This window comes from Martelella alba (assembly GCF_006516955.1).
GTDB lineage: Bacteria > Pseudomonadota > Alphaproteobacteria > Rhizobiales > Rhizobiaceae > Martelella > Martelella alba.
Genome location: NZ_VHLG01000005.1, coordinates 56,844 through 114,514, shown reverse-complemented (window position 1 = coordinate 114,514; position 57,671 = coordinate 56,844). Strand labels below are relative to the sequence as shown.

Genomic DNA, 57,671 nt, shown 5'->3' with positions numbered 1-57,671 from the left:
CGACCTCATTTTCCGCGTACCACGTCTCGGGGCGGAACATCAGCCGGTCGAAGCTCATCTCACCAAGCAGATATTTCTTCGACAGCGGCGGGCGCTGATAGGGCGGCACGGTTTCAGAACCGATCATGGTGATGGGACGTTCATCCTTCAGCGCCCTGAGCTTCGCGGCCACCGCAAAGCCGCCCTGCCCTGCACCCACGATTACCAAACGTCCAGCCAATGCCTGCTCCTGTCACACGATCGCAAAATTCATCTGCCCTGCTTAAGTCCGCGTCCCCAAAGCGTCAATTCCGCCAGTTCCATCAAATAGGCATCAGCCTGCGCGCGCAAAGCGTCCCCTGACGCAAAAAGCCCGGGCTTTCCGGCCCGGGCCCAAACTGTTGACAAAGCTTTCCAATCCCCTCTGACGTCATATCTGTGCCTGACACAGATATCCAGCAGCCGTGCGTCTGCACGGCGAAAGACTCTTACAATCCAATGCCTCGAAGAGCCTGGATCCCCGTGGACCAAGCACGGGGATGACGACGGAGGGAGGGGCTATTCCACCTCAAACATGCAAGCTGAATGACTTAGTCAGCAATCCGAGCCGGGGCCTTGCGGCTCGGGCTTTTCAAAATCAGGATAATCCCGAATGGATCAGAGATTGTTCTTGCGCTGCTGGATCATCATGAACTTGTCGAAAGAAAACTCGGCAAGCTGCATCCACAGATAGGCATCCTTCTTGAATTCGATCTGGCTGTCATAGATCTTCTTGAAGGTCGGATTATCGGCCGAAATCTGGGCAAAGACTTCCTTGGAGGCAGCATAGGCTGCTTCCATGATGTCGTCGCTGAAAGGCTTGAGAACAGCGCCCTGGGCCACGAGCTCACGCAGGGCCTTCGGGTTCTTGGCGTCATACTGCGCCAGAACATCGAGGTTCACGGCATCGCAGGCATCAATCAGGATACGCTGATAGTTCTTTGGCAGGCTTTCGAACTTTTCCTTGTTCATGAAAGCGTGGATGGTCGGACCACCTTCCCACCATGCCGGATAGTAATAGTATTTTGCGACCTTGACGAGGCCGAGGCTCAGATCGTCATAGGGGCCAACGAATTCGCTGGCATCAATCGAGCCGCGTTCAAGCGCCGAATAGACATCGCCGCCGGCAATCTGCTGCGGGGTGACGCCGAGCTTTGCCATGACCTGGCCGGCGAGCCCGGCGATACGCATTTTCAGCCCCTTGAGGTCTTCGACCGTATTGATCTCCTTGCGGAACCAGCCGCCCATCTGGGCACCCGTGTTACCGGCCGGACGGCCAACAAGACCCTGCGTGGCGAAGAATTCGTCAAACAGCTCATTGCCGCCACCCTGGTAGAGCCAGGCATTCTTCAGACGTGCATTCATGCCGAAGGGAACGGCCGTTCCAAGACCGTAGGTCATGTCCTGACCGATATAGTAATAGGACGGCGTGTGGCACATTTCGATCGTATCGTCGCGCACGGCATCCAGAACCTGAAGCGGCGGAACGATCTCGCCACCGGCATAGACCTGGAGCTTGAACTTGCCGTCCGTCGCTTCAGCCACTCGATCGGCAATGCCAGTCGAAGCGCTGTAGAGAATGTCAAGCGACTGCGGAAATGCAGAGGAAAGACGCCAGTTGATCTCAGGGCTTTCCTGAGCAATGGCAGGGGCTGCCAGCGCAGCCGGGACGAGGGCACCCGCCGAAGCGACGCCCGCTTTTTTGAAGAATGTGCGGCGGTCCATGGATGGTTTCCTGCTTCATGTTTCTTGGGGCCTGGGCCGGGAAAACGATCCCGGCTGTACCGTACCGCGCGGTACTAATTACTTTTGTTCAGACTTTCAAGCCCCCACCACCGGAAATTGCCGCGTTGCAGCAACTTTCTTGCCATATTTACCTGACGAAGTGAAATTTTCCGCGCGAAACAGGCGGTCCAATGCGATTTTTATTGCGAAACGCCACCCGTCGCATCGCTCTATAGCGGCTCACGGCACTGCGGCAAGCGGCTACGACCACAATAGACCTCCGCGAAATAGCCTCGGGATAAGTCTTTTTTGATACGCAGCTATACGAATTTGTCGTTGATTTGACACAGCATCGGCCTATTTAGGCGTTAAGAAGCGCGTCTGTACAACCGTTGCGCCCATCCTGAGACAAGACACACTACGCGGCATCCCGTGCGAAGACCCGCGCAGTCACACAGAAAGAAACCCATATGACCGGCAGAACATCGTCGGAAATGCGATCCGCGGCAAAAACCGCGGGCGGCAGAAAAGCGACACCAAAAGAAGACACGCCCGATCTTGTGATCCGTGGTGCGACGCTTGTCGACGTGATTACGGGCGAACAGCGCGCCGCCGATGTGTGTATCAAGGAAAGCCGGATCTCGGCTGTCCTGCTGCCGGGTAGCGCGGGCGCTGCCGCGCGCGAAATTGATGCCTGCGGCCTGTTTCTCGCGCCCGGTTTCATCGACATGGCAGCACGCATCGAAACGGCCATGATCTCTCCGCAGCAATATACCGATTCCGTTCTGCTTCACGGCGTCACCACTGCCGTCTGGCGCGCAAACGAGCTGCCGTCAGATAAATCCGCCCAGATGAACGGCGCCGGATCCAGCGGAAACCTGCGTCTGCTCAGCACGGTTGACGATCTCGGCGGCAATGACAGCTTCGTCATAGCAGCTTCCGCGGCCGAACTCACCGCCATGCTGCGTGACGGCCTTTCCGTCATTATTGACGGCTCCTACCCCCAGGCACTGCCCGATTTTGTCAAGGCGCTGAAACGGCTGCCGCAATTTCCGCTGACGCTGACGCTTTCAAGTGGCCACTGCCTGCCGGACACACTTGACCGTGAGGGCGGACTGATCGCGCTGATGCAGCGCCTCGTGCGCAACGGCCTCTCCCCGGTCCACGTCATCAAGGCCGCGACCATCAATGCTGCAATCGCCCTTGGCCGCCGGGAACTCGGCGTCGTCGCACCGGGACGGACGGCTGATCTCGTCCTGCTTGAAGATGTGAACGACCTTACCATTCACACCGTCATTGCCGGTGGAACAATTGTCGGCAAGAAGGCACCGAGGCGAACCGTCATTGCAGCCACGACAGGCAGCGCACCGCTGAGCTGCGGCCACGTCTCGGCTGATCTCTTCAGCATCAAGACAGACGATCCCGCAATCCCGGTCGCCGCAGCCCCCGGCGATGCCCCCCACGCACAGATGGAGGGTAAAATCCGCAAAGGGCGGCTCGACCTTCCCGATGATGTGGTGATGGTAGCCCTGATCGATCCGCACGCGAAACGCGTGCAAAAACCGGAAGTCCATTTCATTTCCGGCTTCGGGCGCTGGCGTGGCGCCTTCGCCACCACGCTGTCCTACGCGCCGGGCAAGCTTCTTGTTATTGGCCGCTCGGAACAGGACATGGCCGTGGCGGCCAATTCCGTCATCGATGCTGGCGGCGGCATGGCCATTGCGGCCGATGGCTGGGTCAACGCGCTGATGGCGCTGCCGATAAACAATGGCGGCAATATGCGCTCCCTGCCGGAAGCGGCCGAAGCGCTTGCGACAATCCGGGAGGCGCTGGCAACGGTGGTCGACTGGCCGCAGCCCTTCATGCTGTTCCGGCTGCTGACGGGCCTTACCCCCAACGCTCGCCCGCCTGCCGCCAACGAAGCGACAAGAGAACGGCCGCGCATTTCCATCGTTGCTGCCGGGTGAAACCGGCAATATGCCCGGCTTCAGAAAACACATTCATGATCCCCGCGACAGAACAATTGCCGCGGGGCGCGTGATCGCTGCAATCAAACCCGAGGCTACCCCCTCCCGCCTTCTTGATCATTCCAAACCGCCAGCCGCGCAGGCCTGATTGTACTCCGGCACAGGGTCCTTTCTGCAGAACACCCCATCTCGTCTCCTGCCTCTTCTCGTCTAGCCCAGCCACATCCCCGGCCGTACTGTCTCCTTCTTCACTGTTTGGACCGATAAAGGTTCTCATTGCCGAAACGCTCCGCCCATGATATGACTGACTGGTCAGTCAGAAAATGGGATAGCATTATAGTGACCAAAACGGAGCGGAAACGGCAGGCCATGCCGCCGGAAGAGCGGCGCCGCATCATCCTCGATGCAGCGCTGACCGTGTTTGCGGAAAAAGGCTTCGCCAATGCCCGGATCGAGGATATCGCGCGGCTCGCCGGTATCGGCAAAGGAACGGTCTACCTCTATTTCTCTGACAAACAGGCGCTTTTCATGGGGCTGATCTCCGCCATGATGACGCCAATGCTGGATCGGGCGGGCGATTTCGTCGCCCAGTCTCATCTTTCGGCGCGCGAAACACTTTCGGTGGTCTATGGACTGATCGAGGCCGAGATCCTCAGCACCCGCAAGCGCGACCTTCTGCGCCTCGTCGTCACCGAAATGGGCAATTTCCCCGAACTTGCCGCCTACTATCATCAAAATCTGGTCGGGCCCGGTCTGTCGCTTCTCAAGACCCTTCTGGAGCGTGCAGGCAGGACCGGCGAACTGCGTTCGGCGGCCGTGCTTGATGCCCCGCAGATCGTCTTTTCGCCGATTGTCATGAGCGTGGTCTGGGATATGCTGTTTCAGCCTTACGGCACATTCAATGCCCGCGCCGCCTTTGCATTCATGCTCGATTCTCTCTTTTCTCCCGCTGAAGGAGCGGAGCAATGAAGCGTTTCATCGCGATCGTCGCCGTGCTTGTCGCTGGCCTTTCGGCAGCACTCTATTTCTTTGCCCCAAGGACCGGTCAGGGCTGGCTTGGCTATGTGGAGGCCGACATGCTCTATATCGGCGCGCCATCGACAGCGCGGCTGACGTCACTGAGCGTCACCGAGGGTGACGAAGCGCAGGCAGGACAGGTGCTGTTCACGCTTGAAAGTACCTCAGAACAGGCCGCTGTTGACACGGCAGAAGCCACGCTTGCACGGCAGGAAGCGGCCCTTTCACTGGCAAAAGCCCCGCAGGACAGGCCGGAAGAGCTGCAACAGCTTCAGGCCGCCAAGGCGGAAGCGGAAGCCGCCCTCACCTATGCCAAACAGGCGCTGGAGCGCGCCCGTTCGCTCTATCAGCAGCAAACCGGTACCAAAGCCAATCTCGACAATGCCGTCAGCAGCTTCGAACAGGCAAAGGCCGCACTCGACAAGATCAACGCTCAGATCGCGCTTGGCAAACTGCCGCAACGTGACGAAAATATCGCGGAAGCGGAACACGCCGTCGCCGCAGCCAAATCCGATCTCGCTGCGGCCAAAGCCGTTGTTGCGCTGAAAACCATCTCGGCGCCCGCCTCCGGCAGCGTGCAGGAAACCTATTACCGTACCGGCGAAGTCGCGCCCGCCGGCCGGCCGATCGTGGCGCTTCTGCCGCCCGGCAATATCAATATCGAATTCTTTGTCCCTGAAGGCGACATCGCCAGTTTGAAGGTCGGGGACAAGGTGGCGCTGTCCTGCGATGGCTGTAACGGTGAAATGGCGACCATCAGCTTCATCGCCCAATCAGCCGAATATACGCCGCCGGAGATCTTCTCGCGCGAGGAACGCGCCAAAATGGTCTACCGGCTGAAGGCCAGGCCTGACGATCCGCTATCGCTGCCCGTTGGCCTTCCGCTCAGCGTTTCCAAAGCCGGAATGAAGCCATGAGCGATGCGGGCGAAAATGTCATCGATGTTCACGAGCTTTCGAAAAGCTTTTCCGGCAAGACCGTGGTCGACAAGCTGTCCATGTCGGTGAAAAAGGGCACGATCCACGGCTTTCTCGGTCCCAACGGCTCCGGAAAGACCACAACGATCCGGATGTTGTGCGGATTGCTGACGCCCGATTCCGGCACCGGCACCTGCCTTGGTCTTGATATCACGAAAGACGGCGAACGGATCCGTCGGCGGGTCGGCTACATGACCCAGCGCTTCTCACTTTATCAGGACCTGACAATCCGCGAGAACCTTGAATTTGTCGCCCGCATTCATGGCCTGAAGGATCCGAAAAAACGCGCCTCACAGGCAATAGAAAAGCTCGGTCTCGGCGGCCGTGAAAGACAGCTCGCCGGCAATCTTTCCGGCGGCTGGAAGCAGCGGCTGGCTCTTGGCGCCTGCACACTGCCCGATCCCGACCTGCTGCTGCTGGACGAACCGACCGCTGGCGTCGACCCCAAAGCGCGGCGCGAATTCTGGGCCGAAATCCATGCGCTGGCCGCTGACGGTCTCTCCGTTCTCGTCTCGACCCACTATATGGACGAGGCGGAACGCTGCCATGAGATCGCCTATCTGGCCTATGGCAAGCTCGTCGTTACCGGCTCGGTCGATGACGTAGTCGCCGCTTCCGGCCTGCACGCCTGGATGATTTCAGGGCCGGATGTGCACCAGCTGCAGGGCGAGCTTGAACATCTTGACGGGATCGACCTCGTCGCCCCCTTCGGAGCCTCGCTGCATGTCTGCGGCCATGATGCCGCCCTTCTGCAGCAGTCGCTTGCGCCCTATGCCGCGCGCAGCGATATCCGCTGTGTCTCGGGCGAAGCGACGCTGGAGGACGCCTTCATCTACCTCATGAATGCCTCGAAGGATAATTTCGATGATGACTGAACGGGGATCCCTTGCCGCTTCCTTCAACCGGTTCCGGGCGATGACCATCAAGGAATTCATCCAGATGACCCGCGACCGGCTGACTTTGGGCATGATGGTGATGCTGCCGATCATGCAATTGCTGCTGTTCGGCTTTGCCATCAACACCACGCCGCACCACCTGCCCACCGCAGTCATGATGTCGGAAAGCACCGACACTTCGCGCGCCATCATTGCCGCGCTGAAGAATACGGATTTCTTCGATATCACCGAAACCGTGACCCGCCCTGAGGACATGGACCGGCTGCTGGAATCCGGCAAGGTTCTGTTTGTCGTGGAAATCCCGCCCAATTTCGAGCGCGACATGCGCCGCGGCCTGTCGCCGGCGCTGCTGGTGGCAGCCGACGCGACCGACCCGGTGGCCTCATCCTCGGCACTCGGGGCGCTTTCCGGCATCATCTCCACCTCGGTTGCGGGCCTTCGCCATGTCCGCATCGAGGCGGCAACCGATCCGCCCTATCAGATCATCCAGCATCGCCGTTACAATCCGGCCGGAAAGTCGACGCTCAACATCATTCCCGGCCTGCTCGGCACCATCCTCACCATGACGCTGGTGGTCTTCACCGCGCTTGCCGTGACCCGAGAGACCGAGCGCGGCACGATGGAAAACCTGCTCGCCATGCCGATCACGCCGCTGGAGATCATGCTCGGCAAGATCACCCCCTACGTGCTGATCGGATTGATGCAGGCGCTTCTAATCATCACCTTCGGCCTGTTCATCTTCCGCGTGCCGGTGCTGGGCGATCCATGGTCGCTGGTCGGGCTGACGCTGTTATTTGTCATCACCAATCTGTCGATCGGCTACACCTTCTCCACAATCGCCGCCAATCAGCTTCAGGCCGTGCAGATGTCGGTGATGTATTTCCTGCCGAGCATCCTTCTGTCCGGCTTCATGTTCCCCTTCGACGGCATGCCGAAATGGGCGCAATATCTGGGTGAATGCCTGCCGCTGACCCATTATCTCCGGATCGTGCGCGCGATCATGCTGAAAGGCGCCGATATCACCCTGCTTGGCTATGATTCCATGGTGCTGGCCGTCATCGCCATCATCGCCATCATTATCGCCGTGACCCGTTTCCACACCACGCTCGACTGACGCAGCCGGGGCCAGTTCGCCTGATGTGCGGCAACGGGGACACGGATACACTGCAAGCGCGAAATGCGCTCAAATGGTGCTTGCTTTATTGTCTGGCTTTGCCCAAACTTTCCCTCGTAATAATGAGGGGATGAGGCCGACAGGGCCGGACAGGATAATAATGTCAATTAAAGCAGCCATTTATCACCTGACACATTATAAATACGACAAGCCCGTTATTCTCGGGCCCCAGATCATAAGATTAAAGCCCGCCTCCCATTCCAAGACCAAGGTCATCTCCCATTCGCTGAAGGTTACGCCGTCCAATCACTTCGTGAACCTGCAGCAGGATCCCTATGGCAACTATCTTGCCCGCTTTGTGTTTCCCGAGCCGGTGCGTGAGCTGAAGATCGAGGTCGATCTGGTTGCCGACATGACGGTCTATAATCCGTTTGACTTCTTCGTCGAGGAACAGGCGACCAAATATCCTTTCGAATACGACCCCGGCATTGCCGAAGACCTGTCGATCTACATCAAGCCCGAGCCGATGGGACCGCGCCTTGCGGCCTATATGAAAAAGCTTGACCTGACGCCCGGCCAGACCACCGTCGACATGATCGTCGGCATCAATGCCGGGCTTCAGCATGACGTCAACTATATCATCCGCATGGAGCCGGGCGTGCAGACACCTGAGGAAACGCTGGAACGCGCTTCCGGTTCCTGTCGTGATTCCGCCTGGTTGCTGGTGCAGATCCTGCGCAATATGGGGCTCGCTGCCCGTTTCGTTTCCGGCTACCTCATCCAGCTGGAGCCGGATCTGAAGGCGCTTGACGGACCTTCCGGCACCGACCACGATTTTACCGATCTGCATGCCTGGGCCGAGGTCTATCTTCCGGGTGCCGGCTGGATCGGCCTTGACGCAACCTCCGGCCTTCTGACCGGAGAGAGCCATATTCCGCTGGCCGCCACACCGCATTTCCGCAATGCCGCGCCGATTTCCGGCGGCCTTTATGGCGACGCCGAAACGACGTTCGACTTCGACATGAAAGTGTCGCGCGTGGCCGAACATCCGCGCATCACCAGGCCATTTTCGGATGAAAGCTGGGAGGCGCTGAACGCGCTGGGCGAAAAGGTCGATACGATCCTTGAAGATACCGACATGCGGCTCACCATGGGCGGTGAGCCGACCTTCGTCTCGATTGACGATTTTCAGGCCGACGAATGGAATACCGGCGCCGTCGGCCCGATGAAGCGCGGCCTTGCCGACACGCTGATCAGGCGGCTGCGCGAGCGCTTTGCCCCCGGCGGCTTCCTGCATTACGGCCAGGGCAAATGGTATCCGGGCGAAAGCCTGCCACGCTGGACCTTCTCGCTCTACTGGCGCAAGGACGGTCTGCCGATCTGGAAAAATCCGGAACTGATTGCCGAGGAGAAAAATGACACGGGCATTGATGAAAACGATGCCGGCCGTCTGCTTCAGGCGATCGCCTCCGAGCTCGATATCGCACCCGAAATGGTCGCGCCCGCCTTTGAGGATCCGGCAGAATGGATCATGCGTGAAGGCGCACTGCCGGAAAATGTCGATCCGTCTAACTCCAGGCTCAAGAATGCCGAGGATCGCGCCCGCATTGCCCGCGTCTTCGAACGCGGACTGACACGGCCAACCGGCTATGTCCTGCCGGTTCAGGCCTGGCAGGGCCGCGCCTCCGGCCTCACCTGGGTTTCGGAAAAATGGACGACGCGGCGTGGGCGGATATTCCTGATCCCCGGCGACAGCCCGGTCGGCTTCCGTCTGCCGCTCGATTCGCTTGCCTATATTCCGGCCGCCCAATATCCCTTCATCAATCCGCTCGACCCATCGGTGAAACGCGATCCGCTGCCGGATTTCCGCCACGACGAGGGCCGCCCGCTGCCGCAGGCAAGCTTCAAGCCCTTCGAGGATACCCCGACCTCCGCCAATCCGGTTGCCGGACAGTCGATCGGCGGTTTCGTGCGCACGGCAATATCGGTCGAGCCGCGCGACGGCCGGCTCTGTGTCTTCATGCCGCCAACGGTGACGCTGGAGGAATATCTCGACCTGATCGCCTCGGCCGAGCGTGCCGCCGAAAAGCTCGGCCTGCCGGTTCATATCGAAGGCTATGCGCCGCCGCAGGACGAGCGCATCAACGTGATCCGCGTTGCACCCGATCCGGGCGTCATCGAGGTCAATATCCACCCGGCGTCCAACTGGAAGGATATCGTCAAGACCACGACCGCGCTTTATGAGGAAGCCCGGCAATCCCGCCTGGGTGCCGACAAGTTCATGATCGACGGCCGCCACACCGGAACCGGCGGTGGCAATCACGTCGTCGTCGGTGGCGCCAATCCGGGCGACAGCCCGTTCCTGCGCCGGCCGGATCTCCTGAAGAGCGTCGTGCTGCACTGGCAGCGCCACCCCTCGCTTTCCTATCTGTTTTCCAGCCTGTTCATCGGCCCGACCAGCCAGGCGCCGCGCATCGACGAAGCGAGGCACGATTCGCTTTATGAGCTGGAAATCGCGATGTCGCAGATCCCGCATCCGCAATCGGGCTATCTGCCGCCGCTCCCATGGCTGGTTGACCGGCTGTTCCGCAATCTGCTGATCGATGTTTCGGGCAATACGCACCGTGCGGAGATCTGCATCGACAAGCTGTTTTCGCCCGACAGTTCAACCGGGCGTCTCGGCCTTGTTGAGTTCCGTGGCTTCGAAATGCCGCCCAATGCGCGCATGAACCTTGCCCAGCAGCTTCTGGTGCGCGCGCTTCTGGCACGTTTCTGGAAGACCCCGCTGGAGGGCAAGTTCACCCGCTGGGGTACGGCGCTTGCCGACCGCTTCATGCTGCCGCATTACATCTGGTCTGATTTCATGGATGTGCTGACCGATCTGAAGCTCAATGGCATCGAGATGCGGCCGGAATGGTTCGAGGCCCAGCTTCAGTTCCGTTTCCCCTTCTTCGGCGAAGTGGAATATGAAGGCAACCGCCTCGAGCTGCGTCAGGCGCTGGAGCCATGGCATGTGATGGGCGAACAGGGCGCGCCGGGCGGAACCGTGCGCTATGTCGATTCTTCCGTGGAACGATTGCAGGTGCTGCTGGAAAGCAGCGCTCCGGACCGCTATATTGTCACCTGCAACGGACGGCAGGTTCCGCTGAAGCCAACCGGCAAGTCCGGCGTTTCAGTGGCAGGCGTCCGTTTCAAGGCCTGGCAACCGGCCTCGGGCCTTCATCCGGTCCTGCCGGTCAACTCGCCCCTGACGTTTGACATTTACGACACATGGTCGGCCCGTTCGATTGGCGGGTGCATTTACCATGTTGCACATCCCGGCGGGCGGAACTATGAGACCTTCCCCGTCAACAGCAACGAGGCAGAAGCGCGGCGACTGGCGCGGTTCGAGGCTTCGGGCCATACCGGCGGCTGGCACACGATCTATCGTGAGGCGCCTTCGCAGGAATTCCCGACGACCCTCGACCTCAGGCGTCCCGCAGGACTTTAATGGCAGAAGCACAGGCAGCCAAAGTGGCTGAAAATGACGAGAAGGCGACCGAGCCGGACGCCTCCTCCGATTTGAATGCTGCGGACTATAGGTCCCTTCCCGGTGTCCCCGATGAAATGGTGGACGCCGAAGGAAACATGCGGCCGGTCTGGAAGCCTTTTCTCGATGCGCTTCAGGCCATGACTGGCGACGAACTTTCCGAGCGTTTTGCCCGCGCCGACCGCTATCTGCGCGATGCCGGCGTTTTCTATCGCGCCTATGACGGACAGGACGGCCCGCGGGCCTGGCCTTTCTCTCATATTCCGGTTCTCATTGATGCTAGTGAATGGGAAGCGCTCTCGGAAGGACTGAAGCAGCGCGCCGATCTGCTTGAAGCGATGATCGCGGATTTTTACGGCGAAAACCGTCTGGTGCAGGAAGGGTTCCTGCCGCCATCGCTGATTGCCGCCAACGGCGAATTCTTGCGCCCGCTTGTCGGCATTCAGCCGGCCGGCGGACATTTCCTGCATTTCATGTCCTTCGAGGTCGGCCGTGGTCCCGATGGCCATTGGTGGGTCCTTGCCGATCGCGCCCAAGCGCCGTCCGGTGCCGGTTTCGCGCTGGAAAACCGCGTTGCCACGGCGCGAGCCTTTTCCGACATCTATGGCGATCTCCATGTCCACCGCGTCGCCTCGTTCTTCGGCGCGTTCCGTGATGCGCTGCAGGCCGAAAACAACGATGGCGAGGGCCGCATCGCGGTGCTGACACCGGGCCCCGCCAATGAGACCTATTATGAGCACGCCTATATCGCCCGCTATCTCGGCATTTCGCTTTTGGAAGGCGAGGATCTGGTCGTCTCCAATGACCGCGTCATGGTGCGCACCGTTGCCGGGCCCCGGCCCGTCAATGTGCTATGGCGGCGGCTTGACGCGTCCTACACCGATCCGCTGGAACTGAACCAGAATTCGCGCATCGGCACGCCCGGTATGGTTCAGGCGATCCGCGCCGGCAACCTCACCATGGTCAATGCGCTCGGTTCCGGCATTGTTGAAACCCGCGCGCTGCTCGCCTTCCTGCCGGCGATTTCACGCCGGCTGCTTGGCGAGGAGCTCAAGGTCCCCTCTGTTGCCACCTGGTGGTGCGGTGGAGAGGCCGAACGGGCCCATGTGGCGCAGAACCTGCAGAATATGGTGATCGGCCCGGCCTATTCACGCATGCCCTTCTTCGACGATTACGGCCAGTCATTCACCGGCGCGAAGCTGGCCGACCGCAGACCGGGCTCGGTCGAGCGCTGGCTGGAAAAGCGCGGCCCCTTCCTCGTCGGCCAGGAAGCCGTGAAGCTTTCGACCGCGCCCGCCTTTGTCGATGGCAAGCTGACGCCCCGCCCCTTCTCGCTGCGCGTCTTTGCCGCCCGCACCCAAAACGGCTGGCATATCATGCCCGGCGGCTTCGCCCGGATCGGCTCCAGTGCCGATGTGGCGGCGCTTGCCATGCAGACAGGCGGCCGCGCTGCCGATGTGTGGATCGTCAGCCAGACACCTGTCGCGCGCCCGAGCCTTTTGACGCATGAATCGCGCGTGCCGCGTAACCGCCCGTCAAACCTGCCGAGCCGGGCGGCTGACAATCTGTTCTGGCTGGGCCGCTATATCGAACGCGCCGAAGGATCTTTACGCATTCTGCGCGCCTGGCACAGCCGCTTCGCCGAAATCGCCGATCGCGAGCAGCCGCTTCTGGCTGAAGTCGAGGACTATCTCGAGACGCTCGGTATCGACCTTTCGGAGACCGCCCTGCCCCAGGCGCTGCTGGGTGATATTGACAGCGCCGTCTATTCGGCCGGCAATATCCGCGACCGGTTCTCACCCGATGGCTGGCTGGCGCTGCGCGATCTTGCCAAGACCACGCGCCGCTTCGTTGATATTATCAAACCCGGCGACGATGCCGCCCATGCGACGACGATCCTGCTGCGTAAGCTTGCAGGCTTTGCCGGTCTGGTTCACGAAAACATGTATCGCTCCACCGGCTGGCGCTTCCTGTCAATCGGGCGCTATCTCGAACGCGGCCTGCATATGACCCGGCTGCTTGCCCGGCTTTCCGGCGAGGATGCCCCCGATGGCGCCTTCGACATGCTGCTGGAAATCGGCGACAATGTCATGACCCATCGCCGGCATTACAATGTCGATACCGACCGGGTTACAGTCACCGACCTTCTGGCGCTTGATCCGCAAAACCCGCGATCAATCCTGTTCCAGCTCAACGAACTCTTAAGCGAGGTCGAACAATTGCCGAGCCAGGCATCACAATTGCAGATATCGCCTCTGCATCGTGAAACCATGCGGCTGCAATCCGGTCTCGCAGTCATGACGGCGGATACGCTGACACCGGAATTTCTTCAGGCGCTGGAGCTGGATCTGGAAGCGCTTTCCGACTGTCTGGCACAGACCTATCTTTGAGGACGGGAATTCATGCTCTACGACCTGTCACTGAAGATGGAATATACCTACGACACACCGGCTTCGCTGGCGCGCCACATCACGCGCGTCATGCCGCTTTCCGGGACCCAGCGCCAGCGGCTGATCGCCGGCAGTGTGACCTTCGATCCCCGCCCCGACGAAGAGCAAGGCTTTGTCGATTTTTTCGGCCACCCCGCGATATCGACCCTTGTTGCACCGCCGCATGAAAGCTTCACCATCATGATGAAGGCGCGCGTCTCGGTCGAGCCGCCAAGCCCCGTCATCGAATATGCGCCGCCGCGCGCCCTGTTGCGGGAAGAATATGGACGCGCCCTTTCCTTAAGTGCGGATTCGCCGCACCACTTCCTGTCGCCCAGCCCACGCATTCCCTTTGACCGGCAGATCGTCGCCTACGGGCATCAGGTGCTGATTGAGCGGGACATGACGGTGTTCCACATCGCCCGTGAAATCTGCAGTCTGATCTACCGGGATTTCAAATATGATCCCGAAGCAACGACCGTCGACAGTTCGCCCGCAGAAGCCTTTGCGCTAAAGGGCGGCGTCTGCCAGGATTTCTCCCACGTGATGATATGTGCGCTACGCGGCCTTGGCATTCCCGCCGGTTATGTTTCCGGCTATCTCAGAACCATTCCGCCGCCCGGAAAGCCCCGGCTTGAAGGGGCTGACGCCATGCATGCCTGGGTCAGGGTCTGGTGCGGCGAGCGGCTGGGATGGATCGAATTCGACCCGACCAACGATATCACGGTCAGCAGCGATCATATCGTTGTTGGCTATGGCCGCGATTATTCCGATGTCGCACCGGTGGTCGGCGTGCTCAAGACCTATGGCGAACATCAGGCGACCCAGGCGGTTGATGTCGTGCCGGTCGAGGCCGCCTGAAAGCAAAAGACGCCGAATACTAGCGTAAAAATTGTGCTCCGGGCAAACTTCGTCTCTCAATCGCCAAAATAAATTAATCTTGTTTCATACGGCTTTATTGCATGTGCGTCACATCAGTGCATAAACTGTGCTTCATAAGACGCGCATGACAGGTGGCCCAGTCCTAACCGGCTGATCATTCTCTACTTTATCGCTATTCATTGACGGATCCCTACAATGAGCCAAGTGACTAATCCCGACCTGCCGCTTCCCACGCCTCGCTCCTTTGATTCAAAGAAGCTCGCGGCCGATATTCTTGAAAAGCTGACCTATACTGTCGGCAAGGACACGATCGTTGCCGAACCGCATGATTGGCTTCGCGCCATCAGCCTGACGGTGCGCGACCGCATCGTTGACAAGTGGATGGAATCCACCCGTCAGGCCTATGACACCGGCGCCAAGCGGGTCTATTACCTCTCGCTCGAATTTCTGATCGGACGCCTTCTGCGCGATGCAATCTCCAACATGGAGATGGTCGAGCAGATCAATGAAGCGCTTGAGCATCTGAATGTTTCGCTGGTCGAAATCGCCAAGCTTGAGCCTGATGCGGCACTTGGCAATGGCGGCCTTGGCCGGTTGGCAGCCTGCTTCATGGAAAGCCTCGCCACGGTTGACGTCCCTGCCTATGGCTATGGCATTCGCTATGTGAACGGCCTTTTCCGTCAGGAAATCGCCGATGGCTGGCAGGTCGAACTGCCGGAAACCTGGCTTGCGCATCGCAACCCCTGGGAATTCCACCGCCGCGAGGCCGCCTATGAAATCAATTTCGGCGGAACGGTCGACATCGTCGAAAAGGCAGGTGATGAACCGAAATATGTCTGGAAGCCTGCCGAACGCATGCTGGCGGAGGCCTATGACACACCGGTCGTCGGCTGGCGCGCCAAGCGCATCAACACGCTGCGCCTTTGGTCGGCCAAGGCCATCGACCCGATCCTGCTCGACAAGTTCAATGCCGGTGATCACATCGGTGCATTGCAGGAAAGCACCAAGGCGGAAACACTGACCCGCGTTCTCTATCCGGCTGATGCAAATCCCGCCGGGCAGGAACTGCGCCTGCGTCAGGAGTATTTCTTCTCCTCTGCCTCGTTGCAGGACGTATTGCGCCGCCATATGGAGCAGTTCAAGGATATCATGCTGCTGCCGGAAAAGGTGGCGATCCATCTGAACGACACCCATCCCGCGATTTCCGTTGTCGAGATGATGCGGCTTTTGATCGACAAATATGACGTTGAATTTGACACCGCATGGGATCTGACAACCAAAGTCTTTGCCTATACCAACCATACGCTTCTGCCGGAAGCGCTGGAAAGCTGGCCGGTGCCGCTGTTTGAACGGCTGTTCCCCCGCCTGATGCAGCTGGTCTATGCCATCAATGCCAAAATCCTGGTCAAGGCCCGCAAGGAGAGCAGTGCTGCCGATGACGCAATCCGCTCGATCTCGCTGATCGACGAAGGCGGCGAGCGCCGCGTGCGCATGGGCAATCTCGCCTTCCTCGGCTCGCATTCTGTCAATGGCGTCTCAGCGCTGCATACCGAGCTGATGAAGGAAACGGTGTTCTACAATCTGCACCGCCTTTACCCGGACCGGATCAACAACAAGACCAATGGCATCACCCCCAGGCGTTGGCTGAACGAGTGCAATCCGAAGCTCACCGCCCTCATCCGCGATGCGATCGGTGACGGGTTCCTTGATGATCTGGAAAGACTTCAGGACCTCAACAATCTTGCGGAAGATTCGAGCTTCCAGGAGAAATTCGCCGCCATCAAATATGAGAACAAGATGGTTCTGGCGCGTGAGATCGGCAACCGGCTTGGAACGCGGATTGATCCAGCGGCCATGTTCGATATCCAGATCAAGCGCATTCACGAATATAAGCGCCAGCTTCTCAATATTATCGAAGCGGTCGCGCTTTATGATCAGATCCGCTCCCATCCCGAAATGGACTGGGTGCCGCGGGTCAAGCTCTTCGCCGGCAAGGCCGCGCCGAGCTATCACAATGCCAAGCTGATCATCAAACTGGCCAACGATGTTGCCCGGGTCATCAACAATGATCCGTCCGTACGCGGATTGCTGAAAGTCGTCTTCATTCCGAACTACAACGTCTCCACCGCCGAGGTGATGATCCCGGCAGCAGACCTTTCGGAACAGATCTCGACCGCCGGCATGGAGGCATCCGGCACCGGAAACATGAAATTCGCTCTCAATGGTGCGCTGACCATCGGCACGCTGGACGGTGCGAATGTGGAGATGCGTGACTGGGTCGGCGCGGACAACATCGTCATCTTCGGCATGACCGCCGACGAAGTCGACAAGGCCAGAGCCGAAGGGCACAATCCGCGCGAGATCATCGAAGGCTCGCGCGAGCTTTCCCAGGCGCTGAACGCAATTTCCTCCGGCGTCTTCTCGCATGATGATCCTGATCGCTACAAGGACCTGATTGGCGGCCTCTATGACCATGACTGGTTCATGGTCGCAGCCGATTTTGATGCCTATGCGGCGGCCCAGCGCGAGGTGGACGCGATCTGGACAGATAAGGCGGCCTGGAATGCCAAGGCCATACGCAACACCGCCCGCATGGGCTGGTTCTCGTCGGATCGCACGATCCGGCAATATGCACGGGAGATCTGGAGAGCTTGATGAAAAAGCCGGAATCCAAAAGTCCGGACAAGGAGCGGGGCGACACCCCGTCGCGGGAGGACATCGACAGAATTCTGGATGCCACACATTGGGACCCCTTCGCAGTCCTCGGCATCCAGCAGACGGCAGGCGGCGGTCACGTCGCCCGCTGTTTCATTCCCGGCGCGGAAAAAGTCGAGGCGTTCAGCCTCGACGGTACCGCGCTCGGTACTCTGAAATGTCTTGATCCAGCCGGTTTCTTCGCCGGTCCTGTCTCCCTCAACAGCTTTGTCCCGGTTCGCTATCGCGCCACCCGCGCCGATGTCGAGTGGACCGTCACTGACCCTTACAGTTTCTGGCCCGTTCTCGGACCGATGGATGATTATTTCGTCCGCGAGGGCTCGCATCTGAGACTGTTCGACAAGCTTGGTGCCCGCCCCATGGTGCATCAGGGCGTTGCCGGTTATCACTTCGCGGTCTGGGCGCCAAATGCCAAGCGCGTTTCCGTTGTTGGCGACTTCAACAACTGGGATGGACGGCGTCACATGATGCGGCTCAGACGCGATTCCGGCGTCTGGGAGACCTTCGCCCCCGATGTCATCGATGGCTCGGCCTACAAGTTCGAGATCATCGGTCCCAACGGTAATGTGCTGCCCCTGAAGGCCGATCCCTTTGCAAGGCGCAGCGAATTACGGCCGAAGACCGCCTCGATCACAGCACCGGAACTGAAGCAGAAGTGGGATGATGCTGCCCACCGCAAATATTGGGGTACCACCGACAAGCGTCGACAGCCCATGGCGATCTACGAAGTGCATCCGGGTTCCTGGCAGCGCGGCGACGACGGCTCGTTCCTCACCTGGGACGAGCTCGGTGACCGGCTGATCCCCTATTGCGTCGATATGGGCTTCACCCATATCGAGTTCCTGCCGGTTTCCGAATATCCCTATGATCCCTCCTGGGGCTACCAGACCACCGGGCTTTATGCGCCGACGGCGCGCTTCGGCGAACCTGAAGGCCTCGCCCGTTTCGTCAATGGCTGCCACAAGGTCGGCATCGGCGTCATCCTTGACTGGGTACCGGCGCATTTTCCAACCGATGAACACGGGCTGAGGCAGTTCGACGGCACTGCCCTTTATGAGCATGCCGATCCGCGCCAGGGCTTCCATCCGGACTGGCACACGGCCATCTATAATTTCGGCCGCACAGAGGTCGCCTCCTTCCTGCTCAACAACGCGCTTTACTGGGGCGAAATATTCCATGTCGACGGATTGCGCGTCGATGCGGTGGCCTCGATGCTCTATCTCGACTATTCGCGTAAGCATGGCGAATGGGTGCCGAATGAATATGGCGGCAATGAAAATCTCGCCGCCGTACGTTTCCTGCAGGAAACCAACAAGGCGGTCTACGGCCAGCATCCGGAAATGATGACGATAGCCGAGGAATCGACCGCCTGGCCCAAGGTATCCCAGCCGGTGCATGAAGGTGGCCTTGGCTTCGGTTTCAAATGGAATATGGGGTTCATGCATGACACCCTGTCCTATCTGGCGCGCGAGCCGATCCATCGCCGTCACCACCACACGGAAATCACTTTCGGCCTGCTCTACGCCTTCACCGAGAATTTTGTGTTGCCGCTTTCGCATGACGAAGTGGTGCATGGAAAGGGCTCGCTGATTGCCAAGATGGCCGGTGACGACTGGCAGAAATTCGCCAATCTGCGCGCCTATTACGCCTTCATGTGGGGCTATCCAGGCAAGAAACTGCTGTTCATGGGGCAGGAATTTGCCCAGTGGAGCGAATGGAGCGAGGCGCGCGCGCTCGACTGGAACCTGCTGCAATATCCGATGCACGAAGGTGTCAGGCGGCTGGTGCGCGATCTCAACTTCACCTACCGGGCCAAACCGGCACTTCATGCCCGCGATTGCGAGCCGGAAGGCTTTGAATGGCTGATCGTTGATGATCACGAGAATTCTGTCTTCGCCTGGCAGCGCAAGGCACCAGGCGAAAAACCTGTGATCGTGATCTGCAATTTCACGCCGGTCGTGCGCGATTTCTACAATGTGCCGCTGCCCAAGGCCGGTCTCTGGCGTGAGATTCTCAATACAGATGCTGAAATCTATGGCGGCAGCGGCAAGGGAAATGGCGGCCGCGTGCGCGCCGAGGTTCAGGGCGACGGCGCAATCACTGCAAGCGTGACCCTGCCGCCGCTGGCGACAATCATGCTTGAACCAGAATGAGATGCGGGAGGATGGAATGAACAACCGACATAGTCACCCACTGGCCCGTGACGCGATGGCCTATGTGCTGGCCGGCGGCCGCGGCAGCCGGCTGAAGGAACTGACCGATACGCGCGCCAAACCGGCCGTCTACTTCGGCGGCAAGGCGAGGATCATCGATTTTGCGCTGTCAAACGCCCTCAATTCCGGCATTCGCCGCATTGGCGTTGCGACCCAATACAAGGCTCACTCGCTGATCCGTCATCTGCATCTCGGCTGGAACTTCTTCCGCCCGGAACGCAACGAAAGCTTCGATGTCCTGCCGGCTTCGCAGCGCGTGTCCGAAACCCAGTGGTATGAAGGCACCGCCGACGCCGTCTATCAAAACCTCGACATCATCGAATCCTATAACCCGGAATATATGATCATTCTGGCTGGCGATCACGTCTACAAGATGGACTATGAACTGATGCTGCGCCAGCATGTGGACAAGGGCGCAGACATCACCATCGGATGCCTGGAAGTGCCGCGCGACGAGGCCCGCGGCTTTGGCGTGATGCATGTCGACGAAAATGACCTGATCGTCGATTTTGTCGAAAAACCAGCCGATCCGCCCGGCATCCCCGGCAATGAGGACATGTCGCTTGCCTCGATGGGCATCTATGTCTTCAAGACCAGCTTTCTCGCCGAATGCCTGCACCGCGATGCGGCCGACCCGACATCAAGCCGCGATTTTGGCAAGGATATCGTTCCCTATATCGTCAAGCACGGCAAGGCGATCGCCCACCGCTTCTCAAAATCCTGCGTGCGCTCCAGCCAGGAAAAACAGTCCTACTGGCGCGATGTCGGAACAGTGGATGCCTATTGGCAGGCCAATATCGATCTGACGGCAATCGTCCCCGAACTTGACATTTATGACAAATCCTGGCCGATCTGGACCTATTCGGAAATCACCCCGCCAGCGAAATTCGTTCATGACGATGAAAACCGCCGCGGCTCGGCCATTTCCTCAGTTGTCTCCGGCGACTGCATCATTTCCGGTTCTCAGCTCTACAAGAGCCTGCTGTTCACCGGTGTCAGAGCCAACTCCTATTCCCGCCTTGAAGGCGCCGTCATCCTTCCGCAGGTTCATATCGGACGCCATGCCCGGCTCAAAAATGTGGTGATTGATCACGGCGTCCAGATCCCCGAAGGTCTGGTCGTTGGCGAGGATCCCGAACTCGATACAAAGCGCTTCAGGCGGACGGATAACGGCATCTGCCTGATCACACAGACGATGATCGACAAACTGGAAAAGTGAAGAAATGAAGGTACTTTCCGTCGCCTCGGAGATATATCCCCTTATCAAGACCGGCGGCCTTGCTGATGTGGTCGGTGCACTGCCTTTGGCTTTGACCGGCTTTGGCGTTGAAACCCGGACAATCATTCCCGGCTATCCGGCGGTGATGAAGGCGATTGATGCAGCGGAACCCTGCCTGGAAATTCCAAACCTGCTCGGCGAACCGGCGAAGATCTTTGCCGCGCACCATGCCGGTCTTGATCTTCTGGTGGTCGATGCCCCGGCCTATTTCAACCGCTTCGGCAACCCCTATAATGCCTCGACCGGCGAAGGCTATTCCGATAACTGGCGCCGTTTTGCCGCCTTTTCCAAGGCCGCAGCCATGGTCGCGGAAGGTGTTCTTGGCGACTGGGCGCCTGATGTCGTGCATGTCCATGACTGGCAGGCGGCGATGGTGCCGATCTATATGCGCTTTTCCGATGTGCCGGAAAAACCCTCCGTGCTTACCATTCATAATATCGCGTTTCAGGGTCAGTTCGATCCGACGATTTTCCCCTATCTGCAACTGCCGGCCCATGCCATGGCCGTTGACGGAGTCGAATATTACGGCGCGGTCGGGTTCCTGAAGGGCGGGCTGCAATCGGCCTGGGCCGTCACCACCGTCAGCCCGACCTATGCCGAGGAGATCCAGACGCCGCAATATGGCATGGGGCTGGAAGGCCTCATCTCCGTGCGCTCGGATACGGTGAGCGGCATCGTCAACGGCATCGATACCGATGTCTGGGACCCGGAGACCGACGATACGATCGTCAAGCCCTATAATGTTTCCAAGCTGCGCCAGCGCGCCAAGAACCGCGACATTGTCGGCGAGCGTTTCGGGCTCGACAATGATGACGCACCGATCTTCTGCGTCGTTTCGCGGCTGACCTGGCAGAAAGGCATGGACCTTCTGGCCGAAGCGATCGACGAACTGGTGGCGCTCGGCGGCAAGCTCGCCGTTCTCGGCACCGGTGAGCATCACCTGGAACAGGCCTTTCTGGATGCAGTGCGCCGCCATCCCGGCCGGGTCGGCGTGATCATCGGCTATGACGAAAAACTGTCGCACATGCTGCAGGCCGGAGCCGACGCCATAGTCATCCCGTCGCGTTTCGAACCTTGCGGTCTGACCCAGCTCTACGGCCTTCGCTATGGCTGCGTGCCGGTTGTCGCCCGCACCGGCGGCCTGGCGGACACGGTGATCGATGCCAATCCCGCAGCCCTTTCGGCCAATGCTGCGACCGGTATCGTCTTCGCCCCGGTAGAGACGGGAACCCTGATCCGCGCAATCCGCCGTACAATCCGGCTTTATTCCGAAAAGAAGGTCTGGAGCCAGATCCAGAAACAGGGCATGAAGTCGGATGTCTCCTGGGATGCCAGTGCAGCCCTTTATTTTGACCTTTATTCCAAACTCAAGCCTATGGCGACTTGAACCATGACCATAACCGTTTCGACCACGCCCTTTTCAGACCAGAAGCCCGGCACATCGGGCCTGCGCAAGAAAGTTCCGGTATTTGCCCAGCCGCATTATGCGGAGAACTTCATCCAGTCGATCTTCGATTCCCTTGAGGGGTTTGAAGGCAAGACGCTGGTGATCGGCGGAGATGGCCGCTATCTCAACCGTACCGTCATTCAGACGGCGATCCGCATGGCCTCGGCCAATGGCTTCGGCAAGGTTATGGTCGGACAGGGCGGCATATTGTCGACGCCGGCTGCATCGAACATGATCCGCAAATATGGCGCTTTCGGCGGCATCATCTTGTCCGCCAGCCATAATCCCGGCGGGCCGGAGGAAGATTTCGGCATCAAATACAATACCGGCAATGGCGGACCGGCCCCGGAAAAGATCACCGATGCAATCTTCGCCCGCTCGAAATCCATCGACAGCTTCAAGATTGCAGAAACACCCGACCTGCCGCTGGATGAGATCGGCACCTATGATGTCGAGGGCATGGCCGTTGAGGTCTTTGATCCCGTGACGGACTACGCCGCACTGATGGAAGAGCTGTTCGATTTCGACGCCATCCGCAGCATGATCGCCGGCGGCTTCCGCATCGCTTTTGATGCGATGAGCGCTGTCACCGGCCCCTATGCCAAGGAGATCATCGAGAAGCGCCTTGGCGCATCTGAAGGCTCCGTGCGCAATTTCGTGCCGCTGGAAGATTTCGGCGGCCACCACCCGGACCCCAATCTCGTCCACGCCAAAGCACTCTATGATGAGGTGATGAGCGCCGATGGCCCCGATTTCGGCGCTGCTTCCGATGGCGACGGTGACCGGAACATGGTGGTCGGCAAAGGCATTTTCATTACCCCTTCCGACAGTCTCGCCATTCTTGCCGCCAATGCCCATCTGGCACCGGCCTACAAGGCCGGGCTTGCCGGGATCGCCCGTTCAATGCCCACCAGCCAGGCGGCCGACCGCGTGGCCGAGAAACTTGGCATCGGAGCCTATGAAACACCGACGGGCTGGAAATTCTTCGGCAATCTGCTTGATGCGGGCAAGGCAACGCTATGCGGCGAAGAAAGCTTTGGCACCGGCTCGAACCATGTGCGCGAAAAGGACGGGCTGTGGGCGGTTCTGCTGTGGCTCAACATTCTGGCCGTGCGCGCCGAACCGGCACTCGACATCGTCACCGGGCACTGGGCCGAATATGGCCGCAACTATTATTCCCGCCATGACTATGAAGGCATCGACACAGAGGCCGCCAACGCATTGATGGATGCACTGCGCGACAAGCTCGCCATCCTGCCCGGCACCAGCTTCAATGAATTGACAGTAGCCAAGGCAGACGATTTCGCCTATCACGATCCGGTCGACGGCTCTGTCAGCAAGAACCAGGGCGTCAGGATCATGTTCGAAAGCGGATCGCGCGTTGTCTTCCGCCTGTCGGGAACCGGTACATCGGGAGCGACTTTGCGCGTCTATCTGGAACATTTCGAGCCCGACCCCGCCAAGCACGGTGCAGATACGCAGGAAACGCTGTCTGAACTGATTGCCTATGCCGAGCATATTGCTGCCATTGCCAAGCGAACCGGCCGGAATGCCCCGACCGTGATCACCTGAGCGGGAGATGATGACGACATCGCTTCATAAACCGGGCGTCCAGATCAACGATCAGGGCGTCTCATTTTCCGTGTATTCGGAAACGGCAAACGGCATCGAGCTCGTGTTGTTTGACGAAAGCGGCGCGCCTGAAACCCGGCGTCTCCCCATGGCCAGCAGCGACAAGAACCTGTTTCATCTCTTTGTCGAGGGCGTGAAGCCCGGTGCCCGCTATGGCTACCGTGCCTTTGGCCGGTACGAGCCCATGAAGGGGCACTGGTTTGATTCCTCCAAGCTTCTGGTTGACCCCTATGCAAGGGCAATCGACCGCCCTTACCGGTTTGACCAGAAGCTTGTCGAATACGGTGTGGATACGGCCGATGTCACGCCGCGCGCGATTGTCGTCGAAGACCTGCCCGCCTGCCAAACCCATATTCCCTTCCCGACCGGCGGCGTGATCTACGAAGCAAATGTCAAAGCGCTGACGCAACTAAACCGCCATGTGCCTGAAAATATCCGTGGCACGGTAGCAGCCCTCGGGCATCCGGCGGTGATCCGGCATTTGCAGGAGCTTGGCGTAGATGCGGTCGAGCTGATGCCGGTCACGGCATGGATTGACGAGCGCCATCTTGGCCCTCTCAACCTCACCAATGCCTGGGGATACAATCCGGTCACCTTCATGGCGCTTTCGCCGCAGATCTGCCCCGGCGGCATTGCTGAACTCCGCTCAGCCTGCGATGCGCTCCACACGGCTGGCATCGGCGTCATTCTCGATCTCGTCTTCAACCATACCGGTGAGAGCGATCAGTTCGGCGGCACGCTTTCGCTGCGCGGTCTTGATAACGCAACCTATTACCGTCACGCAGATGATGACCGCTCGGTGCTGATCAACGATACAGGCTGCGGAAATACCGTGGCCTGCGACCACCCGGCGGTACGTCAGCTGATCGTCGACAGCCTGCGTTTTTTTGTCCAGTCCGGCGGTGTCGACGGTTTCCGTTTCGATCTTGCCCCCATCCTCGGCCGCAAAGCGACAGGCTTCGAAACCAATTCCGAAACCCTGATCGCCATTCTCACCGATCCGGTGCTGAAAGATCATCTGATGATCGCCGAACCATGGGATATCGGCCCGGGTGGCTATCAGGTTGGTCATTTCCCCGCGCCGTTCCTTGAATGGAACGACAGGGCTCGAGACGATATCCGCAGCTTCTGGCGCGGCGACGGTGGCATGACCGGCAGGCTTGCCGATGCACTGGCCGGTTCATCACACCTGTTTTCCCATCACGGCGCCAAAGCAACGCGATCCGTCAATTTTATCGCCGCCCATGACGGCTTCACGCTCAGCGATGTCACCGCCTATGCGCACAAGCACAACGGCGCCAATGGCGAGCATAATCGCGACGGCCATGACGAGAACCATTCATGGAATAACGGCATAGAGGGCGAAACTGACAACCCGATCGTCAATGAAAGACGGCTTCAGGACGTGAAAGCCCTGCTTTCAAGCCTGTTTATTTCACGCGGCGCAATCATGCTGAAAGCCGGCGATGAAGCAGGACACAGCCAGGGCGGCAATAATAACGCCTATTGCCAGGACAATGAAATCACCTGGCTTGACTGGGACCGGTTCGACCGTGAACTGATAGAGCATACGGCAATGCTGAGTGCATTGCGCAAGCGTTTTTCTGTCTTTTCGGAGACCGGCTTCTTCAGCCAGAAAGACGTCGAATGGCTGCGTCCGGATGGTAAACCGATGGAAACAGCGGACTGGGAAAACCCGAATTGCGATTGCTTGAGCATGGTGCTGCACACCATTGATCGCAAGAGCGGCCACAAGACACGCCTCGCCGTACTGATCAACCGCTCGCACGACAAAACGGCCTTCGACCTTCCTGTTATCGACGATCACGGCTGGCATCTCCTACTCAATGAAGCCGGGAATTCGATCGAGATCGCTCTTGAACCGCGATCCGTATCGTTTTATGCGGAAGAATTGAATGACACCAATGCGCAAACGGCGCTAGATCAAGATTAATCCGGCAAAACAGCGCCGCTCTTGCACGTGAAGGACAGACATGCCCGAGGAAATTGCGCTTGCCGAGGTCAGGGACCTTGTCGGGCAGGAAGTTGGTGTGTCGCGGTGGTTCACCGTCGATCAATCGATGATCGATACCTTTGCCGATGCAACGCTTGACCACCAGTTCATTCACACAGATCCGCAGCGTGCCAGCGCCGAAACGCCCTTTGGCGGCACGATCGCCCACGGTTTTCTTACCCTGTCGCTGCTTTCGGCCATGAATTTTGACTGCGTGCCGCGCGTGCGCGAACAGACCATGGGCATCAATTTCGGCTTCGACAAGGTGCGATTCATGGCCCCGGTCAAGTCCGGCGCACGCGTGCGCGGCCATTTCGTGCTGCGCGAAGCGCGGTTTCGCGGCGCGGAGCTTCTGTCGATCGGCTACGGTGTGACGGTCGAGATCGAAAATGAACGCAAGCCGGCACTGACGGCCGACTGGATCACGCTCATCCAGTTCCCGGCAAATGCGCGACCTGTAGACGCTTGATCAGACGCGCGCGGCATCCCGTGCGCCTTCATCCAGAAGCGCGAAGACATAGGACGCAAAAGAGCGCCAGCACTCGATGTGATAGCGCTCCGTTCCGACCCGGTAGAGCACGATCTCAGCCTTGCCGAGAACGGTGCGGGTGACTTTTCCCACCGGAAAGACCCGATCGCGCAGATCCATCGGGCAAGCAAAGGAAAGAGCCGACGCCGCGCCTGGCCCCTCCAGCAGTATGGCGGCATTGCGATGCGAAACATCGACGGCGGCATGGGCTTCAACAACCCTCGAGCACAGGCTGGCGAGATCGGCCTCATCCGTATCGATCACCAGCCATTCATCCGGCCCGAGCCAGAAGGCAGTCCGCGCACCTGCCACAGACGACCGTCCGGGAGAGACAGGAAGCGCAAGCCCGAGCGCCTGAGACAGGGCATCAACAGCGTCGGGTCCGGCGCGCAGCGAAATGCGGCTGGCCGGTTTTGCCGCCGAGAGCCGCGCGACCTTTGAGCCGCCATAGATGTCATCCAGAACGACGTCGCGTTCCATTGCACCAAGATCAGCCATGGATGCGGCTCCCTTCCCTGTCATAGAATATCGTGTCGCAGATCTCGACGGCGATCGGCCCGTCCGGCATGGCGACATGGAGTGTTTCGCCGATCCGGCTATGCCCGCCTTCAATCAACGCCATGGCGATGCCGGAGCCGCAGTTTTCCGACCAGTAGGACGAGGTGACATGGCCGAGCGGTTTCACCCGGCTGGCGCCAGGATCGGCGACCAGATGCGCGCCCTCTTCCAGAACCGTCTTCGGATTGCGAGGCTTCAGCCCGACAAGCTGCTTGCGGTCCGCTTTCACCAGATCGGGACGTTTGAGCCCGCGAATGCCGACGAAATCGGCCTTCTTCTTCGAAACAGCCCAGCCAAGTCCGGCATCAAACGGCGTCACCGTGCCATCGGTATCCTGCCCGACGATGATATAGCCCTTCTCCGCCCGAAGCACATGCATGGTCTCGGTGCCATAGGCACAGCCGCCGACGGCTGCAACCCGCTCATGCACGGCCTTCCACACGGAAAGCCCGTAATCGGCAGGTACATTGATTTCGTAGCCAAGCTCACCGGTGAAGGAGACACGGAACAGCCGGGCCGGTAGCCCGGCAAAACGGCATTCGGCAATGCTCATATGCGGGAAGGCCTCGGCTGAGAGATCGAGCCCTTCGACAAAGGGGGCAATGATCTCACGGGCCTTCGGCCCCTGCACAGCGATCACCGCCCATTGCTCGGTCGTCGAGCTCAGCCAGACTTTCAGATGCGGGAACTCGGTCTGGAGATAATCCTCCATGTGATTGAGCACGCGTGGTGCACCACCGGTTGTCGTCGTCACATGGAAACGGTCCGGGCCGATCCGGCCTACAACACCATCATCATAGATGAAGCCATCCTCGCGCAGCATCAGGCCATAGCGGCACTTGCCGGGCTTCAGCGTCGACCAGGCATTGGAATAGAGCAGGTTCATGAAGGCTTCGGCGTCGGGGCCAGCCACTTCGATCTTGCCAAGCGTGGAGGCGTCGAAAATACCGGCCGTCCTGCGCACTGTGACACATTCGCGATCCACCGCCTGATGCTGGGTTTCGCCAGCGCGCGGGAAATACCAGGCGCGCTTCCAGTTGCCGACATCTTCGAAGGCGGCCCCTTCTGCCTCTGCCCAGTCATGGATCGCCGTCTTGCGCGCCGGATCGAACAGATCGCCGCGCGAATGGTTGATCAGCGTGCCGAAGGTAACCGGCGTAAACGGCTGACGGAAGGTGGTAAGCCCCACCTGCGGGATCGGCCGGTCCAGCATCTCTGCCGCAATCGCAAGGCCGTGCATATTGGAAAGCTTGCCCTGATCGGACGCCATGCCATTGGTGGTGAAGCGCTTGATATGCTCGATCGAAGCCATGCCCTCATGCACCGCCTGGCGGATATCCTTGGCGCAGACGTCATGCTGATAGTCGATAAAGGCCTTCACATGATCGTCCGGCCCTGCGCCATCTGCCGCGCCCAGCATGCCGCCGGTCCAGACATGGACGGCCTCAGCCGTCACCGACAGGTCGCCACCGCCTGCCGCGACCGATTCGGCAATCAGCGCGCCAAGCGCGTCGGTACCGTTGCAGGCACCGACAGAAACGGAATTCTGCACGTGAAGATTGGGCAGGAAACGCTGGTTTTCGGCATCAAAAGCCAGTTTGCCACGCGACTGCGAGAAGAGATGAACCGACGGCGTCCAGCCGGCCGACGTCACCAGCGCATCAACGCGGATATCGCGCGTTTTGCCACTGCCCGGCGCGCGCACGGCAATGGAAGAAATCCTGAGCCGCCCCTTGGTGCCGACAACCGCGTGATCTGTCAAAACCTCGATGCCAAGCGCGGCCGCCTCGGAAAGAAGCCCCTCGCCCGGTGCAGCGCGGGTATCGATGATGGCGGCGATGTCCACACCGGCACGCTTGAGGTCAAATGCGGTTTCATAGGCGCTGTCATGGGCGGTATAGACACCGACGCGGCGACCGACGGTAACACCGAAATGATTGAGATAGGTGCGCGCTGCCGATGACAGCATGATGCCCGGCCGGTCATTCTCGCCGAACACCATCGGCCGTTCGATCATGCCGGTCGCCAGGATCACCTTACCCGCTCTGACCTGCCAGAGCCGCTCACGCGGACCAGATGCCTTGTCACCGGGCAGGTGATCGGTCAGGCGCTCGGTGAGCGCGACGAAATTGTGGTTGTAGTAGCCGAAAGCGGTGGTGCGGGTCATGAAACGCACATTGGGCATGGCAGCAAGTTCCGCCGCCTTTTCCTGCGCCCATTCATAACCCGGCCTGCCGTCGACAGTCGTAGATGTGTCGAAATGGAAGGCGCCACCGGCCTCTGCCTGCTCGTCGCAAAGGATAACATCGGCACCGGTGGCGGCAGCTGACAGCGCCGCCGTGAGCCCGGCAAGACCGGCACCGACCACCAGCACATCGCAATGGGCGAAGCGGTTGCCATAGCTGTCGGGATCTTCTTCCTTTGGCGCCACGCCGAGGCCCGCTGCATGCCGGATCACGGGCTCGTAGAGCTTGTGCCAGGCAATCCGCGGCCACATGAAGGTCTTGTAGTAGAAGCCGGCGATAAAGAAGGGCGAGAGATAGTCATTCACCGCACCGACATCGAAAGAAAGCGACGGCCAGCGGTTTTGCGAACCGGCGATCATGCCGTCAAAGACTTCCTGCACAGTACCGCGCACATTGGGCTGGCTGCGCGCGCCATCTCGGGAAATATCAAACAGTGCATTCGGCTCTTCAGGTCCCGCTGTCAGAAAGCCGCGCGGCCGATGGTATTTATAGGAGCGGCCGACCAGATGCACCCCGTGAGCCAGGAGCGCTGCGGCCAGCGTATCACCTGCCAGCGCGGTATAATGCGTACCATCGAAGGAAAAACGCGCGGTTTTGGCCGGTGTCAGCCGGCCCTTGCCGGCAATGCGAAACGCCCCGCTCATGCCTTTTTCTCCTCAAGCTGAAATGCAGCCAGATCCGGTTTAGGCTCGCCCGCCTTGTAGGTCAGCAGGATGCGGTCGCTCACCGTGTCACGCACGGCATTGAAGAAACGTCCGCATCCATGGCGATGGCGCCAGCGCTCGAAATGCAGCCCCTTCGGATTGGTCCGCATGAAGAAGTATTCGGCAAATTCGGCATCGGAAACGTCGGCGATAGCCTCCGGCCTCGCAATATGGGCTTCGCCGGCAGCGGCAAATTCCAGCTCGCTTCTTTCTTCTTCACAATAGGGGCAACGGATCAGCAGCATTCTACATTCCCTTGAGTTCGGGCAGCGTATCGGGGATCGCAATCAGGGCATCAAGCAGTTCGCGGGGCGCCTCAAGCGGCGGCAAATGGCCGGCATCCGGCAGATGATGCAGTGGCACGCCGATCTTGGCGGCCAGCGCCCTTCCGCGTTCCAGCGGGATCCACGGATCCTTCTCACCCCAGATCAGCGTGACCGGGCAATCAATATCGCCAAGCTTCGGCTCGAAGGCGCGGGTGAGCGATTGATCCGCATGGGCAAACTGATTGTAGAAGCTCACCTGCCCTTCCGGCGACATCCAGGGCAGAACCAGCTCATGCAGATCGGTCTCGGCGATCTCGCCGACCAGGGCCGAGCGAATATAGGCCTCGACAATGGCCGCATGAATGTGATGCGGCAAGGGCCTGAAGGCATCCACATGGCGACCGACGTGATCAAAAAATTCAGAGCCCCAGGGGCTGAGCGCAACACAGTTCATCAAGATCAGATTGGTGAAGGCGACGCCGTCAAGAAGATGGGCGCGCAACGCCACGGCACCGCTCAGATCATGCGCCCAGACGGTTGGCTTATCGATTTCCCAGATATCAAGCATTTCCGCAAAGACTTTCGCCTGTACATCAATGCCGGTCGCCTGCCCCTCTTTCTTCTCCGACCGGCCATAACCCGGCATGTCGTACCAGTAGACGCTATAGCCATGGCTCAGCGACAGCAGAACGCGGTGCCATATGAATGACGACCACGGCCAGCCATGGGCCAGCACCAGCGGCGGGCCGCTGCCTGCCGATCCCCACACCACGTTACCGGCACTTGTTTCTGCTTTTTTGTTGACACTCCAGAGCATTTCATCCTCCCTCAATGCGCAACGGCAGCCGCCGCCGCTTCGTCAATCAGACGGCCGCTATTATAGCGCTCAAGGGTCAATCCTGCAGCAAGGGGATGTGGTGCACCGCGTGCAATCAGATGGGCGAAGAGATGGGCGGACCCCGGCGTCGCCTTGAAACCGCCGGTACCCCAGCCGCAATTGACGAAAAGCCCCGGCACAGGCGTTACACTCTGGATCGGCGAACGGTCGGGTGTATTGTCGGTGATGCCGCCCCACTGGCGCATCATCTTGACCCGGCGGAAGACCGGGAACAGCTCGCAGATCGCATCCAGCGTGTGGGTGATGATCTGCAATCCGCCGGTTTGGGAATAGGAATTATATTGATCCGTCCCTGCGCCGATCACCAGTTCACCCTTGTCTGACTGGGAGATATAGGCATGAACCGTGTTCGACATGACGACACAGGGGAAAATCGGCTTCAGCGGCTCGGACACCAGCGCCTGCAACGGCTGACTTTCCAGCGGCAGGCGGACATCGGCCATCGCCATGACCACCGAATTATGACCCGACGCAGAAACGCCGATCTTCTTCGCGCCGATAAACCCGCGCGAGGTCTCAACCCCGATAACTGCGCCATCGGCACCGCGACGGATTCCGGTAACCTCACAGTTCTGGATGATGTGGACACCACGGTCAGAGGCTGCGCGGCCATAGCCCCAGACAACGGCATCATGGCGCGCCGTGCCGCCACGTCGCTGCAGCGCAGCACCATTGATGGGGTAGCGAGCACCTGCGGAAATATCCAGCGGCGGACAGAAAGCCTTGGCCTCTTCAGGGCTCAGCCACTCATTATCAATACCGTAAAGCCGGTTGACATGGACATGACGCATGAAGGACTGGCGATCATGCTGGTTATGCGACAGCATCAGCACGCCACGCGGCGAATACATGACATTGTAATTGAGATCGAGCGACAGCCCCTCCCAGAGCTTCATCGAATGCTCGAAAATGTCCATGCTTTCCGGATAGAGATAGTTGGACCGGACAATCGTGGTGTTTCGACCTGAATTGCCGCCGCCGATCCAGCCTTTCTCGATCACCGCGACATTGGTGATTCCATGTTCCTTGGCAAGATAATAGGCCGCGCCCAGACCATGGCCGCCGCCGCCGATGATGATGACATCATATTCGGACTTCGGCTCCGGCGAGGCCCAGTGCTTTTCCCACCCCTTGTGGGAACGCATCGCCTCACGCGCCAGTGCGAAAACCGAATATTTGCGCATATGCTCGCCTCCGTCCGTGCCTGACCTGTCAAAAGGCCCTTTCCACTCAAGAGAAAGCAAATCCAAAGACGACGCAACGGTCTTTTTGCGACGCTTTTGCAACCCGTCTTTGACATTGGCAGCTCAGCCATGCGACACATTCTCCCATGCTGGCACCCATGCGGAGGCCCATGATGGCCCCACTACCGTGCCAAACAGGCATCCAGCCCTTTGCCGCCCCTGCGACCACCGCCACAGGCCCGCCAGAGACAAGAAAATGGCTTCTCCCCCTGATTCTTCGGCGATGCGGACATGGGAAGACTGGACATAGGCGTCACGATCTGTTATTCGCGGCGCCAGTTGCAAGGACATGGGCCCTTGCGTTGATGATATTTGACGCCCGAAGCTGCGGCTGATGCTGAACGCGGGCACACCAAACCAAAGGATCGGGATACACGTGCAAGTACTTGTCCGCGACAATAACGTTGATCAGGCTCTCCGCGCTCTCAAGAAGAAGATGCAGCGCGAGGGTATCTTCCGCGAAATGAAGATGCGCGATTACTATGAAAAGCCGTCGCAGAAGCGCGCCCGCGAAAAGGCAGAAGCCATTCGCCGCGTTCGCAAGCTGGCTCGCAAGCGCGCCATTCGCGAAGGCCTGATTTCGCGCTAAGTGTTGCCCGACGACACGGTTGATTGTCGATTCGGCGGGAGCGTCTTGCCCCCGCCTTTTTCTTTGCTATTGCTTGGTTCGCACCGCCTGCTTCACGCCGTGAACTGTTTTCACTTTGCGTGACCGGGTAACTCAATCACAGGTCCAAGAGATATATCGAGATGACAGCAGTAATGATCAGGCAAAATGGCAGTAACCGGTTCAAGCTGGCACGGGGCGTTCTGATCATCGGCGTTGCGGCGCTTCTGGCCTCCTGCCAGTCCGCCACCATGAACGACAATGTCATCGCGATCGACTCGACTCAGGGCTCGCAGCAGAATATCGCCTCACTATCGGCCGTCATCGCAAGCGACCCGAACAATCCGGCAGGCTACAATGTTCGCGGTTCCGCCTATGGCCGCGCCGGGGATACACGCCGCGCCATGGATGACTTCAACCAGGCAATCAAGCTGAACCCGCAATATTACCAGGCCTATGCCAATCGTGCGCTGATGGAACGCAGCATTGGCAAGCAGATGGATGCGCTGAACGACTATAACAAGGCGCTCCAGATCAATCCGAATTACGACGTTGCCTATATCGGCCGCGGCAATCTCTACCGTGAAGCCGGCCAGGACAACGATGCCTTTGCCGATTTCTCCCGCGCCATTGACCTGAACACGACTGATCCGCGCGCCTATCACAATCGCGGCCTGATCGAACAGAAGCGCGGCCAGCAGGAGCAGGCCATCGCCGACTTCACCATCGCCATCTCGCTGTCGCCGAAATCACCGCAGCCCTATAATGGTCGCGGCGTTTCCTATCTGGCGCTGAATGATGACGCCAATGCCAAGGCCAATTTCGACAAGGCGCTTTCACTTGACCAGACGATTGCTGAAAGCTGGGCCAATGTCGGTCTGATCTACGAGCGTGAAGGTGATTTCCAGAAGGCCGCCAGCTATTATCAGAAGGCCAAGAGCCTCGATCCGACCTATCAGCCGGCCATTCAGGGGATCGCGCGCACGCTTGGCAATGGCGCCTGAGACATATTGCAACCGATACGGCTGAGACGAGTAACGAACCCGCTTGCAGCGATGCCGGCGGGTTTTTGATGCGCCTTGCCAGGCGCATCGTTCAGATCGAAACCACTTCGAGCAGTTCGATCCGATTGCCGAAGGGATCGTCGACATAAATGCGTTTTATGCCGGGAAGATCGATATCCTTTGTGAAGCTGACCTGCTTTTCGCTCAGCCGCGCCATCATCATCTCGAGAGAGCCAACCCGAAGGGCCGGATGGGCTTTTTTTGCGGGCTGAAACGGGGTTTCAACCCCGAGATGGAGGCGGATCGGTCCCGACTCAAACCAGCAACCGCCGCGATGGCGCAACTGTTCAGGCTTTTCGATTTCACCAAACCCGAGAATGTCACGATAGAAGCCGCGCGCCGCCTGTTCCCCGCCTTCCGGCATGGCAAGCTGCACATGGTGAAGCTCCAGCAACATGATCTCACTCCCTTCAGACTGACGCGGTCAGATCCGGAAAATCACCTGAGATCCAGATTGACCGACATGGTAAAACCTTTGCTGTTGCCGGAATAGGCCCCGGTGGGAAAGGCCGGAAACGGCCCGGCACGCCCGGCACGCTGCAGCACAATGCCATCAATCTCACTATTGCCGGAGCCTCGTGTCAGCCGGATGCTGTCAACACGGCCTGAGCGATCAAGCACGATGCGCAGCGCAACGGTTGCCTTGAGCTGCTCGCCGATCCTTGAATAATAGCGCGACGGCGAAATGGCACGGGCAAGACGTCTCTGGATCCTGCCTTCATAATTGGAGCGTGCCGCCTGTCCGGCACCGGATGCGTCAGCACTCTGACGCGCCGCATCAGCAGCCTTGCCATTCTTTTCACCGGTAGCAACACCGCGGCGAGCATCGGCTTCAGCCTGGCCACCATTGCCGCGGCTGGCGGTTTGTGGCTTTGGCTGCGCCGCCTGTCTGGTGGGTTTTGTAACCCGCTTTTGCGGCTCAGGCGCATTTTTGCGCGGCGACGGCGTGGGTGTTGGCGGCGCATCGGGCAGCGGCAGGGCATCCGCCATCGCAACATCATCCGGCACTTCGGCCGTAATTGCCGCCGCTTCTGCCGGCTGAACGGGCTGGAGCACTTCTGTTTCAACCGGTTTTGTCGGTTCTGCCGCTGGCGTTTCGGCGGTGGCCGTCTTCGGCTGTGGCGGGGGAGCTGGAGCTGGAGCTGGCGGCACCGCATCGTCGGGCGCAGCAACGCTCGGAGCAACAGCGAGAACATCGGGAACGAGCGGCGCCAGTTCGGGCGCTGCTTCGGTCACCGCCACCGGCTCTACCGGTGCTGGCTCTACTGCTGCTGGCGTGGTAACCGGTTGAACCGGTTCGGTCGCAGGCAGCACTGCGGCTGCCGCCGCATCTGTGACGGGTTCAACAGTGGCAACATCAGGCGTCACCGGTTCGGACATCAGCGGCGGCGATATCGCCGGTTCAGGGATCTGCGGCATTTCCGGCGCAGGCGTTTCGATCGGGGCAACAGTTTCCGGCACCGGCTCAGGTGAGATCTCGGCCGTCTGGACAGGCTTCGCCTCGACTGCGACGGGGTTGACGATCTCATCTTCACCGCCAGCGGCACTGGCATCAATATTGCCATCGCCGAGCATGACGACGCTGACGGAAATACTCCCCGCCTCGACCGGCGCTTCGGGAATCGAGCGGACGATATTCAACGCCATGGCCAGCAGCATCGAATGAAAAATGACCGAGGCCAGCACAAACACCACGGTGCCACGCGCAGGAAGCCTGCTAGCCAAAGGCACGATACGCGGTAAGCTCGGCGGATCGATATCCTGCGGCGCTTCTTCAAGCGCAGCTGTGGTATCCTCCCCCACCGTGTCGGACGCGTCACCGGCATCAGATCCACTGCCTCTGGCACTGGCGATCAGAGCAAAGACGGCCTCGTCAAGCAGGCCATCGGCATCGCTTGCCCGCTCACCCTCCGTCCCGGCCTCCAGCGCAGATGACGGGTCGGGCCCGCCCGACTGGCGCTCACGCACGCCACCGGGCAAACCATTCGCAAAGGTCGACCTGTCAAAATCCATGGACATTCATCCGGTTCACGCAAATCCGCCGGGCGGATCGGATGCAGCGAAAGACCGGCTGCGCCAGGCACCCGCCGCGCCTTACTTTCGCATGTGTTGCACTGCGGCGACAAGCCTCAGCCGTCAAAGCCGATCGACGCTTTCGAACGGGTTTCAATCAAAGCCGCACACTGATCGCCACCGCCCTCACAGACTTTCACATCATTCAACAGCAATCCACTCAGGCTCTCACAGGGAGCGCCGGGCAGCTCAAACTGGCGAACGCGGCGTTTTCCCACGGGAAGATCGAGAAAATCAAGCATGGTCATCCGGTCGACCACGCCATCGGCATTGAACAGCGCCACTTCCGCCTTGAGGCTGGTGATCGGCGTTGTCAGACCATTTTCCACAACAAAAGTCAGTTTGCAGCCCTTCTCGGTCGTGGCGGCCGCGTTGAGCTCCAGGGCGATCACGGCCTTGGCTTGAACCACAGTCTTAGCCGTTGTCTCAACCTCTGCGAAAGCGGTGCCTGCAAGAAGATTGACTGCCGTTGCAACCGCTATGACCTGTCGCATGTCCCACCTCGAAATTGACATCGAATACCTCGCTCTGCCTGCCCACATGACCTGACCGAAACAGGCGCAATACGGGGATAGACAAATATGATTTAATGAGTCAAGTTATGTAAGCTTCATTTTTTAGTCAAGTTTAACAGCCGCAGGATGACACGGCCATCATGAATGAAAACAGAACGGTCACGACACTGCCTGAAAATGGCGGCGAGGGCCATCGCGTCATTGAAAGTACAGCGCTTTTTGGCCGCGACAGCGAAATCATCATCCGCCATCAGGGCGCCGACTATCACATGAAAATCACCCGTCAGGGCAAACTCATCCTGAACAAATAGGGCCAGAACCATGCAAGATCCCAACGCTTCTCCCCGCCCCACGCCCGACCAGATCCGCGCCTTCCGCGCTGAAAATCCCACCATGCGCGAGCGCGATGCTGCGACCCGGCTCGGCATCTGCGAGGCAGCTCTTGTTGCCGCTGAAGTTGGCCTTACCGCGACCCGGCTCATTGCCGATCCGGCAAGACTGCTGGCCCGTGCTGAAGCCTTTGGCGAAGTCATGGCCCTGTCGCGCAATGACAGTGCCGTGCACGAGAAGATCGGCGTTTTCGAAAACATCCGCTCGGGCGCGCGGGCATCAATCGTCCTCGGCGAGAATATCGACCTGCGCATTTTCCCCAATCGCTGGGCGTATGGTTTCGCCGTCACCAAGACGGATAAGGATGGCCACGAAAAACTGAGCCTGCAATATTTCGACAAGAGCGGCACCGCCATCTTCAAACTGCATATGCGCCCCGGTTCAAACCTTGAAGCCTATCGCAGCTTTGTCGCGGAAACCCGGCTTGACGACCAGTCGCGCAACTTCACCGGTGAAGACGTGACACCGCATGACAGTGCCTTTGAGCGCCGTCCCGATGCTGTTGACGTCGAAGTCCTGCGCGGGCGCTGGGCGGCGATGACCGATACGCATCAATTTTTTGGCATGCTGTCCGACATGAAGCTGCATCGCCAGACAGCCCTTGAAAGCGTTGGCGAGGATTTTGCCGAGGAACTGGCCGAAACCGCGGTGACGGATATGTTCAAAAGTGCAGCGACCCAGCCTGATCTGCCAATCATGGCCTTTGTCGCCAATAGCGGCATCGTGCAGATCCATTCCGGCCCGGTTTCCAACATCGTCGAGATGGGCCCCTGGATCAATGTCATGGACCCGACCTTCCATCTTCATCTGCGCCGCGACCACATCGCCCGCACTTTCCTTGTGCGCAAGCCCACCGCCGATGGCCATGTGACCTCGATCGAGGCCTTCGACGCCGCTGGAGACATGATCATCCAGTTCTTCGGCAAGCGTCAGGAAGGTTTTGCCGAGCGCCCCGCCTGGCGTGATCTCGCCGAAGCGCTGCCGCGCCTGAAAGCAACGGCAGCAGCATAGGAAAACCACATGCCCATCAAATTCTCCCTTCCTGCCCCCCGTTGCCTTGCTTTGGTTGCGATGCTCGGCCTTGTCATCGCCCGCTCACCCGTGGCAGCGGAACCGCTGGCAGATCCCTCCCGGCTCGTCGCCATCGGCGGTTCAGTGACTGAAATCATCTATGCATTGGGCGCCGGCGATCAGCTTGTCGGCCGCGACACAACCAGCATGTATCCGCCGCAGGCCATGGCGCTGCCGGATATCGGCTATATGCGCCAGCTCGCCCCGGAAGGGGTGCTCTCCGTCGATCCAAGCGCCATCATCGCCATTGAAGGTTCCGGCCCGCCAGAGACACTGGATGTGCTCAGACATGCCGATGTGACATTTGCCGAAATTCCGGAGACCTATGATCGTGCCGGTATTGTCGGCGAAATCACCGCCATCGGCGATCTGCTCGGCAGGCAGGCAGAAGCCCAGGCACTCGCCGGGACCGTTACCGCCAAGCTTGATCCGATACTCGCCCGCAATGAAGCGCGCCCGGCGGCAAGCCGCAAGAAGGCGCTCTTCATCCTCAGTCTCAGCGGCGGCAAGGTGATGGCGTCCGGCACCGGCACGGCCGCCAACGGCGTTCTCACCATGGCTGGTCTCGACAATGCGGCCGGCAGCTTCTCCGGCTACAAGGCGCTGACCGATGAGGCCATCATCGAGGCTGCGCCGGACGTCATCATCATGATGAGCGGCGTTGAAGGCAACCATGCCGTCTCGGATGAGGATGCCCTGGCGCAGCCTGCGCTGGCACTGACCCCGGCGGGCGAGAACCACGCAATCTTCCGCGTCGACCCGATCGCCACGATGAGCTTCGGCCCACGTTTTGCCGACGGGATCGAGGCCCTCTCCTCTGCCGTTTACGGAGGCGCGTGACGACATGGCGCTGACAGAACCGCTTCCTGGCCTGCGGCGGATCGCACGATACCGCCAGACCGGCAACCGTGCAGATCTGGCTGTCGCGACCATCGCGCTTCTCGTGGTTGCCGCCGTGCTTTCGGTTCTGTTCTCGGTTTCCTGGGGCGCATCGGATGCCTCGCTCCTTGATGTTGCGGGCGCGATTTTGACCGGCAACGAAAATGCCATCGGCAACAGGGACCGGCTCATCATTTTCGATATTCGCCTGCCAAGAGCAATCCTCGGCTTTCTGGTCGGGGCTTCGCTTGCAGTCTGCGGCACCACCATGCAGGGTCTGTTTCGCAACCCGCTGGCTGATCCCGGCCTTGTCGGCGTATCCGCCGGCGCAGGGCTTGGCGCTGTCATCATGATTGTGCTGGGTGGCTCGCTCGCAGCCCCGCTCTACAGTCTCATGGGCTTTTATGCCCTGCCCTTCGCCGCCTTTGCCGGCGGGCTTGCCACCACGCTGGTCCTTTACAAGGTGGCAACCCGCCACGGCCAGACATCCGTTGCCACCATGCTGCTTGCCGGCATTGCCCTTTCCGCCCTTGCCGGTGCGGCGACCGGATTTCTCGTCTATCTGGCCAATGATCAGCAATTGCGTGACCTGACCTTCTGGTCCATGGGCTCGCTGGCTGGCGCGACCTGGGCGAAACTATTCGCCATCGCCCCGATCATTCTGACCGCTTTTGCCATCCTGCCCTTCATGGCGCGTGGCCTCAATGCCATCACTCTTGGCGAAGCAACCGCATTTCACATGGGCATTTCGGTGCAGAGGCTGAAGAACACGACAATTCTTGCCGTCGCAGCCGCCACGGGTGCCAGTGTCGCCGTTTCCGGCGGCATTGGCTTTGTCGGCATTGTCGTACCCCACCTGCTGCGCCTCGTCATCGGCCCGGACCACCGCTATCTCCTGCCCGCATCGGCCCTTCTGGGCGGCAGCATGCTGATTATGGCTGATCTTCTCGCCCGAACGGTCGCAGCGCCTGCCGAATTGCCGATCGGCATCATTACCGCCGTCGTTGGCGGTCCCTTTTTCCTCTGGATCCTGCTGCGCAATCGCTCGCGGCTTGCCCTTTAAGCTCATGATTACTGCCGACAGTCTTACGCTCGCGCTCGGTGGGCGCACCATCCTCAACCGGATCAGCCTTTCAGCCCGCGCGGGTGCCCTGACGGCCATTTGCGGTCCCAATGGCTGCGGCAAGACGACAACGCTGCGCGCCCTTGCCGGCGACCTTGCCCCTCATGATGGCAGGATTACCATCAATGGCAGGCAGATTTCCGGCCTGCCCGCCTGGCAATTGGCGCAGATGCGTGGCGTCTTGCCGCAATCTTCCGCGCTGGCCTTTCCCTTTACCGTTTCAGAGGTTCTGGCCATGGGCCTTACCGGTCGGAGCCGCCGCCAGGACGGCCGTGACGAAAGCGTGATACGGAGCGCGCTCAAGGCCGTGGATCTTTCCGGCTTTGAAGGCCGCTTCTATCAGGAATTGTCAGGCGGCGAGCAGCAGCGCGTTCAGCTCGCACGTGTCCTGTGCCAGATCGAAGTTCCGGTTGCCCACGGCAAGCCCAGATGGCTGATGCTTGACGAACCCGTGGCCAGCCTCGACATCCTTCACCAGATCGCCATCATGCGGCTGGCACGCGACTTCTGCGCAAGAGGCGGCGGCGTCATCGCGGTGATGCATGACCTCAACCTGACCGCCCTTTATGCCGATCAGATCATCTTGATGCGTGACGGCCAGATCATTGCCGCCGGAAGCCCGGCCGACGTTCTGACGGACGAAACCCTGTTTGAAGTCTTCGGGGCAAGACTTTCGGTCAACCGTGTTCCAGTCGATCAGACCCCCTTCGTGCTGCCGCATAGCGCTGCGTGATACGCGTCGCAGATCATCAAAACCAAGTCACCGTCATATACAAAATCCGGATATAAACTTAATAAAACAATATAAATTGTATATATTAAATATCGTTCAGGTATCCAATAGATATTGACCCTTCGAAAACCTCGATCTATTTCTATTCTATATTTAGATAGGGATGGTGACGATGCATAATATTCGAGCGAGACACACATCCGGGCTACCTCAACCTCAAGCACAGCCCGATGGAGGCGGAGCCCGCTTCGCAACAGCAACCAGTAGCGCCAGCTCGGGCGGAACGAGACAGGCCCGCAGCTGGTCCCCAACGCCATTCGGCCCGTTTGACCGGCTCCCCGCAGCCAGCATCTGCCGTCCCTGCGCCGAGAGCCGGGCCAGCCGCGACGCAACGCTGAAGGCACAAAACCTTCAGGAATCCCAGAAGCTCGACCTGGCGCAGAGGGCCACCGATCAGTCAGGTATAAGTGCAGAGCATCTTCTGGCGGTTCACGCGGTCGCAGTTGACCGCAATACCATCCTTGCCATACGCCCCGTCGACAAAATGGCTCAGGAGCTCATCGCCCAGGGACACCCGACAAAAGGGTTTCACGTCAAGGGCAAGAGCTCGAATTGGGGGCCGCAATGTGCCTTCATCCCGGTCGATCAGCGGCTGAGCAAGCTGAATGGCGATCCCGGTCGTGTGACAGCGTTCAACAAGAAGGTTGCCGACTCGCTGGAGAAGAAAGAGGCCTACGCCGTACCACTTGTCATTTCCCGGGATCGTCTGGAAAGCCTGAAACAGTCAAACCTCATCACGTTTGATGGTTCCAGGGATGACACGGCTGTACTGGAAATCAGCAGCCGGGCGCCTGACGGTAAAGTGCTTCACTTTACGGCCCATCCGCAAGAGGGTGACCAGCGGCAGTCGGTTGAGATCCGGCTGGATGGCAAGCCCGTGGAAGTTTTGGCTCCAGCACCGCAATCGAAGGGTCTGACAGCCGACTACGACCTGTTCGCAGTCGCGCCGCATGAAGCTGACTTCGGCGAAGCCGACAGGGTGCCGAACCGCGACATTTCCTACGAGGCCTATCTGCATCGCCGCGGCAGCTTCAAACACGAAAAAGCCGGCATCGAAACCCCAAGCCAGTTCTACGCCCACGAAGATCTGGAAATCGGCAACGCCTCGCCAAGAATCCGCGAGATCATCCCGGTGCTGAACAAGGCCGTAGGACAGGAAGAACAACCGGTGTTCCATCACAATGCCGACTCGTTCAGCCCTGCGGCCAATGACACGGATAACTTCCCCCTGACCTATGCAAGTCCAGTCAGCTTCGGCAAGTTTCCCGTCATGGGATCGATTGAAAACAAAAAGGATCTCAACGACTTTATCATCGCGGCAAAAAATGCCGGATATCACTTCGCTGTTAACCCGAACTGGAAACTCGACACGTCAGATCAACAGCGCGTTCACAGCCTTCGGGATTGCTTTACCGAGCAGTCCGGGCGGCGACGGGCGCCGCTTTCTAGCTGACATGTTTCACGCCCATCAGCGCCCGTGCAAAATGCCCTCCGGTGCGGGAGGGGTTCTAGACGCCTGCAGTATCCTGATAGCGGAAGAAATGCATTTCCGTTTCGCCGAAATCGCGGGTTTCAAGCGGCTGAAAACCCGCTGACAGCCGAAGGGTAACGCCGGCTCTTTCCTCGACGATGACGAGCGCACCCGGCTTCAGCCACCCGCCCCTGTCGACGGCATCGAGCGCCTGATCGCCCAGCCCCTTGCCATAGGGGGGATCTGCGAACAGGAAATCAAATGGCTGAAGCTGGACCGGCTGGCCGATCTTGGTCGCATCGCGGCGCATGATACGCGTTCGGCCATGAAGACCGAGCGTATCGATATTGTTCCACAGCAGGCCGCGCCCTTCGACACTGTTTTCCACAAAGACCGCCATACGCACGCCACGCGAGATCGCCTCCAGCCCAATCGCGCCGGTTCCGGCAAAAAGATCCAGCATGTTGGTGTCGTCAAGCGCCTCGGGATAGGCGTGGGCGATAATGTTGAACAGTGATTCCCGGGTGCGGTCCGTCGTTGGACGGATCGCCTGGCTCTTCGGTGTCGCGAGCATACGCCCGCGCAGATCACCGCCGACGATCCGCATTAGCTCCGGCCCTTTCCTGGAGCGCCCTTCGCGCCGCCTCTGGGCTTGCCACCGCCCGAGGGCCGCCCGCCTTGCGGACGCGGTCCCTTGCCAAAGGGTTTGCTGCCGCCGGATGGACGTCCGCCTTCCTTGCGGTCGCCCCGGGCGAAGGGCTTGTCGCCGCCCTTGCGCTCTGGCCGGCCCTCACCGCGTGCGGCAAAGGACTTGCCACCGCGCTTTTCACCGTCAAACGGCTTCTTTTCCCCGCGCGGACGAAATGGCTTTTCTGTCGCATCACCCTCTGCACTGCGCCGGCCATCACCGCGACGCCCTGCGGCCCGGCGCTCATCACGACGGGCATCCTGACGCGCCTTGTCCTCCGCCTTTTTCTTGGCCTTGGGACCAAGCGGACGCGCACCCGGCGCCATCCAGACATTCGTGACACGGCCGCGTTGAATATCGGCCTGCTCTGCAGGCTTGGTGTCGAGCCGGTCGCGACCGCGCTCGCGCTTGTCGGCTGGCTTGTCACGCCGTGGCCGTTCAGCCCGCTCAGGGCGTGAAGCCGTTTGAGCCGGACGCGCCGGCTCTTCTTCATTCTTGTCCGGCCGGTCACTGTAAAGCGGTGCATCGAAATTGGCGCCCGCATCCTCGATCAGGCGGGGGCCGAGCTGATCACGCAGCGTGCGGCCGCGCACTTCCAGCACGTTGCCCTCGGCGATATCGCCAAGCTGGAACGGACCATAGGAGATACGGATCAGCCGGTTGACGGACAGGCCGAGCGCGCCGAGCACATTCTTGATCTCGCGGTTCTTGCCCTCGCGCAGGCCCATGGTGATCCAGACATTGGAGCCTTGGGTCCGGTCAAGCGTCGCATCAATAGCGCCATAGAGCACGCCATCAACGGCAATGCCTTCCTTGAGCTTGTCGAGGCCTGCCTGATCAATGCTTCCATGCGCGCGCACACGATAGCGGCGCAGCCAGCCTGTTGACGGCAGTTCCAGCACCCTTGCAAGACCGCCATCATTGGTGAGCAGCAGCAGACCTTCGGTATTGATGTCAAGACGTCCGATCGAGATGACCCGCGGCAGATCCTTCGGCAGATTGTCGAATACCGTCGGCCGCCCTTCGGGGTCGGCATTGGTCGTCACAAGGCCCGCAGGCTTGTGATAGATCCACAGCCGTGTACGCTCGATCCCGCGGATCGGCTCTCCGTCAACCTCAATCCGGTCGGCAAGCGTTGCGTTCAGCGCCGGGCTTTCCAGCACGGTGCCGTTGACCCTGACCCGGCCTTCAAGGATCATCCGTTCAGCATCACGCCGCGAGGCAACACCAGCGCGGGCGAGGATCTTGGAGATGCGCTCGGGCTGACCGGCGGCATCGGATTGCGCTGCCGCAGCCGCAGGTTTTGCTGCTGAACCTGCCGGCTTTTTCGGTCCGGGACGCCCTTTACCCTGCGCCGGCTTGCCACCGAAACGCTTGAACTTGTCTTTTTCGCTCATTTTGCCTTGCCTGTTGATGTCGATCCTCTATCAGTTCGGTGTTCACGGGTTAAGAGGAATCTTGTCGAAAATGATCGCCAGACGCGATTTCATGGCCATTGCGCTCGCAGAGGCAAAGGCAGCGGGTGAAAGAGGCGAAGTGCCGATCGGTGCTGTCATCGTCCGCGACGGCGTTGTTCTCGCTGCTGCGGGCAACCGCACGCGTGAGAAATGCGACCCCACGGCCCACGCCGAGATTGAGGCGATCCGAGCGGCCTGCGCCGCCGCTGGCAGCGAAAGACTGCCCGGCGCGCAGCTCTATGTCACACTGGAACCCTGTGCCATGTGCGCTGCTGCGATTTCCTTTTCGCGGATCGAGCGCCTGTATTATGGAGCAGAGGACCCGAAGGGCGGCGGCGTCGATCATGGTGGACGGCTCTACAGCCAGCCGACCTGCCATCACGCACCGGATGTCTATTCCGGACTCAGTGAAACAGAAGCCGCAGCGCTTTTGAAGGAATTCTTCTCAGACAGACGCTAAAGACCGGCGCTCAATCATCGCCGCGTGCCATCGCGCTCAGCGTTTCGCCTTCAAGCCGATAGCGAATCCATTCGGTCTGCGGCGCACCGCCAATGCCGTCATAGACCCGGATCGCCTTCTCATTCCAGTCGAGCACACTCCATTCCATCCGGCCGCAACCGCGCTCCACACCGATCTCGGCAACCCTGCGCATCAATGCCCGGCCAAGCCCGGACCCGCGACATTCAGGCGTTACATAGAGATCTTCAAGATAGATCCCGTTCTTGCCCTGCCAGGTCGAAAAATTGAAGAAATAGACAGCAAATCCAGCCGGCTTTCCGTCAATTTCGCCGATCAGCGCTTCGGTGACGGATGAAGCGCCGAAAATGGCTTCGGCAAGCCCTTCCGCCGTTGTTTCAACCTTGTCCAGCGCTTCCTCAAAAATCGCAAGGTCGCGCACGAAGCCGAAAATGGTCTCTGCATCGTCCCGGATTGCCGGACGGATCGAAAACGCCATGAGTGCCTCGCCAGCCTGCTTATTCTTCCGCGACGGGCGCATCACCAGCCAGGAATTCCTTATTCGATTGCTGCGATCCATAGGTGCAGTTCATGAACAGGAAGCACTTGTCCGGGTTCTTGCCCTCTGCCAGCTTCTTGCGGCGGGCTTCCTTCTTGCGCTCGGGTTCACCGAGATCATTCAGGGCCGCCTCCGAAGACGGCTGACGATAGGCCGAAGGCGGATCGATCAGATATTTGGTCTGGGTGATGTCGATGGTCTGAGCATCGGCACGGGCCTTGCGGAAAGCTTCAAGCTGCTGCTTCTCGCTCATGGCCTGCGGATTGTCCGCAGTCAGAAGCGGCGAGCGATAGGACGGATCGTCCTTGTGGGCTTCAGCTTCGGCATAAAGACGCTGGCGCTGCTGCTCCGGCGATTCGAGCCACTGGCTGTTGCTGGTCGTTGCAGCCGACTGAACCGGTTGCGCCAGATCCTTGGTATCGGCATTTTTCGGAGGCTCAACCAATCCCGGACGGCTGTCATAATCGATATCCGGCGTGTCCGGCTGCACCAGCATCACCGCCGCGCCCAAATCTTCCATCAGCTGTGTCGTTGCGGTGGTCCCGGTCCCATAGGTCGGTGCCTTCAGGCAGGACGTCAGCATCATTGTTGCAGCCAGCGCCACGGAAACCTTTACGAGATTCGAAGACAATTGCATCTTTTTCTCACCATACATTAGCACCGCGGCGCGACTAGACTCTAGCTTACAGATCGGTAACTGCCGAAAGAATCCGGCAAATTCGCGACAATTTCTAGCGCAACTGTGCCCGATCTGCAATTCGGCAGTAAATATTACAAACCCGCGCCGCGCATGAATACGACGCGGGTCAGTTGACTACAGTGTTTCAGAACCTACCAAGAGCGGCAAGTTCACGCAGCGCAGCGGCATCGCGCGCCGAGACTTCCGGATAATCCGGGTCAGACCCGACATCCGCCGTAATCCGCCAGGACCGGGCGCATTTCACGCCTTCGGCCAGCGTCGGCACGACCGCCACACCTGAAACCTCACTAAGGCGGAAGGCATCAGCCGGTCCCTCACCTTCAACAATGCTGATCGCCGACGTGATGCAGATATCCTCGAAGTCACGATCATCAAGAGCGGTTAACAGCCCCTTGTCAGAGATGTAGACCGTCGGGGCGGCTTCCAGCGACGAGCCGATCCGCTTTTCACGACGCTCGATCTCAAGCGCACCGGTGACGACCTTGCGGACATCGCGGATCTTGTCCCATTTGGCGGCAAGGCCCGCATCCAGCCATGCCGACGGCACATCCGGGAACTGGGCGAGATGCACCGAAACGGCCGAGGGATCACGCGCGAGCCAGGCTTCCTCGGTGGTAAACGGCATCATCGGCGCAAACCAGGTGACCAGGCAATCGAACAGCTTGCGGATAACGCAAAGGGCTGCACGGCGGCGCAGGCTCGACGGTGCATCGCAATAAAGCGCATCCTTGCGAACGTCGAAATAGAAGGCCGACAATTCGATATTGGCAAAGTCAGCCAGCGCACGGGCGATCCTCTTGAAGTCGAAATCGTCATAGCCCTTGCGCACCAGCTGGTCGAGCTCGGCAAGACGATGCAGCATCAGCCGTTCCAGCTCGGGCATTTCGGAAAGCGCGATCTCCTCGCCCTCGTCATGGGCAAGCGTGCCGAGCATCCAGCGGATCGTGTTGCGCAGCTTGCGATAGGTGTCGATATTGGTCTGGATGATCGTGCCGCCGAGACGCTGGTCTTCCCAGTAATCCGTGGTCATGACCCAGAGACGCAGAATATCGGCGCCTGACTTTTCCATCACGTCCTGCGGGAAGACTTGATTGCCAAGCGACTTCGACTGCTTGCGGCCCTGCTCATCCATGGTGAAGCCATGGGTGACGACGGCGTTGTAAGGCGCGCGGCCACGGGTGGCGCAGCCTTCCAGCAGCGACGAGTGGAACCAGCCGCGATGCTGGTCAGAGCCTTCCAGATAGACATCGGCCGGCCATTTCAGATCCGGACGGTCCTCAAGCACGAAGGAATGGGTCGAACCGCTGTCGAACCAGACATCGAGAATATCGGTGACCATCTCCCAGTCTTGCGATGCCTTGTCGCCAAGGAAGCGTTCACGCGCGCCTTGCTTGAACCAGGCATCGGCCCCTTCGGCTTCAAAGGCTTCGAGAATGCGGGCATTGACCGCCTCGTCGATCAGGATCTCACCGGCCTTGTCCGCAAACAGGCAGATTGGCACGCCCCAGGCGCGCTGGCGCGACAGAACCCAGTCCGGCCGCGATTCGATCATGCCATGCAGCCGGTTCTTGCCTGCAGCCGGAACGAAGCGGGTATTGTCGATCGCGGTCAGGGCACGCGAACGCAGCGTCGAACCATCACCGAAATCCTTGTCCATATAGACAAACCATTGCGGCGTGTTGCGGAAGATGACCGGCTTCTTCGAGCGCCAGGAATGCGGATAGTCATGCTTGATGCGGCCGCGGGCAAACAGCTTGTCTGCCGCGATCAGCGCCTTGATGACCCGCTCATTGGCATCGCCCCATTTGCCATTGTCATCAATGACGCGTGCGCCATCAAAGCCCGGCGCATCTTCTGTGTAGAAACCATCATCACCAACGGTGAAGGGGATCTTGGCGGAGATGCCACGCGCTTCCAGATGGCGGGCCTGTTCCATCCAGGCATCAAAGTCTTCGCGGCCATGACCGGGGGCGGTGTGGACAAAACCGGTACCGGCATCGTCTGTGACATGATCACCATCGAGGAGGGGAACCTTGAAGGTGTAGCCAAGATCTGCGAGCGGATGGGCGCAGACAAGCGCTGAAAGCTCAGAGGCTTCAACGTCGCGCAGAAGCGTCATTTCCAGCTTGGCCTTCTGCGCGCAGTCTTCGGCAAGGTTCTTCGCAAAGAGCAGCTTCTCGCCCGGCTGCGGCCCGAAATCATTCACCGTTTCCGTGATTTCGTAGAGCCCGTATTCAATACGGTTGGAGAAGGAGATCGCGCGATTACCGGGAATGGTCCAGGGCGTAGTGGTCCAGATCACGACGGAAGTACCGATAAACTCAGCCGGACCTTCGCTCACCGGAAACTTCACCCAGATCGTGTCCGACTGCTTCTCGTGATATTCGACTTCCGCTTCCGCCAGCGCGGTACGTTCAACCACCGACCACATGACCGGTTTGGAGCCGCGATAGACCTGACCGGACTTCGCGATCTTCATCAATTCGCCAGCGATACGGGCTTCGGCATGGAAGGCCATGGTGGTGTAGGGATTTTCAAAATCGCCCTCGATACCGAGACGCAGGAAATCCTCCGTCTGCACCTTGATCCAGTGCGACGCATAGGCGCGGCATTCCTGACGGAACTCGATCATCGCCGAAGGTTCTGAAAGATCAGGCTTCGCCTTGCCCTTGGAACGGTAGTTTTCTTCCTCGATCTTCCATTCGATCGGCAGGCCGTGGCAGTCCCAGCCGGGGACGTAATTGGAATCATAGCCGCGCATCTGGAACGAGCGGGTGATCACATCCTTGAGGATCTTGTTGAGCGCGTGGCCGATATGGATCTTGCCATTGGCATAGGGCGGGCCATCATGGAGCACGAATTTCTCGCGCCCCTTCGCATCTTCACGCAGCTTTTTATAAAGCCCCATTTCCTGCCAGCGGGCGGCGATTTCCGGCTCTTTCCTGGGCAGGCCGGCGCGCATCGGAAAATCCGTTTTCGGCAGATAAAGCGTGGCGGAATAGTCGATCTTGTCAGTTTTTTCGGTCATGGCTTCGCATCATATTGTGCCGCGCTGCCGGTCTTTCCCGGCAAACGGGCTTGGTCATCTGTCTTCATCATTGGCGGCGAGCGGCGCGAAACGCCAAAATCCCGGACCTTCCGGCGCCTCGTCTCAAGCCGCACGGAAAGCCGGGCCAATAATTCGGATCATGCGAAACCGATACCCAGTCATCATGGGCGGTTCTTTACGGTCTTTTGCGCGCGATGAAAAGAGGCTTTTGCCATCAGTCATCGCCGACATCACGCCAAGCCTTGCGAAAACCGGTTCAAACAGCCGAGGCCGCAGCCAAACCTTTGAAACGTTCCTCGTAATGCCTTGCCATATCCTGATGCCGGGTTTTGGAAAGCTCATCCATCTCCTGTCTGAGCCTGCTCCGGTGCTGGCGGAGTTTTTCAGACTGCCCTCGCCAGAACTCGGCCGCTTTTCCGGCAACCGATTTGAATTTTTCACCCGTCTCGTCGATCTGCTGCAGCGTTTGCTTAAGTTCGGCCTGCTTCTGCAGCAGTGCCTCACGATTATTCGCCGGTCCGGCATCTCCTGCTGGATCGTGCGCCTGGCCACCGGATGCATTGGTCGAATCAGTATCCGCCATTGTGTGCCCCGGAACACCGGCATAGGCCTGCGCCTGAGGCGCTGCATTCCGCTTCGCAGCACCCTCAAAGTCGAATTGCCGGCCATCGCGTGCAGCGTTTTCGGCGTAAACATCCGTCAGGGTCGCGGCATTACGTCCCTGCGCGCCGTTTTCCTGGACCGGAACCCCCTTGATCTGCGCCAGCAGTTCACTGAGGGAATGACTATCCCTGCCAGGCAGAAACGGCGCAGCGCGCGAGGGCGCAACCCCTGCCCTGCGGGCCGGCGAAGACGCCACCGACGACGACTGGATATTGCGCGCCGGCGCGACAGAACCATATGCAGATATGCCGATTGCATCGGGCACGTTCAGCACTCCCCTATCCTCGCCGCCTCACACCAATGAGGTAGCCATGAAACACTCTGCGCCACAGCATCACACCGCCATGGCATCGATATGTTTCAGAAATAACGAAAGGGGCGCTTATAAACGAAAAGAAAAAACTGATATGGCGGAAGGACGGGCTTTGCCGTGGCGCCGCCCAGCCGGCTCAAAACGCGATCTGCGCGTCAAGTTCGGAGAAAGGACGCACGGCAGACAGCAGCGCCCGAGCCTGGTCAGCGTCACGATGCATCTGCGCCACCAACGGCTCAAGGCCATCGAATTTCAACTCGTCGCGCAGCCGCCCGAACAACGACACCAGCCCGACCTCACCATAAAGATCACCCTTGAAATCAAAGATGAAGGTTTCCAGCAGCGGACGCCCATCTTCAACCACCGTCGGGCGGCGGCCAAAGCTTGCAACGCCGTCATGCAGCGTGCCGCATGGACGGCGATAACGCACGGCATAGATGCCCGGACTGAGTTTGGCATCGGGATCGAAAGCCATATTGGCGGTGGGAAAGCCGAGTGTGCGCCCCAGTTTTTCGCCATGGATCACCTCTCCCATGACGGTATAGCGATAACCGAGCAGGCCGGAAGCAGCCACAACATCGCCGCGCGTCAACAGATCGCGGATCCGGCTTGATGACACCACCTCGGCATTCTCATCGCGGAAGGCATCCATCAGCGTCACACCGAAACCGTGGCGCTTGCCGGCATCCATCAGAAAAGCCGGTCCGCCCTCCCGGTTGCGGCCAAAATGAAAGTCGAACCCCGTTACGACTTCACTTGCCCCCAGCCAGTCCCGCAGGACAGTGGTGACGAATTCCTCCGGCGAACGCTGCGAGAAAGTCCGGTCAAACGGATATTCGATGACAGCGTGATAGCCCATCAACTCCAGGAGACGTGCCTTCATCGGCGCCGGTGTCAGACGGAAAACCGGCGCCTTGGGATTGAAGACAGATCGCGGATGCGGCTCAAATGTCAGCACCAGTGCGGGACAGTCCCGCTCACCGGCAAGCGCCAGCGCCCGCTCCAGCACGACCCGGTGGCCCCGGTGAACGCCATCGAAATTACCGATGGCCACAACCCCGCCCTTGAGCTCTTCGGGCAGGGCTTCGCGAAACTCGTTGCGATGAAATACGGTCATTCCAGTCTTCCGCTCCGGCCGGAGCCTTCCCCGGCCATGCTGTGTCCCATGATTGCTGCTCAGCGAAGCAGCGGCAGCCAGAATTTCGGCCCTGCTTTCTGTTCCGTCAAGAAGCGGGTGAGCGCCTTTTCATCGACCACACCGTCAACCGTATAGTCATGGGCATGAATACCTTCGCAGATGAACAGCAGATCGAGCCCGTAATTGCGGGCGCCGCGCACATCGGTCGGCATGCCATCACCGATCGCCACAATGCGCTCATGCGCGATTGTCCTGCCCGCAAGGGCGCTGCCCTTGGCGACAGCCGCATCATAGATGGGCTTATGCGGCTTTCCGGCAATCAGCGTTTCGCCGCCAAGCGCTTCATAGAGCGCGGCCAGCGCACCGGCGCAGGGTACCAGCCTGTCTCCGCGGGTGACGATCAGATCCGGATTGGCGCAGATGAACGGCAGGCCGCGCATGCGGAACGCCGTCAGCATATCGCGGTAATCTTCCGGCGTCTCGGTCTCATCGTCAAAAAGCCCGGTGCATAAAATGCCCTCTGCCTCTTCGGCAGAGACGATTTCAGCACCCGTTCCGGCAATCAGCGCCGTGTCACGCTCGGGACCGAGATAGAAGAGCTTTTTTGGGCCATCTACGATCAGCTTTTTGGTCACATCACCGGATGTGACAATCGCATCATAGCTTTCATCGGTGATGCCGAAGGCCAGAAGCTGGGTTGCAACCGCATCGCAAAGTCGTGGTGAATTGGTCAGCAACACCACTTTCACGCCTGCCTTACGGGCGCTGGCCAAAGCTGCCGGCGCTTCCGGATAGGCTTTCACACCGTTGTGCAACACACCCCATACATCACAAAGAACAAGATCATAGCGGCTATGGATGGTGCTCAGGGCTTCAATCGGTTCAGCCATTTATTTTTCCTTGAAAGCAGCAAGTAAGGGGTCGCAGGACATCTGGACGGCGCACAAAAGGTCATAAGAAAGGCAGCAAAGCAAGCCCCGCCACGGCAGCAGCAAACAAAAGCGGCATGAGCGACAGCTTGAAACGCATGACGGCGATCATGGCGGCCAGACTCAGGCCGAAGGCCAGCGGATCCAGGCTTGACCAGACCGGCAGGCTGAAGGCCACTCCCCTGCTCCATGGCAGGGCAATCGCCCGAACCTCGGTGAAAAGGACATGAACCGCAAACCAAAGTGCAAGATTTGCCATCACCCCGACAATCGAAGCTCCGATCCCGGCAAGCGCGGCAGCGAGTGACTTTTTGCGCCGCAGGGTCTCGACGAAAGGCGCACCGGCAAAGATGAAAACAAAACTCGGCATGAAGATCGCCCATGCTGTCAGGAGCGCGCCGAGGACACCGGATAAAACCGGTGCGGCAAGAAGCGGATGATTATAGAGCGCGAAAAAGCCGACAAAACACAGGACCAGAACCAGCGGCCCCGGCGTTGTCTCGGCCAGCGCAAGGCCATCCATCATCTGCGCTGGTGTCAGCCAATGGAAATGCGTGACCGCCTGCTGCGCCACATAGGCGAGCACGGCATAGGCGCCACCAAAGGCCACCAGCGCGACCCGGGCAAAGAAGGCAAAAACCGCAGGCATGGTTTCAGGCGCAGCGAAAACAATCATCGCCGCAAGCGGCGCCAGCCAGGCAAGGATGAAGAAAAGCGGTGCCATGGTCGCCAGCCAGCCGCGCGATCGCTGCGGCACAGGGCTATCTTCGGCACCGCGATCCCCCTTCAGGAAAAGCCCCCCGGCAAAGGCGGCGGCAATAATGATCAAAGGGAACGGAACCTGCAGGGCATAGACCGAAACGAATGCCAGGCCGGCAATAACAAACGCCGCATCGGCCCGCAGCATACGGCTGGCAATGCGCAGCAGAGCCTGAACCACAATAGCCAGCACAGCCGCCTTGAGGCCGAAAAAGATCGCCGCAAGCCAGGCCGTATCAAGATAAAGCGCATAGGCCGACGATAACGCCGTGATGGCGACAAGACCGGGAAGAATGAACAGCACCCCCGCAATCATCCCGCCCTTGATACCGTGAAGGAGCCAGCCGAGATAGGTCGCCAGTTGCTGCGCTTCGGGGCCCGGCAGCAACATGCAGTAATTCAGCGCATGCAGGAACCGCTTCTCGTCAATCCAGCGCCGCTCCTCAACCACCATTTTATGCATCATGGCGATCTGCCCGGCCGGGCCGCCAAAACTCAAGACCCCGATCCGCAGCCAGACCATGGTCGCGGTTCGCAGGGACGGGATCGTTTCGTCAGCCAGAACTGCCACAGTTTACCCTCAATGCGCACACATAAGGGTCGTCCTAAACATATTGCGCAACCGGATTGTGAAACGGCTGGTGCCTGAGCCCTGAAAGACACAGGAGCGTTGTAAAATTTATTGCCCCTGTTCTTGACTCAAAGTGACACCACACCTAAATCAGCGGTCGTTAGCACTCTCATGGAGGGAGTGCTAACAAAGTTTCGAGCGGTTGCGAATGCGCCGCAGATGTCATTTGATCGAGGGAATAGACAAAATGGCAAGCATTTCTTTCCGCCCCCTGCATGATCGCGTCGTTGTACGCCGTGTTGAGTCTGAAGCCAAGACCAAGGGTGGCATCATCATCCCCGACACCGCCAAGGAAAAGCCGCAGGAAGGCGAAATCGTCGCTGTCGGCACCGGCGCTCGTGACGAAGCCGGCAAGGTTGTCGCGCTTGACGTCAAGGTTGGCGACCGCGTTCTGTTCGGCAAGTGGTCGGGTACCGAAGTCAAGCTCGACGGCGAAGACCTTCTGATCATGAAGGAAGCCGACATCATGGGCGTTATCGCCTGATTTCGGGCTATCATCCCCTTTATGTGAACTAACGGGCTCTCGCCCTTCTCAAGGTTTGAAGAACCAGGAGTTTTCAAATGGCTGCTAAAGAAGTCAAATTCGGCCGCCCTGCGCGCGAAAAGATGCTGCGTGGCGTCGACATCCTCGCTGATGCCGTCAAGGTGACGCTCGGCCCCAAGGGTCGTAACGTTGTCATCGAAAAGTCCTTCGGCGCTCCGCGCATCACCAAGGACGGTGTTTCGGTTGCCAAGGAAATCGAACTCGAAGACAAGTTCGAAAACATGGGCGCCCAGATGGTCCGCGAAGTTGCTTCGAAGACCAACGATGTTGCCGGTGACGGCACCACGACCGCGACGGTTCTGGCTCAGGCCATCGTCAAGGAAGGCGCCAAGGCCGTTGCTGCCGGCATGAACCCGATGGATCTGAAGCGCGGCATCGATCTGGCCGTTGCTGAAGTCGTCAAGGACCTTCAGGCCAAGGCCAAGAAGATCTCGACCTCCGCTGAAGTTGCCCAGGTCGGCACGATCTCCGCCAATGGCGACAAGCAGGTCGGCGAAGATATCGCCAGCGCCATGCAGAAGGTCGGCAATGAAGGCGTGATCACGGTTGAAGAAGCCAAGACCGCCGAAACCGAACTCGAAGTCGTTGAAGGCATGCAGTTCGACCGCGGTTACCTGTCGCCTTACTTCGTCACCAACCCGGAAAAGATGATCGCCGAGCTCGACGACGCTTTCATCCTGCTGCACGAGAAGAAGCTCTCGAACCTCCAGGCCATGCTGCCGGTTCTCGAAGCCGTCGTTCAGTCGGGCAAGCCGCTCCTCATCATCGCTGAAGATGTTGAAGGCGAAGCGCTGGCAACGCTGGTTGTCAACAAGCTGCGCGGTGGTCTGAAGATTGCTGCCGTCAAGGCTCCGGGCTTCGGCGATCGCCGCAAGGCCATGCTGGAAGACATCGCCATCCTGACCGGTGGTACCGTGATCTCCGAAGATCTCGGCATCAAGCTCGAGACTGTTACCCTCGACATGCTCGGCACGGCCAAGAAGGTTTCGATCACCAAGGAAAACACCACCATCGTTGATGGCGCTGGTTCCAAGGCTGACATCGAAGCCCGCGTTGCCCAGATCAAGGCTCAGATCGAAGAGACCTCCTCTGACTACGACCGCGAAAAGCTGCAGGAACGCCTTGCCAAGCTCGCTGGCGGTGTTGCCGTGATCCGCGTTGGCGGCTCGACGGAAGTCGAAGTGAAGGAAAAGAAGGACCGCATCGACGACGCTCTGAACGCGACCCGCGCTGCTGTTCAGGAAGGCATCGTTCCCGGTGGTGGCGTTGCCCTGCTCCGCTCCTCCACGAAGATCACCGTCAAGGGTGAGAACGACGATCAGGACGCTGGCGTCAACATCGTTCGCCGTGCGCTGCAGGCTCTGGTTCGCCAGATCTCGACCAACGCCGGTGACGAAGCTTCGATCGTTGTTGGCAAGATCCTCGAAAAGAACGACGACAACTTCGGCTACAACGCCCAGACCAGCGAATATGGTGACATGATCGCCATGGGTATCGTTGACCCGGTCAAGGTTGTCCGCACCGCGCTGCAGAACGCTGCTTCGGTCTCCTCGCTGCTGATCACGACGGAAGCCATGATCGCCGAGCTGCCGAAGAAGGACGCACCGGCTATGCCTGACATGGGCGGCATGGGCGGCATGGGCGGCATGGGCATGATGTAATCGGCCAGTCCGGTTTCATCTGACCATTCGTCAGATATTCGGAAAAGGGCGATCCTTCGGGATCGCCCTTTTTCTATGGTCGGTTTTGCCGCTGCAATGGCGCATCGCCGAACAGGGCCAGCGCCCCGGCTAAAGCCCTTTGACGCGCTTTAAAGCCTCGGGCGAATAGTCTGCATCGTCCGAGGCTCCCCGGTCTTTGTTGAAGCGCCGGGGCATCGAAACACCGGCAACTACGCTTTCGCCCGGCGCTCTGGCTGTCCCGCCAGATTTTCTTACCGGTTTGACCGGCTTCCATCTGCCTTCAGCCCCAGCCAGGCGATGATGTCGCCTGCAGCCAGCGCCATGGTTCGAGACACCTCCGGCACAGAAGGCTCCAAAAGCCGGGACAGGCGCTGAAGCGCTTCAGCAGTCCTTTGCGGCTCGGCTTCAATGCGCGCGACCCGCGCCAGCCCCAGACGCGCAGCGCGTCTGAGCCGTACCGAACCATCCACATCCGAAGCCCATTCATGCATGCGAAACACCAGATTGCCGAGGCCAAGGATCGCAAGCCCCATATCCACCGATGCCTTGACGGCGGCGGAACTGGCATCGGTGTAACGCAACAGCCTTAGCAGGCGGTGATAGAAGCGCGCACGCCAGGCCTGACGTTTCTCGAGCGCATTGTCACTGGCCGCGATCAGCCGCAATTCGCGGATCATCGCGGCGATAAGCAGATCACGGCGGCGCGCATTGTTGACCGGAAAGACCAGGCGATAGACGATGAAGGCAAAGGCTGGCGCCAGAACAACGGCAAGGCCGGTCAGCAGCCATGAGCGAAAATCGCCCGTCAGCGGCAATGACGGCTTCAACAGCAAGAGACTCACCATGGAATAGTCGAAACCAAAAGGCATTGAGCGGCGGTTGGAAGATATCGGCGCACCCAGCAGAATAAAGGGCACCATCATCGCCACCATGTCGAATGTACTGGTGGCATGCGGCCAGACCAGGAAACGGCACGCCAAGGCACCCACAACGCCAAGGCATTGACCGGAAAAGACGATCGGCATCATCCGCGCCGGGTTCTCGAAGGTCGAGAACATCGTCAGCATGATCGACACGCCGAGCAACATGAAGGGGCCGCTCTGCCAGCCGGTGGCAACCCAGAAGCTTCCGACAAGCAGCATGGCAAAGAGCGAGCGCAATCCTGCCCGTGCGGCTCCGCGAAAATCGCGATGAAGAATGACCTGGCGCTGGGAGCTTATGTCACCCGGCGAACCGGCATCTTGACCGAGATAGCCGCCAAGCGCTTCATCAAGCCCGCCAAGCACGTGGCCGAGCGCGCTATCAGCACCACAGATAGCGGTCGCCTCAGCAAGAATACGGCGCGCCTCGGCCTCGCCATCACTACGCTGCAATGCGGCGGACGCGCGCCCGAGAATTTCGGAGACAGCCGGCGGCCAGCTGCGTGAGGGACCGCTGCGCAACCACAAAAGCGCCTCGACCTCGGCAATCAGCAGCCCGCGGGCAGCACGCGCAAAGCGGTGCGAGCGCAGCGAACCTGCCCCATTCGGGCCAAGCGCATCCTCGATGGCAGAAAGCTCAGACAAAAGAACCGGCAGTTCCCCGGTCTTTGGCGGCACCTCGCGTGCAAGACGAAAGGCCATATCCTGCAACACGCGTGAAAGCAGAAGGCGGATCCGGCCGTGCAGCGGGTTCTCCCCCTGCCGTTTGATCATGATGAGACCAACGACAAGGGCAGCGACAATCCCCGTGGCAATGGTCGCGACCCGATCGAGCCCCAGATGCATGACATCATCGGGATGGGCGAAATCGAGCAGCGCCACCATTGAAGCCGAATA

At 59.6% G+C, this 57,671-nt stretch carries 45 protein-coding genes and 1 pseudogene (2 of these 46 cut by a window edge); 26 read left to right on the top strand and 20 right to left on the bottom strand.

Annotated elements, in window-relative coordinates; translation table 11 throughout:
* Both FJU08_RS11380 and FJU08_RS11375 read right to left on the bottom strand, forming a co-directional pair.
* On the bottom strand, nucleotides 1–220 hold the beginning of the coding sequence (locus tag FJU08_RS11380) for an NAD(P)/FAD-dependent oxidoreductase (protein WP_141149135.1). 998 nt of this gene lie to the left of the window's left edge; the window shows 220 of its 1,218 coding nt (coding positions 1–220); it begins with the start codon at nucleotides 218–220; its stop codon lies beyond the left edge, outside the window.
* Between the two features lie 416 nt (nucleotides 221–636).
* The gene (locus FJU08_RS11375; protein ID WP_141149134.1) at nucleotides 637–1,743 is read right to left on the bottom strand and encodes a TRAP transporter substrate-binding protein; all 1,107 of its coding nucleotides are present in this window, start codon (nucleotides 1,741–1,743) and stop codon (nucleotides 637–639) included.
* Between the two features lie 470 nt (nucleotides 1,744–2,213).
* On the opposite strand from FJU08_RS11375, the gene FJU08_RS11370 reads away from it, so the two are divergent.
* From FJU08_RS11370 to FJU08_RS11300, 15 genes are all read left to right on the top strand, one after another.
* The gene (locus tag FJU08_RS11370; protein ID WP_141149133.1) at nucleotides 2,214–3,710 is read left to right on the top strand and encodes an adenine deaminase C-terminal domain-containing protein; all 1,497 of its coding nucleotides are present in this window, start codon (nucleotides 2,214–2,216) and stop codon (nucleotides 3,708–3,710) included.
* Between the two features lie 339 nt (nucleotides 3,711–4,049).
* Nucleotides 4,050–4,679 (top strand): TetR/AcrR family transcriptional regulator, encoded by a 630-nt coding sequence (locus FJU08_RS11365; RefSeq protein ID WP_181409820.1) that lies wholly within the window; start codon nucleotides 4,050–4,052, stop codon nucleotides 4,677–4,679.
* Nucleotides 4,676–5,644 (top strand): HlyD family secretion protein, encoded by a 969-nt coding sequence (locus FJU08_RS11360; protein WP_141149131.1) that lies wholly within the window; start codon nucleotides 4,676–4,678, stop codon nucleotides 5,642–5,644. Before FJU08_RS11365 ends, FJU08_RS11360 begins: the two co-directional genes overlap by 4 nt.
* Nucleotides 5,641–6,579: an ABC transporter ATP-binding protein gene (locus tag FJU08_RS11355; protein WP_141149130.1), complete on the top strand. Its 939-nt coding sequence runs from the start codon at nucleotides 5,641–5,643 to the stop codon at nucleotides 6,577–6,579. Before FJU08_RS11360 ends, FJU08_RS11355 begins: the two co-directional genes overlap by 4 nt.
* Nucleotides 6,569–7,714, top strand: a complete 1,146-nt coding sequence (locus FJU08_RS11350) for an ABC transporter permease (RefSeq protein WP_141149129.1) — start codon at nucleotides 6,569–6,571, stop codon at nucleotides 7,712–7,714. The genes FJU08_RS11355 and FJU08_RS11350 overlap by 11 nt, the downstream gene beginning before the upstream one ends.
* 160 nt (nucleotides 7,715–7,874) lie before the next feature.
* Entirely contained in the window at nucleotides 7,875–11,204 is a 3,330-nt protein-coding gene (locus tag FJU08_RS11345; protein ID WP_141149128.1) for a transglutaminase family protein, read from the top strand.
* Nucleotides 11,204–13,633: a circularly permuted type 2 ATP-grasp protein gene (locus FJU08_RS11340; protein ID WP_141149127.1), complete on the top strand. Its 2,430-nt coding sequence runs from the start codon at nucleotides 11,204–11,206 to the stop codon at nucleotides 13,631–13,633. The genes FJU08_RS11345 and FJU08_RS11340 overlap by 1 nt, the downstream gene beginning before the upstream one ends.
* 12 nt (nucleotides 13,634–13,645) lie before the next feature.
* A complete protein-coding gene (locus FJU08_RS11335; protein WP_141149126.1) occupies nucleotides 13,646–14,533 on the top strand; it encodes a transglutaminase family protein in 888 nt (295 codons plus the stop codon).
* 216 nt (nucleotides 14,534–14,749) lie between these two features.
* Nucleotides 14,750–17,209, top strand: a complete 2,460-nt coding sequence (locus FJU08_RS11330; protein ID WP_141149125.1) for a glycogen/starch/alpha-glucan phosphorylase — start codon at nucleotides 14,750–14,752, stop codon at nucleotides 17,207–17,209.
* Nucleotides 17,209–19,422 (top strand): 1,4-alpha-glucan branching protein GlgB, encoded by a 2,214-nt coding sequence (gene glgB / locus FJU08_RS11325; RefSeq protein ID WP_141149124.1) that lies wholly within the window; start codon nucleotides 17,209–17,211, stop codon nucleotides 19,420–19,422. Before FJU08_RS11330 ends, glgB begins: the two co-directional genes overlap by 1 nt.
* Before the next feature lie 16 nt (nucleotides 19,423–19,438).
* Complete coding sequence (gene glgC, locus FJU08_RS11320) at nucleotides 19,439–20,701, top strand: glucose-1-phosphate adenylyltransferase (protein ID WP_141149123.1); 1,263 nt, start codon at nucleotides 19,439–19,441, stop codon at nucleotides 20,699–20,701.
* Nucleotides 20,702–20,705: 4 nt separating this feature from the next.
* Nucleotides 20,706–22,148, top strand: a complete 1,443-nt coding sequence (glgA, locus tag FJU08_RS11315; protein WP_141149122.1) for a glycogen synthase GlgA — start codon at nucleotides 20,706–20,708, stop codon at nucleotides 22,146–22,148.
* A 3-nt stretch (nucleotides 22,149–22,151) separates the two neighbouring features.
* Nucleotides 22,152–23,780 (top strand): alpha-D-glucose phosphate-specific phosphoglucomutase, encoded by a 1,629-nt coding sequence (locus tag FJU08_RS11310; RefSeq protein WP_141149121.1) that lies wholly within the window; start codon nucleotides 22,152–22,154, stop codon nucleotides 23,778–23,780.
* 7 nt (nucleotides 23,781–23,787) lie between these two features.
* Nucleotides 23,788–25,794 (top strand): glycogen debranching protein GlgX, encoded by a 2,007-nt coding sequence (gene glgX, locus FJU08_RS11305; RefSeq protein WP_181409819.1) that lies wholly within the window; start codon nucleotides 23,788–23,790, stop codon nucleotides 25,792–25,794.
* A gap of 40 nt (nucleotides 25,795–25,834) precedes the next feature.
* Nucleotides 25,835–26,323, top strand: a complete 489-nt coding sequence (locus tag FJU08_RS11300) for a MaoC family dehydratase (RefSeq protein ID WP_141149120.1) — start codon at nucleotides 25,835–25,837, stop codon at nucleotides 26,321–26,323.
* On the opposite strand, the gene FJU08_RS11295 is transcribed toward FJU08_RS11300, so the two are convergent.
* Genes FJU08_RS11295 through FJU08_RS11275 form a run of 5 tightly spaced genes read right to left on the bottom strand, consistent with a single transcriptional unit; the run spans nucleotide 26,324 to nucleotide 32,239 of the window.
* The gene (locus tag FJU08_RS11295; protein ID WP_141149119.1) at nucleotides 26,324–26,881 is read right to left on the bottom strand and encodes a sarcosine oxidase subunit gamma; all 558 of its coding nucleotides are present in this window, start codon (nucleotides 26,879–26,881) and stop codon (nucleotides 26,324–26,326) included.
* Nucleotides 26,874–29,831 carry a sarcosine oxidase subunit alpha gene (locus FJU08_RS11290; protein ID WP_141149118.1) on the bottom strand — a complete coding sequence of 986 codons (2,958 nt, stop codon included), beginning with the start codon at nucleotides 29,829–29,831 and terminating at the stop codon, nucleotides 26,874–26,876. The genes FJU08_RS11295 and FJU08_RS11290 overlap by 8 nt, the downstream gene beginning before the upstream one ends.
* On the bottom strand, nucleotides 29,828–30,136 hold the full coding sequence (locus tag FJU08_RS11285; RefSeq protein ID WP_141149117.1) for a sarcosine oxidase subunit delta: 309 nt from the start codon (nucleotides 30,134–30,136) through the stop codon (nucleotides 29,828–29,830). Before FJU08_RS11285 ends, FJU08_RS11290 begins: the two co-directional genes overlap by 4 nt.
* Before the next feature lies 1 nt (nucleotide 30,137).
* Nucleotides 30,138–30,974, bottom strand: a complete 837-nt coding sequence (locus tag FJU08_RS11280) for an alpha/beta fold hydrolase (protein ID WP_141149116.1) — start codon at nucleotides 30,972–30,974, stop codon at nucleotides 30,138–30,140.
* Nucleotides 30,975–30,985: 11 nt separating this feature from the next.
* A complete protein-coding gene (locus FJU08_RS11275) occupies nucleotides 30,986–32,239 on the bottom strand; it encodes a sarcosine oxidase subunit beta family protein (RefSeq protein WP_141149115.1) in 1,254 nt (417 codons plus the stop codon).
* Between the two features lie 436 nt (nucleotides 32,240–32,675).
* On the opposite strand from FJU08_RS11275, the gene rpsU reads away from it, so the two are divergent.
* Together rpsU and FJU08_RS11265 are read left to right on the top strand one after the other, a co-directional pair.
* Nucleotides 32,676–32,888 (top strand): 30S ribosomal protein S21, encoded by a 213-nt coding sequence (gene rpsU, locus FJU08_RS11270; protein ID WP_141149114.1) that lies wholly within the window; start codon nucleotides 32,676–32,678, stop codon nucleotides 32,886–32,888.
* 161 nt (nucleotides 32,889–33,049) lie between these two features.
* Nucleotides 33,050–33,910: a tetratricopeptide repeat protein gene (locus FJU08_RS11265; RefSeq protein ID WP_141149113.1), complete on the top strand. Its 861-nt coding sequence runs from the start codon at nucleotides 33,050–33,052 to the stop codon at nucleotides 33,908–33,910.
* Between the two features lie 91 nt (nucleotides 33,911–34,001).
* On the opposite strand, the gene FJU08_RS11260 is transcribed toward FJU08_RS11265, so the two are convergent.
* The 3 genes from FJU08_RS11260 to FJU08_RS11250 all read right to left on the bottom strand — a co-directional run bounded on the left by FJU08_RS11260 (nucleotide 34,002) and on the right by FJU08_RS11250 (nucleotide 36,537).
* A complete protein-coding gene (locus FJU08_RS11260) occupies nucleotides 34,002–34,367 on the bottom strand; it encodes a VOC family protein (RefSeq protein ID WP_141149112.1) in 366 nt (121 codons plus the stop codon).
* A gap of 41 nt (nucleotides 34,368–34,408) precedes the next feature.
* Entirely contained in the window at nucleotides 34,409–35,983 is a 1,575-nt protein-coding gene (locus FJU08_RS11255; RefSeq protein WP_141149111.1) for a TonB family protein, read from the bottom strand.
* A 116-nt stretch (nucleotides 35,984–36,099) separates the two neighbouring features.
* Nucleotides 36,100–36,537, bottom strand: coding sequence for a hypothetical protein (locus FJU08_RS11250; protein WP_141149110.1), 438 nt, complete (start codon nucleotides 36,535–36,537; stop codon nucleotides 36,100–36,102).
* Nucleotides 36,538–36,698: 161 nt separating this feature from the next.
* On the opposite strand from FJU08_RS11250, the gene hemP reads away from it, so the two are divergent.
* The 6 genes from hemP to FJU08_RS11220 all read left to right on the top strand — a co-directional run bounded on the left by hemP (nucleotide 36,699) and on the right by FJU08_RS11220 (nucleotide 42,267).
* Nucleotides 36,699–36,869: a hemin uptake protein HemP gene (hemP, locus tag FJU08_RS11245; RefSeq protein WP_141149109.1), complete on the top strand. Its 171-nt coding sequence runs from the start codon at nucleotides 36,699–36,701 to the stop codon at nucleotides 36,867–36,869.
* Between the two features lie 10 nt (nucleotides 36,870–36,879).
* Nucleotides 36,880–37,959, top strand: coding sequence for a hemin-degrading factor (locus FJU08_RS11240; RefSeq protein WP_141149108.1), 1,080 nt, complete (start codon nucleotides 36,880–36,882; stop codon nucleotides 37,957–37,959).
* A 9-nt stretch (nucleotides 37,960–37,968) separates the two neighbouring features.
* Complete coding sequence (locus FJU08_RS11235) at nucleotides 37,969–38,859, top strand: heme/hemin ABC transporter substrate-binding protein (protein ID WP_181409818.1); 891 nt, start codon at nucleotides 37,969–37,971, stop codon at nucleotides 38,857–38,859.
* A gap of 4 nt (nucleotides 38,860–38,863) precedes the next feature.
* Complete coding sequence (locus FJU08_RS11230; protein ID WP_141149107.1) at nucleotides 38,864–39,961, top strand: FecCD family ABC transporter permease; 1,098 nt, start codon at nucleotides 38,864–38,866, stop codon at nucleotides 39,959–39,961.
* A 4-nt stretch (nucleotides 39,962–39,965) separates the two neighbouring features.
* On the top strand, nucleotides 39,966–40,754 hold the full coding sequence (locus tag FJU08_RS11225; RefSeq protein ID WP_141149106.1) for a heme ABC transporter ATP-binding protein: 789 nt from the start codon (nucleotides 39,966–39,968) through the stop codon (nucleotides 40,752–40,754).
* 172 nt (nucleotides 40,755–40,926) lie between these two features.
* Nucleotides 40,927–42,267, top strand: a complete 1,341-nt coding sequence (locus FJU08_RS11220) for an anthrax toxin-like adenylyl cyclase domain-containing protein (protein WP_181409817.1) — start codon at nucleotides 40,927–40,929, stop codon at nucleotides 42,265–42,267.
* A gap of 55 nt (nucleotides 42,268–42,322) precedes the next feature.
* Here FJU08_RS11220 and rsmD read toward each other — a convergent pair whose 3' ends face one another.
* Together rsmD and FJU08_RS11210 are read right to left on the bottom strand one after the other, a co-directional pair.
* Complete coding sequence (rsmD, locus tag FJU08_RS11215; protein ID WP_141149104.1) at nucleotides 42,323–42,892, bottom strand: 16S rRNA (guanine(966)-N(2))-methyltransferase RsmD; 570 nt, start codon at nucleotides 42,890–42,892, stop codon at nucleotides 42,323–42,325.
* 2 nt (nucleotides 42,893–42,894) lie between these two features.
* Nucleotides 42,895–44,370 (bottom strand): annotated as a pseudogene (locus FJU08_RS11210) (pseudouridine synthase); the annotation flags it as partial.
* 70 nt (nucleotides 44,371–44,440) lie between these two features.
* On the opposite strand from FJU08_RS11210, the gene FJU08_RS11205 reads away from it, so the two are divergent.
* Nucleotides 44,441–44,890 (top strand): nucleoside deaminase, encoded by a 450-nt coding sequence (locus tag FJU08_RS11205; RefSeq protein ID WP_235890661.1) that lies wholly within the window; start codon nucleotides 44,441–44,443, stop codon nucleotides 44,888–44,890.
* Between the two features lie 10 nt (nucleotides 44,891–44,900).
* Here the strand turns inward: FJU08_RS11205 and FJU08_RS11200 are convergent, their stop codons facing one another.
* The 7 genes from FJU08_RS11200 to chrA form a co-directional block, all read right to left on the bottom strand.
* Complete coding sequence (locus FJU08_RS11200) at nucleotides 44,901–45,386, bottom strand: GNAT family N-acetyltransferase (RefSeq protein ID WP_141149102.1); 486 nt, start codon at nucleotides 45,384–45,386, stop codon at nucleotides 44,901–44,903.
* A gap of 19 nt (nucleotides 45,387–45,405) precedes the next feature.
* Nucleotides 45,406–46,083 carry a hypothetical protein gene (locus FJU08_RS11195; RefSeq protein ID WP_181409816.1) on the bottom strand — a complete coding sequence of 226 codons (678 nt, stop codon included), beginning with the start codon at nucleotides 46,081–46,083 and terminating at the stop codon, nucleotides 45,406–45,408.
* Nucleotides 46,084–46,270: 187 nt separating this feature from the next.
* Nucleotides 46,271–49,174: an isoleucine--tRNA ligase gene (gene ileS, locus FJU08_RS11190; RefSeq protein ID WP_141149101.1), complete on the bottom strand. Its 2,904-nt coding sequence runs from the start codon at nucleotides 49,172–49,174 to the stop codon at nucleotides 46,271–46,273.
* A 277-nt stretch (nucleotides 49,175–49,451) separates the two neighbouring features.
* Nucleotides 49,452–50,132, bottom strand: a complete 681-nt coding sequence (locus FJU08_RS11185) for a hypothetical protein (RefSeq protein WP_141149100.1) — start codon at nucleotides 50,130–50,132, stop codon at nucleotides 49,452–49,454.
* A gap of 175 nt (nucleotides 50,133–50,307) precedes the next feature.
* Nucleotides 50,308–51,288 carry a bifunctional riboflavin kinase/FAD synthetase gene (locus FJU08_RS11180; RefSeq protein WP_141149099.1) on the bottom strand — a complete coding sequence of 327 codons (981 nt, stop codon included), beginning with the start codon at nucleotides 51,286–51,288 and terminating at the stop codon, nucleotides 50,308–50,310.
* 59 nt (nucleotides 51,289–51,347) lie between these two features.
* Nucleotides 51,348–52,199: a TIGR01459 family HAD-type hydrolase gene (locus FJU08_RS11175; RefSeq protein ID WP_141149098.1), complete on the bottom strand. Its 852-nt coding sequence runs from the start codon at nucleotides 52,197–52,199 to the stop codon at nucleotides 51,348–51,350.
* A 61-nt stretch (nucleotides 52,200–52,260) separates the two neighbouring features.
* On the bottom strand, nucleotides 52,261–53,568 hold the full coding sequence (gene chrA, locus FJU08_RS11170) for a chromate efflux transporter (protein WP_235890660.1): 1,308 nt from the start codon (nucleotides 53,566–53,568) through the stop codon (nucleotides 52,261–52,263).
* A gap of 247 nt (nucleotides 53,569–53,815) precedes the next feature.
* On the opposite strand from chrA, the gene groES reads away from it, so the two are divergent.
* Nucleotides 53,816–54,112, top strand: coding sequence for a co-chaperone GroES (gene groES, locus FJU08_RS11165; protein ID WP_141149097.1), 297 nt, complete (start codon nucleotides 53,816–53,818; stop codon nucleotides 54,110–54,112).
* A 77-nt stretch (nucleotides 54,113–54,189) separates the two neighbouring features.
* Complete coding sequence (groL, locus tag FJU08_RS11160) at nucleotides 54,190–55,833, top strand: chaperonin GroEL (protein ID WP_141149096.1); 1,644 nt, start codon at nucleotides 54,190–54,192, stop codon at nucleotides 55,831–55,833.
* Between the two features lie 272 nt (nucleotides 55,834–56,105).
* Here the strand turns inward: groL and FJU08_RS11155 are convergent, their stop codons facing one another.
* A protein-coding gene (locus FJU08_RS11155) for an FUSC family protein (protein ID WP_141149095.1) crosses the window boundary here: on the bottom strand, nucleotides 56,106–57,671 show its 3' portion. The gene runs 393 nt beyond the window's last position; 1,566 of the gene's 1,959 nt are visible here — the last part of the coding sequence; the start codon falls outside the window, past its right edge; it ends in the stop codon at nucleotides 56,106–56,108.

What these genes read in the sequence shown, in the direction of transcription:
- FJU08_RS11240 (WP_141149108.1), top strand. Translation starts at nt 36,880, where the DNA reads ATGCAAGATCCCAACGCTTCTCCCCGCCCCACGCCCGACCAGATCCGC.
- FJU08_RS11180 (WP_141149099.1), bottom strand. Translation starts at nt 51,288, where the DNA reads ATGACCGTATTTCATCGCAACGAGTTTCGCGAAGCCCTGCCCGAAGAG.
- FJU08_RS11370 (WP_141149133.1), top strand. Translation starts at nt 2,214, where the DNA reads ATGACCGGCAGAACATCGTCGGAAATGCGATCCGCGGCAAAAACCGCG.
- FJU08_RS11200 (WP_141149102.1), bottom strand. Translation starts at nt 45,386, where the DNA reads ATGGCGTTTTCGATCCGTCCGGCAATCCGGGACGATGCAGAGACCATT.
- rsmD (WP_141149104.1), bottom strand. Translation starts at nt 42,892, where the DNA reads ATGCGGATCGTCGGCGGTGATCTGCGCGGGCGTATGCTCGCGACACCG.
- FJU08_RS11360 (WP_141149131.1), top strand. Translation starts at nt 4,676, where the DNA reads ATGAAGCGTTTCATCGCGATCGTCGCCGTGCTTGTCGCTGGCCTTTCG.
- glgB (WP_141149124.1), top strand. Translation starts at nt 17,209, where the DNA reads ATGAAAAAGCCGGAATCCAAAAGTCCGGACAAGGAGCGGGGCGACACC.
- glgC (WP_141149123.1), top strand. Translation starts at nt 19,439, where the DNA reads ATGAACAACCGACATAGTCACCCACTGGCCCGTGACGCGATGGCCTAT.
- FJU08_RS11330 (WP_141149125.1), top strand. Translation starts at nt 14,750, where the DNA reads ATGAGCCAAGTGACTAATCCCGACCTGCCGCTTCCCACGCCTCGCTCC.
- FJU08_RS11375 (WP_141149134.1), bottom strand. Translation starts at nt 1,743, where the DNA reads ATGGACCGCCGCACATTCTTCAAAAAAGCGGGCGTCGCTTCGGCGGGT.
- FJU08_RS11285 (WP_141149117.1), bottom strand. Translation starts at nt 30,136, where the DNA reads ATGCTGCTGATCCGTTGCCCCTATTGTGAAGAAGAAAGAAGCGAGCTG.
- FJU08_RS11195 (WP_181409816.1), bottom strand. Translation starts at nt 46,083, where the DNA reads ATGCAATTGTCTTCGAATCTCGTAAAGGTTTCCGTGGCGCTGGCTGCA.
- FJU08_RS11335 (WP_141149126.1), top strand. Translation starts at nt 13,646, where the DNA reads ATGCTCTACGACCTGTCACTGAAGATGGAATATACCTACGACACACCG.
- FJU08_RS11255 (WP_141149111.1), bottom strand. Translation starts at nt 35,983, where the DNA reads ATGGATTTTGACAGGTCGACCTTTGCGAATGGTTTGCCCGGTGGCGTG.
- FJU08_RS11310 (WP_141149121.1), top strand. Translation starts at nt 22,152, where the DNA reads ATGACCATAACCGTTTCGACCACGCCCTTTTCAGACCAGAAGCCCGGC.
- FJU08_RS11230 (WP_141149107.1), top strand. Translation starts at nt 38,864, where the DNA reads ATGGCGCTGACAGAACCGCTTCCTGGCCTGCGGCGGATCGCACGATAC.
- FJU08_RS11300 (WP_141149120.1), top strand. Translation starts at nt 25,835, where the DNA reads ATGCCCGAGGAAATTGCGCTTGCCGAGGTCAGGGACCTTGTCGGGCAG.
- groL (WP_141149096.1), top strand. Translation starts at nt 54,190, where the DNA reads ATGGCTGCTAAAGAAGTCAAATTCGGCCGCCCTGCGCGCGAAAAGATG.
- FJU08_RS11235 (WP_181409818.1), top strand. Translation starts at nt 37,969, where the DNA reads ATGCCCATCAAATTCTCCCTTCCTGCCCCCCGTTGCCTTGCTTTGGTT.
- ileS (WP_141149101.1), bottom strand. Translation starts at nt 49,174, where the DNA reads ATGACCGAAAAAACTGACAAGATCGACTATTCCGCCACGCTTTATCTG.
- FJU08_RS11350 (WP_141149129.1), top strand. Translation starts at nt 6,569, where the DNA reads ATGATGACTGAACGGGGATCCCTTGCCGCTTCCTTCAACCGGTTCCGG.
- FJU08_RS11345 (WP_141149128.1), top strand. Translation starts at nt 7,875, where the DNA reads ATGTCAATTAAAGCAGCCATTTATCACCTGACACATTATAAATACGAC.
- FJU08_RS11340 (WP_141149127.1), top strand. Translation starts at nt 11,204, where the DNA reads ATGGCAGAAGCACAGGCAGCCAAAGTGGCTGAAAATGACGAGAAGGCG.
- groES (WP_141149097.1), top strand. Translation starts at nt 53,816, where the DNA reads ATGGCAAGCATTTCTTTCCGCCCCCTGCATGATCGCGTCGTTGTACGC.
- FJU08_RS11225 (WP_141149106.1), top strand. Translation starts at nt 39,966, where the DNA reads ATGATTACTGCCGACAGTCTTACGCTCGCGCTCGGTGGGCGCACCATC.
- FJU08_RS11250 (WP_141149110.1), bottom strand. Translation starts at nt 36,537, where the DNA reads ATGCGACAGGTCATAGCGGTTGCAACGGCAGTCAATCTTCTTGCAGGC.
- FJU08_RS11290 (WP_141149118.1), bottom strand. Translation starts at nt 29,831, where the DNA reads ATGAGCGGGGCGTTTCGCATTGCCGGCAAGGGCCGGCTGACACCGGCC.
- FJU08_RS11220 (WP_181409817.1), top strand. Translation starts at nt 40,927, where the DNA reads ATGCATAATATTCGAGCGAGACACACATCCGGGCTACCTCAACCTCAA.
- glgX (WP_181409819.1), top strand. Translation starts at nt 23,788, where the DNA reads ATGATGACGACATCGCTTCATAAACCGGGCGTCCAGATCAACGATCAG.
- FJU08_RS11275 (WP_141149115.1), bottom strand. Translation starts at nt 32,239, where the DNA reads ATGCGCAAATATTCGGTTTTCGCACTGGCGCGTGAGGCGATGCGTTCC.
- FJU08_RS11175 (WP_141149098.1), bottom strand. Translation starts at nt 52,199, where the DNA reads ATGGCTGAACCGATTGAAGCCCTGAGCACCATCCATAGCCGCTATGAT.
- FJU08_RS11295 (WP_141149119.1), bottom strand. Translation starts at nt 26,881, where the DNA reads ATGGCTGATCTTGGTGCAATGGAACGCGACGTCGTTCTGGATGACATC.
- glgA (WP_141149122.1), top strand. Translation starts at nt 20,706, where the DNA reads ATGAAGGTACTTTCCGTCGCCTCGGAGATATATCCCCTTATCAAGACC.
- FJU08_RS11355 (WP_141149130.1), top strand. Translation starts at nt 5,641, where the DNA reads ATGAGCGATGCGGGCGAAAATGTCATCGATGTTCACGAGCTTTCGAAA.
- FJU08_RS11265 (WP_141149113.1), top strand. Translation starts at nt 33,050, where the DNA reads ATGACAGCAGTAATGATCAGGCAAAATGGCAGTAACCGGTTCAAGCTG.
- hemP (WP_141149109.1), top strand. Translation starts at nt 36,699, where the DNA reads ATGAATGAAAACAGAACGGTCACGACACTGCCTGAAAATGGCGGCGAG.
- FJU08_RS11205 (WP_235890661.1), top strand. Translation starts at nt 44,441, where the DNA reads ATGATCGCCAGACGCGATTTCATGGCCATTGCGCTCGCAGAGGCAAAG.
- FJU08_RS11260 (WP_141149112.1), bottom strand. Translation starts at nt 34,367, where the DNA reads ATGTTGCTGGAGCTTCACCATGTGCAGCTTGCCATGCCGGAAGGCGGG.
- FJU08_RS11280 (WP_141149116.1), bottom strand. Translation starts at nt 30,974, where the DNA reads ATGCTCTGGAGTGTCAACAAAAAAGCAGAAACAAGTGCCGGTAACGTG.